At 59.3% G+C, this 55,505-nt stretch carries 57 protein-coding genes, 2 tRNA genes and 1 pseudogene (2 of these 60 only partly in view); 35 read left to right on the top strand and 25 right to left on the bottom strand.

Annotated elements, in window-relative coordinates; all coding sequences use genetic code 11:
- A protein-coding gene (locus GH975_RS03435; RefSeq protein WP_153713174.1) for a GGDEF domain-containing protein crosses the window boundary here: on the bottom strand, window positions 1-1,157 show its 5' portion. It extends 373 nt beyond the left edge of the window; 1,157 of the gene's 1,530 nt are visible here — the first part of the coding sequence; the start codon lies at window positions 1,155-1,157; the stop codon falls past the left edge of the window.
- Window positions 1,158-1,305: 148 nt separating this feature from the next.
- Here GH975_RS03435 and glpK point away from each other — a divergent pair, with 148 nt between their 5' ends.
- Window positions 1,306-2,781, top strand: coding sequence for a glycerol kinase GlpK (glpK, locus tag GH975_RS03440; RefSeq protein WP_153713175.1), 1,476 nt, complete (start codon window positions 1,306-1,308; stop codon window positions 2,779-2,781).
- On the opposite strand, the gene GH975_RS03445 is transcribed toward glpK, so the two are convergent.
- Both GH975_RS03445 and GH975_RS12320 read right to left on the bottom strand, forming a co-directional pair.
- Window positions 2,759-3,175, bottom strand: a complete 417-nt coding sequence (locus GH975_RS03445) for a hypothetical protein (RefSeq protein WP_153713176.1) — start codon at window positions 3,173-3,175, stop codon at window positions 2,759-2,761. The two genes, glpK and GH975_RS03445, sit on opposite strands and share 23 nt — an antisense overlap.
- A 276-nt stretch (window positions 3,176-3,451) precedes the next feature.
- A pseudogene (locus GH975_RS12320) lies at window positions 3,452-3,544 on the bottom strand (hypothetical protein); the annotation flags it as partial.
- Between GH975_RS12320 and GH975_RS12110 the strand changes: the two are divergent.
- From GH975_RS12110 to GH975_RS03465, 3 genes are all read left to right on the top strand, one after another.
- Window positions 3,510-4,544: a tripartite tricarboxylate transporter permease gene (locus GH975_RS12110; protein WP_322788874.1), complete on the top strand. Its 1,035-nt coding sequence runs from the start codon at window positions 3,510-3,512 to the stop codon at window positions 4,542-4,544. The pseudogene GH975_RS12320 and the gene GH975_RS12110 sit on opposite strands and share 35 nt — an antisense overlap.
- Window positions 4,545-4,611: 67 nt before the next feature.
- Window positions 4,612-5,517: an NAD(P)-dependent oxidoreductase gene (locus tag GH975_RS03460; RefSeq protein ID WP_153713179.1), complete on the top strand. Its 906-nt coding sequence runs from the start codon at window positions 4,612-4,614 to the stop codon at window positions 5,515-5,517.
- A 44-nt stretch (window positions 5,518-5,561) separates the two neighbouring features.
- Window positions 5,562-5,702, top strand: a complete 141-nt coding sequence (locus GH975_RS03465) for a hypothetical protein (protein ID WP_153713180.1) — start codon at window positions 5,562-5,564, stop codon at window positions 5,700-5,702.
- On the opposite strand, the gene GH975_RS03470 is transcribed toward GH975_RS03465, so the two are convergent.
- Entirely contained in the window at window positions 5,699-6,031 is a 333-nt protein-coding gene (locus GH975_RS03470; RefSeq protein WP_153713181.1) for a hypothetical protein, read from the bottom strand. The two genes, GH975_RS03465 and GH975_RS03470, sit on opposite strands and share 4 nt — an antisense overlap.
- 241 nt (window positions 6,032-6,272) lie before the next feature.
- Between GH975_RS03470 and GH975_RS03475 the strand changes: the two genes are divergently transcribed.
- Window positions 6,273-6,347: transfer RNA gene (locus GH975_RS03475), tRNA-Gly, on the top strand.
- A 97-nt stretch (window positions 6,348-6,444) separates the two neighbouring features.
- Window positions 6,445-7,032 carry a LysE family translocator gene (locus tag GH975_RS03480; protein ID WP_153713182.1) on the top strand — a complete coding sequence of 196 codons (588 nt, stop codon included), beginning with the start codon at window positions 6,445-6,447 and terminating at the stop codon, window positions 7,030-7,032.
- Between the two features lie 14 nt (window positions 7,033-7,046).
- Here the strand turns inward: GH975_RS03480 and GH975_RS03485 are convergent, their stop codons facing one another.
- Complete coding sequence (locus GH975_RS03485) at window positions 7,047-7,676, bottom strand: hypothetical protein (protein ID WP_153713183.1); 630 nt, start codon at window positions 7,674-7,676, stop codon at window positions 7,047-7,049.
- A 196-nt stretch (window positions 7,677-7,872) separates the two neighbouring features.
- Here GH975_RS03485 and GH975_RS03490 point away from each other — a divergent pair, with 196 nt between their 5' ends.
- Window positions 7,873-8,064: a hypothetical protein gene (locus tag GH975_RS03490; RefSeq protein ID WP_153713184.1), complete on the top strand. Its 192-nt coding sequence runs from the start codon at window positions 7,873-7,875 to the stop codon at window positions 8,062-8,064.
- Here GH975_RS03490 and GH975_RS03495 read toward each other — a convergent pair.
- Window positions 8,061-8,690 (bottom strand): nucleoside/nucleotide kinase family protein, encoded by a 630-nt coding sequence (locus tag GH975_RS03495; RefSeq protein ID WP_153713185.1) that lies wholly within the window; start codon window positions 8,688-8,690, stop codon window positions 8,061-8,063. The two genes, GH975_RS03490 and GH975_RS03495, sit on opposite strands and share 4 nt — an antisense overlap.
- Window positions 8,687-9,244 (bottom strand): alpha-ketoglutarate-dependent dioxygenase AlkB family protein, encoded by a 558-nt coding sequence (locus GH975_RS03500; RefSeq protein ID WP_170272524.1) that lies wholly within the window; start codon window positions 9,242-9,244, stop codon window positions 8,687-8,689. Before GH975_RS03500 ends, GH975_RS03495 begins: the two co-directional genes overlap by 4 nt.
- Before the next feature lie 113 nt (window positions 9,245-9,357).
- Here GH975_RS03500 and GH975_RS03505 point away from each other — a divergent pair, with 113 nt between their 5' ends.
- Window positions 9,358-9,888 (top strand): hypothetical protein, encoded by a 531-nt coding sequence (locus GH975_RS03505; protein ID WP_153713187.1) that lies wholly within the window; start codon window positions 9,358-9,360, stop codon window positions 9,886-9,888.
- On the opposite strand, the gene GH975_RS03510 is transcribed toward GH975_RS03505, so the two are convergent.
- A complete protein-coding gene (locus tag GH975_RS03510) occupies window positions 9,885-10,559 on the bottom strand; it encodes a LytTR family DNA-binding domain-containing protein (RefSeq protein WP_170272525.1) in 675 nt (224 codons plus the stop codon). The genes GH975_RS03505 and GH975_RS03510 overlap by 4 nt on opposite strands.
- A gap of 261 nt (window positions 10,560-10,820) precedes the next feature.
- Between GH975_RS03510 and GH975_RS03515 the strand changes: the two genes are divergently transcribed.
- Entirely contained in the window at window positions 10,821-11,585 is a 765-nt protein-coding gene (locus GH975_RS03515; RefSeq protein ID WP_153713189.1) for a response regulator, read from the top strand.
- Entirely contained in the window at window positions 11,586-12,116 is a 531-nt protein-coding gene (locus GH975_RS03520; protein WP_153713190.1) for a hypothetical protein, read from the top strand. It abuts the gene before it with no gap.
- Here GH975_RS03520 and GH975_RS03525 read toward each other — a convergent pair.
- On the bottom strand, window positions 12,064-12,669 hold the full coding sequence (locus GH975_RS03525; RefSeq protein WP_153713191.1) for a glutathione S-transferase N-terminal domain-containing protein: 606 nt from the start codon (window positions 12,667-12,669) through the stop codon (window positions 12,064-12,066). The genes GH975_RS03520 and GH975_RS03525 overlap by 53 nt on opposite strands.
- Window positions 12,666-13,211 (bottom strand): acyl-CoA thioesterase, encoded by a 546-nt coding sequence (locus tag GH975_RS03530; protein ID WP_153713192.1) that lies wholly within the window; start codon window positions 13,209-13,211, stop codon window positions 12,666-12,668. The genes GH975_RS03525 and GH975_RS03530 overlap by 4 nt, the downstream gene beginning before the upstream one ends.
- Window positions 13,212-13,499: 288 nt before the next feature.
- Between GH975_RS03530 and GH975_RS03535 the strand changes: the two genes are divergently transcribed.
- On the top strand, window positions 13,500-14,438 hold the full coding sequence (locus GH975_RS03535) for an aldose epimerase family protein (RefSeq protein ID WP_153713193.1): 939 nt from the start codon (window positions 13,500-13,502) through the stop codon (window positions 14,436-14,438).
- Window positions 14,435-15,676, top strand: a complete 1,242-nt coding sequence (locus tag GH975_RS03540) for an MFS transporter (RefSeq protein ID WP_153713194.1) — start codon at window positions 14,435-14,437, stop codon at window positions 15,674-15,676. Before GH975_RS03535 ends, GH975_RS03540 begins: the two co-directional genes overlap by 4 nt.
- Here GH975_RS03540 and GH975_RS03545 read toward each other — a convergent pair whose 3' ends face one another.
- The 4 genes from GH975_RS03545 to GH975_RS03560 form a co-directional block, all read right to left on the bottom strand.
- Window positions 15,677-17,866 (bottom strand): YgiQ family radical SAM protein, encoded by a 2,190-nt coding sequence (locus GH975_RS03545; RefSeq protein WP_153714769.1) that lies wholly within the window; start codon window positions 17,864-17,866, stop codon window positions 15,677-15,679.
- 225 nt (window positions 17,867-18,091) lie between these two features.
- Entirely contained in the window at window positions 18,092-19,396 is a 1,305-nt protein-coding gene (locus tag GH975_RS03550) for a ribonucleotide-diphosphate reductase subunit beta (protein WP_153713195.1), read from the bottom strand.
- A gap of 36 nt (window positions 19,397-19,432) precedes the next feature.
- The gene (locus GH975_RS03555; RefSeq protein ID WP_153713196.1) at window positions 19,433-22,342 is read right to left on the bottom strand and encodes a ribonucleoside-diphosphate reductase subunit alpha; all 2,910 of its coding nucleotides are present in this window, start codon (window positions 22,340-22,342) and stop codon (window positions 19,433-19,435) included.
- A gap of 251 nt (window positions 22,343-22,593) precedes the next feature.
- Complete coding sequence (locus GH975_RS03560) at window positions 22,594-23,445, bottom strand: HDOD domain-containing protein (RefSeq protein ID WP_153713197.1); 852 nt, start codon at window positions 23,443-23,445, stop codon at window positions 22,594-22,596.
- A gap of 123 nt (window positions 23,446-23,568) precedes the next feature.
- Between GH975_RS03560 and GH975_RS03565 the strand changes: the two genes are divergently transcribed.
- Window positions 23,569-24,519: a GGDEF domain-containing protein gene (locus GH975_RS03565; protein ID WP_153713198.1), complete on the top strand. Its 951-nt coding sequence runs from the start codon at window positions 23,569-23,571 to the stop codon at window positions 24,517-24,519.
- Window positions 24,520-24,521: 2 nt separating this feature from the next.
- Here the strand turns inward: GH975_RS03565 and GH975_RS03570 are convergent, their stop codons facing one another.
- From GH975_RS03570 to GH975_RS03585, 4 genes are all read right to left on the bottom strand, one after another.
- Window positions 24,522-24,731, bottom strand: a complete 210-nt coding sequence (locus tag GH975_RS03570) for a cold-shock protein (protein ID WP_153713199.1) — start codon at window positions 24,729-24,731, stop codon at window positions 24,522-24,524.
- 90 nt (window positions 24,732-24,821) lie between these two features.
- Window positions 24,822-27,575: a valine--tRNA ligase gene (locus GH975_RS03575; protein WP_153713200.1), complete on the bottom strand. Its 2,754-nt coding sequence runs from the start codon at window positions 27,573-27,575 to the stop codon at window positions 24,822-24,824.
- 13 nt (window positions 27,576-27,588) lie between these two features.
- Window positions 27,589-28,017: a DNA polymerase III subunit chi gene (locus GH975_RS03580; RefSeq protein ID WP_170272526.1), complete on the bottom strand. Its 429-nt coding sequence runs from the start codon at window positions 28,015-28,017 to the stop codon at window positions 27,589-27,591.
- A complete protein-coding gene (locus tag GH975_RS03585) occupies window positions 28,014-29,435 on the bottom strand; it encodes a leucyl aminopeptidase (RefSeq protein ID WP_153713202.1) in 1,422 nt (473 codons plus the stop codon). The genes GH975_RS03580 and GH975_RS03585 overlap by 4 nt, the downstream gene beginning before the upstream one ends.
- 59 nt (window positions 29,436-29,494) lie before the next feature.
- On the opposite strand from GH975_RS03585, the gene lptF reads away from it, so the two are divergent.
- Together lptF and lptG are read left to right on the top strand one after the other, a co-directional pair.
- Window positions 29,495-30,556 (top strand): LPS export ABC transporter permease LptF, encoded by a 1,062-nt coding sequence (gene lptF, locus GH975_RS03590; RefSeq protein ID WP_153713203.1) that lies wholly within the window; start codon window positions 29,495-29,497, stop codon window positions 30,554-30,556.
- The gene (lptG, locus tag GH975_RS03595; protein ID WP_153713204.1) at window positions 30,553-31,605 is read left to right on the top strand and encodes an LPS export ABC transporter permease LptG; all 1,053 of its coding nucleotides are present in this window, start codon (window positions 30,553-30,555) and stop codon (window positions 31,603-31,605) included. Before lptF ends, lptG begins: the two co-directional genes overlap by 4 nt.
- A 5-nt stretch (window positions 31,606-31,610) precedes the next feature.
- Here lptG and GH975_RS03600 read toward each other — a convergent pair whose 3' ends face one another.
- Window positions 31,611-32,126, bottom strand: a complete 516-nt coding sequence (locus tag GH975_RS03600) for an RDD family protein (RefSeq protein ID WP_153713205.1) — start codon at window positions 32,124-32,126, stop codon at window positions 31,611-31,613.
- A gap of 161 nt (window positions 32,127-32,287) precedes the next feature.
- Between GH975_RS03600 and GH975_RS03605 the strand changes: the two genes are divergently transcribed.
- Window positions 32,288-32,374 (top strand) — tRNA-Leu (locus GH975_RS03605).
- Window positions 32,375-32,650: 276 nt separating this feature from the next.
- Here GH975_RS03605 and GH975_RS03610 read toward each other — a convergent pair.
- Window positions 32,651-33,937: a GGDEF domain-containing protein gene (locus tag GH975_RS03610; protein ID WP_153713206.1), complete on the bottom strand. Its 1,287-nt coding sequence runs from the start codon at window positions 33,935-33,937 to the stop codon at window positions 32,651-32,653.
- An 8-nt stretch (window positions 33,938-33,945) separates the two neighbouring features.
- A complete protein-coding gene (locus tag GH975_RS03615; RefSeq protein WP_153713207.1) occupies window positions 33,946-34,332 on the bottom strand; it encodes a hypothetical protein in 387 nt (128 codons plus the stop codon).
- 117 nt (window positions 34,333-34,449) lie between these two features.
- On the opposite strand from GH975_RS03615, the gene queA reads away from it, so the two are divergent.
- From queA to GH975_RS03645, 6 genes are all read left to right on the top strand, one after another.
- A complete protein-coding gene (gene queA / locus GH975_RS03620; protein ID WP_153713208.1) occupies window positions 34,450-35,475 on the top strand; it encodes a tRNA preQ1(34) S-adenosylmethionine ribosyltransferase-isomerase QueA in 1,026 nt (341 codons plus the stop codon).
- Window positions 35,476-35,567: 92 nt separating this feature from the next.
- The gene (gene tgt / locus GH975_RS03625; RefSeq protein WP_153714770.1) at window positions 35,568-36,680 is read left to right on the top strand and encodes a tRNA guanosine(34) transglycosylase Tgt; all 1,113 of its coding nucleotides are present in this window, start codon (window positions 35,568-35,570) and stop codon (window positions 36,678-36,680) included.
- Window positions 36,681-36,697: 17 nt separating this feature from the next.
- Window positions 36,698-37,030: a preprotein translocase subunit YajC gene (gene yajC, locus GH975_RS03630; protein WP_153713209.1), complete on the top strand. Its 333-nt coding sequence runs from the start codon at window positions 36,698-36,700 to the stop codon at window positions 37,028-37,030.
- 45 nt (window positions 37,031-37,075) lie between these two features.
- Window positions 37,076-38,932 carry a protein translocase subunit SecD gene (gene secD / locus GH975_RS03635; protein WP_153713210.1) on the top strand — a complete coding sequence of 619 codons (1,857 nt, stop codon included), beginning with the start codon at window positions 37,076-37,078 and terminating at the stop codon, window positions 38,930-38,932.
- Between the two features lie 9 nt (window positions 38,933-38,941).
- A complete protein-coding gene (secF, locus tag GH975_RS03640) occupies window positions 38,942-39,850 on the top strand; it encodes a protein translocase subunit SecF (protein WP_153713211.1) in 909 nt (302 codons plus the stop codon).
- 385 nt (window positions 39,851-40,235) lie between these two features.
- A complete protein-coding gene (locus GH975_RS03645) occupies window positions 40,236-41,099 on the top strand; it encodes a porin (RefSeq protein ID WP_153713212.1) in 864 nt (287 codons plus the stop codon).
- Between the two features lie 133 nt (window positions 41,100-41,232).
- On the opposite strand, the gene GH975_RS03650 is transcribed toward GH975_RS03645, so the two are convergent.
- The 3 genes from GH975_RS03650 to GH975_RS03660 all read right to left on the bottom strand — a co-directional run bounded on the left by GH975_RS03650 (window position 41,233) and on the right by GH975_RS03660 (window position 42,939).
- The gene (locus GH975_RS03650; protein WP_153713213.1) at window positions 41,233-41,733 is read right to left on the bottom strand and encodes a hypothetical protein; all 501 of its coding nucleotides are present in this window, start codon (window positions 41,731-41,733) and stop codon (window positions 41,233-41,235) included.
- Window positions 41,730-42,452, bottom strand: coding sequence for an inositol monophosphatase family protein (locus GH975_RS03655; RefSeq protein ID WP_153713214.1), 723 nt, complete (start codon window positions 42,450-42,452; stop codon window positions 41,730-41,732). Before GH975_RS03655 ends, GH975_RS03650 begins: the two co-directional genes overlap by 4 nt.
- 130 nt (window positions 42,453-42,582) lie before the next feature.
- Window positions 42,583-42,939 (bottom strand): helix-turn-helix domain-containing protein, encoded by a 357-nt coding sequence (locus GH975_RS03660; protein ID WP_153713215.1) that lies wholly within the window; start codon window positions 42,937-42,939, stop codon window positions 42,583-42,585.
- Between the two features lie 300 nt (window positions 42,940-43,239).
- Between GH975_RS03660 and GH975_RS03665 the strand changes: the two genes are divergently transcribed.
- Complete coding sequence (locus tag GH975_RS03665) at window positions 43,240-44,010, top strand: RNA methyltransferase (protein ID WP_153713216.1); 771 nt, start codon at window positions 43,240-43,242, stop codon at window positions 44,008-44,010.
- A 10-nt stretch (window positions 44,011-44,020) separates the two neighbouring features.
- Window positions 44,021-44,773, top strand: a complete 753-nt coding sequence (gene cysE / locus GH975_RS03670) for a serine O-acetyltransferase (protein WP_153713217.1) — start codon at window positions 44,021-44,023, stop codon at window positions 44,771-44,773.
- 225 nt (window positions 44,774-44,998) lie between these two features.
- Here the strand turns inward: cysE and GH975_RS03675 are convergent, their stop codons facing one another.
- Window positions 44,999-45,289 carry a helix-turn-helix domain-containing protein gene (locus GH975_RS03675; RefSeq protein WP_153713218.1) on the bottom strand — a complete coding sequence of 97 codons (291 nt, stop codon included), beginning with the start codon at window positions 45,287-45,289 and terminating at the stop codon, window positions 44,999-45,001.
- Between the two features lie 149 nt (window positions 45,290-45,438).
- Between GH975_RS03675 and GH975_RS03680 the strand changes: the two genes are divergently transcribed.
- From GH975_RS03680 to der, 11 genes are all read left to right on the top strand, one after another.
- Window positions 45,439-46,587, top strand: a complete 1,149-nt coding sequence (locus GH975_RS03680; RefSeq protein ID WP_153713219.1) for a cysteine desulfurase family protein — start codon at window positions 45,439-45,441, stop codon at window positions 46,585-46,587.
- Window positions 46,584-46,907, top strand: a complete 324-nt coding sequence (locus GH975_RS03685) for a HesB/IscA family protein (RefSeq protein ID WP_153713220.1) — start codon at window positions 46,584-46,586, stop codon at window positions 46,905-46,907. The genes GH975_RS03680 and GH975_RS03685 overlap by 4 nt, the downstream gene beginning before the upstream one ends.
- A 75-nt stretch (window positions 46,908-46,982) precedes the next feature.
- Window positions 46,983-47,408 (top strand): nucleoside-diphosphate kinase, encoded by a 426-nt coding sequence (ndk, locus tag GH975_RS03690; RefSeq protein ID WP_153713221.1) that lies wholly within the window; start codon window positions 46,983-46,985, stop codon window positions 47,406-47,408.
- Window positions 47,408-48,520 carry a 23S rRNA (adenine(2503)-C(2))-methyltransferase RlmN gene (rlmN, locus tag GH975_RS03695; RefSeq protein ID WP_153713222.1) on the top strand — a complete coding sequence of 371 codons (1,113 nt, stop codon included), beginning with the start codon at window positions 47,408-47,410 and terminating at the stop codon, window positions 48,518-48,520. Before ndk ends, rlmN begins: the two co-directional genes overlap by 1 nt.
- Window positions 48,520-49,272, top strand: coding sequence for a type IV pilus biogenesis/stability protein PilW (gene pilW, locus GH975_RS03700; protein WP_153713223.1), 753 nt, complete (start codon window positions 48,520-48,522; stop codon window positions 49,270-49,272). Before rlmN ends, pilW begins: the two co-directional genes overlap by 1 nt.
- Complete coding sequence (locus GH975_RS03705; protein WP_153713224.1) at window positions 49,269-50,165, top strand: RodZ domain-containing protein; 897 nt, start codon at window positions 49,269-49,271, stop codon at window positions 50,163-50,165. The genes pilW and GH975_RS03705 overlap by 4 nt, the downstream gene beginning before the upstream one ends.
- Window positions 50,166-50,172: 7 nt before the next feature.
- A complete protein-coding gene (gene ispG, locus GH975_RS03710) occupies window positions 50,173-51,285 on the top strand; it encodes a flavodoxin-dependent (E)-4-hydroxy-3-methylbut-2-enyl-diphosphate synthase (RefSeq protein ID WP_153713225.1) in 1,113 nt (370 codons plus the stop codon).
- Entirely contained in the window at window positions 51,282-52,559 is a 1,278-nt protein-coding gene (gene hisS, locus GH975_RS03715) for a histidine--tRNA ligase (RefSeq protein ID WP_153713226.1), read from the top strand. The genes ispG and hisS overlap by 4 nt, the downstream gene beginning before the upstream one ends.
- Window positions 52,560-52,567: 8 nt before the next feature.
- Window positions 52,568-53,194 (top strand): YfgM family protein, encoded by a 627-nt coding sequence (locus tag GH975_RS03720; protein ID WP_170272527.1) that lies wholly within the window; start codon window positions 52,568-52,570, stop codon window positions 53,192-53,194.
- 1 nt (window position 53,195) lies between these two features.
- Window positions 53,196-54,293, top strand: coding sequence for an outer membrane protein assembly factor BamB family protein (locus GH975_RS03725; protein WP_153713228.1), 1,098 nt, complete (start codon window positions 53,196-53,198; stop codon window positions 54,291-54,293).
- A 1-nt stretch (window position 54,294) separates the two neighbouring features.
- On the top strand, window positions 54,295-55,505 hold the 5' portion of the coding sequence (der, locus tag GH975_RS03730; protein WP_153713229.1) for a ribosome biogenesis GTPase Der. Its footprint extends 187 nt past the window's final position; the window shows 1,211 of its 1,398 coding nt (coding positions 1-1,211); its start codon is at window positions 54,295-54,297; the stop codon falls past the right edge of the window.

Raw genomic sequence — 55,505 nt, forward strand, 5'->3', positions numbered from 1 at the left:
TCTTTGAAGTGATCGATGTCGACCATCAAGATGCCCAAGGTTTGGTCTTTACGCCGAGCGCGCTGGACTTCCGAGCGCAAGCGCTCGCCAAACCCCAGTCGGTTGAATGTATTGGTTAGCGGGTCTTTGTGGGCGGCTTTTTGCAGGTTAACCAAATCAATCTGGGCTTTTTTCAGGCCCGAGCGCAGTTTGCGGATTCGGTCGGCGCGGGTGTCGGCAAGTTCGCTCAGGGTTTTGCGTTGCTCTTCGAGTGAGTCGCGCGGCACGGCCAGCTGGCGCTGAACCATGCACAGTACGCGACCGCTTGAGAGGATCGGCTCCAATGTCACGCGCAGGCGCAGGTCGTGGTTGGCGAGGTCAAATTCACGGTGGCTATCCAGCGACACGGATTGGCGTAAATTGCGCGCCAGTGGCTCTCGAAACTCGGCCGGGAATAGCCCCAGCGCGGCGTCCAAGGTCGTCGGTGGGGCATCGCCTTCAAACAGACTGGCGAGGCTGCTGCCCTTGCTGATCGTTTGATCGTTCGCGATGTACTCAAAGATTGCGATGCCGGCGGTATCGCGCACCGTCGACAGCGAATTAAGCAGGCGACCGACTTGACGTTCGTGGTCTTGCAGGCGAGTGAAGTGGCTGTCCATGTCACGTGCACGGCGTGCCAGTCGTATATTTCGCCAACACATCGTCGCGGCGACCAGCGCCAGCAACACGGCACCGAAGTGCATCAGTTGGGAGCTGTGCTCGGCTCGTTGGATGGATTGTTGTTCCAGCGCTTCCCAGCGCTCAATGGCGGCCAGCGCTGGATTGTCGTTGGTCACGATCATGCGATCGACCGTAGTGGGGTCGGCCCCTGACTCGATCAGGGTTTGGGCGGTATCCAATTGGTTCTGATAGCGCTGTAAGGTGACGCGCAGCGTGTTGGCGTGCTCGTGACCAGGGTGCGCAATTAATACCCGGTCCACCAGCGTAAGCGCCGATGATAACTGGACTTGGGCGGATTCGCGGTGGGTGTCGTCGTTGCGTAAAACGTAGTTTTTCAGGTTGTGAATAAACCCGCCATAGCCCAGCAGCTTGCGTAGTTCGTTGACGTCGCCTGCCATGGCTGAGCCGGCGCATAGCACCCAGCCCAACAGCAAGCCCTGAAACAATCGTTGGAGCAACCTCTGCGCCTCTTTAATACCGATGGCCTAACGCAAATCAGATCACAGAGTTTCCGGTATTCCGGGGAGAGGGACGTTGATCAAGCACACATTTCCGAGGCTGCGCACGGCAGGTTACACTGGCGAAAATAATCAAGGATCGGCCCAGATGACCTATGTATTGGCGCTCGACGCCGGCACCACTTCGAACCGCGCTATTGTCTTTGACTCGTCCGGCGCCCCCTTAAGCAGTGCCTCGGTTGCCTTGCCGCAACATTTCCCGCACGACGGCTGGGTTGAGCACCACGGCGGCGACATTATTGACGGGCTGGTCGACAGCGCCCGCGCTGCGATCGCCGAGGCTGGGATTGAGCCTGGCCAGATCGCCGCCGTTGGCTTGACCAATCAACGTGAGACCACGCTGGTGTGGGATCGTTCAACGTCCGAACCGGTGTATCCGGCGATTGTCTGGCAGGACCGGCGCACGGCCGCGTATTGCGCCGATCTAAAGGCCGCCGGGTTAGAGCCCGAGTTCGCCGCCAAAACCGGCTTGCTGTTGGATCCCTATTTTTCCGGTACTAAAATCCGCTGGATCCTGGACCACATCGATGATGGCCAAGGCCGCGCCGAACGCGGTGAACTGGCGTTCGGTACCGTGGACACGTGGGTGGCCTGGGTATTGTCCGGCGGACAGCGCCACATCATGGATGCCTCGAACGCGGCGCGCACGCTGTTGTTTGATATCGATCGTCAATGCTGGGATGCGTCGTTGATGGGGCACCTGAATATTCCGGCGGCCATGCTACCCAGTGTGCTCGATAGCGCCGGCGACTTGGCCCCTATTCAGGCCGAATTCTTTGGCGCGCCACTGCGGCTGACTGGGATTGCGGGGGACCAACACGCCGCCTTGATCGGTCAGGCCTGCATTGAGCCGGGGATGGTCAAGAGCACCTACGGAACGGGCTGTTTTATGATGGTTAACACCGGCCAGCGGCGGTTGCCGTCCCAGCATCGATTGTTGAGCACCCTGGCGTATCGCTTGAACGGTGTTTGCACCTATGCCCTGGAAGGCGCGATTTTCAATGTTGGCACGTCAATCCAGTGGCTGCGCGACGGGCTGGCGGTGCTGGATGATGCGGCCCAGTCCCAAGCCATGGCCGAGCAGGCCCGTGACGACGAGGTGTTTTTGGTCCCCGCGTTCACTGGCCTAGGCGCGCCCTGGTGGGATGCCAATGCCCGCGGCTTGATATGCGGGCTGACACGCGACACTGGGCGCAATGAAATTGTTCGCGCCGCTTTGGATGCCTGCGCCTATCAAACTGCGGATCTATTGCAGGCGATGGAAGCCGATGGCCAGCCCTGTGCGGCGCTGCGTGTCGACGGAGGTATGGTGGTGAACGATTGGCTGTGCCAGCGCTTGGCCGACCTGTGTGGGGTCCGAATTGATCGCCCCGAGGTGACCGAGACGACCGCGTTGGGGGCCGCACTGTTGGCAGCCATTGGCGCAGGCTTGTACCCGGACTTGGCGCAGGCAACGGCGCAATGGTCATTGCAGCGTTCGTTTCAGTCGACCTTGGATGCACCGACCCGCGGCTTGCGCCACCGCGCTTGGCAGGGCGCCGTTAAGCGGGCGCTGAGTGAGTGATCGCCCGCAGCAGGTTATGAATAGCAGGTTGCGCGGCGGCGCTGGATATCTCGGATTCGCTCATCACCAGTACGTCCCCGGTCGAGCTTCCGTTCGGCGTTGGCAGCCGATCCTCAATCACCAAGATCGCCGGAACGGCGGGGTGGTAGTGGGTGGTTTCCAACGCCGACAATAGGTCCCAGCCACTGAGCTCGCCTGCGTTCTCGTGGGCGACGACCAAGTCGAACCGGGTCTGTAAGCACAAGTCCAAAGCCTCGCACGTGTCCGCCGCCGCAACGCTACGCAGCGTCGGCAGGGCGGCCATGATGGCGCGCTGGACGGCAGCGTGACGGCCACAAACAGCACTTTGGGTGGACAGGTCTTTGTAGCCGATATTGGCAATAACATGCGCCACCTCCGCGTATGTTGCGGTGCAATATTGCGCGGATTTGCCTGATATTGCTATGTGGTCGCCGGTTAAGTTTTGTATTGGCCCTGTCCTGATGGGCGTTACGGCCGGATGTAGCCCATCGCCGTGGATATTTTCAGTCCGGTTTCACGCAGCTGCTCCAACACCTCGGTTTCCAGCATTTCGGTCGAAATGGTGGCCAGCGGGCACGACACGCTGATCGCAGCGCAGGTTCAACACCGGTACCGCGATGCACTGTAGCCCCAGGGAGTGCTCCTGAAGGTCAAGCGCGTAGCCGCGTTGCCGGGTCAGTGCGAGCTCCTCCTGTAGCGCGCTGGTACTGGTCGGCTGTATGCCGGGTCTGACCGCCACCATGGGCTGTGCGCTGCTGATTTCATTTACCTTTAGCTTGCCGCCGGTTCAGGGCTCGTTAATGCTGATGGGGATTTTCACCGGCGGCATCTATGGTGGCTCCATTTCCGCCATCTTGATCCGCACGCCGGGTACCCCTGCGGCCGCGGCCACCTTGTTGGACGGCCACCCGCTGTTGTTCCGTGATCACTTGGAAATCGTTTGCCCGATCTTTGCCGGCATGATCCTGTGTCAGGTGGCGCTGTTGGTGATCGGCCTGAGTGGCGCGCGCTTGTTCTCGAAGCTGATCAATATCGATATCCGCGTGCTGACGCCGATTATCTTTTTGCTCTGCATGGTCGGTTCATATTCGATGCCTTTCAGCTTCTTTGACGTTGGGTTGGCGCTGGGCATTGGCGTGGTTGCCTACTTTGTTGGGTATTTGCTGGAAGACTTGACCTTGCAAGGCGGAGTCGATCTGTCGTTGGCCAAGTGGTTCGATTACGACGGTATCGGGCGCGACGTGCGCAACGGGCTTAACTTCGTTGAACGCGGATTTGGTGTTCGTGGTGCACTAGGGTGTTCAGATCGAGGTCACACGGCGACGTCCAAAATAAAGCCGTGTGATATAGACTGGGAACACATTTTTGGCGAGCTAGGTGTGCGCTGGTTTCACACCGGTGGTATCTGCGCGGCGCTGTCCGACGACGCCTACGAGGTGGTGTCGGAGGCCATGCGGGTCGCCAAGAAGCACGGCACTGTGGTGTCTTACGACCTCAACTACCGGCCATCGCTGTGGGAGCAGCGCGCCGGCCTCGCGGCCTGCCAAGCCACCAATCGTGCGCTGGCAGAACAGGTCGACGTCATGATGGGGTTCCCGGGCTTTTTGGGTGTGCAGCCGGACGGTGATGATAACCGGGTGTTGGCAGCCGCGGATTTCGAGGGCCTGATTGCCGACGCGGTCGCCTCGTTGGCCGAAGCCGAGGCCTTGATGGCCGGCTCGGCGGGCCAGACGCAGCGATAACCAAACGACGGCGCCCGTTTTTGAGCGCTCAACACACAACTTGATGACACACATAAGGCAGAACAGGATGACGGCTAAGACACTCCCCACGATCGGTTTCGCAGGCTTGGGCTTGATGGGATCTGCGATTGTTGAGCACCTCCAGGACCTGGGTTATTCGCTGACCGTATTGGGGCGCACCAACCGCGCGCCGATTGATGCGGCCGTGGCCCGCGGTGCAGTCGAGGCTAAAAACGGTCGTGATTTGGCGTCGAATGTAGACGTGGTGCTGATCTGCGTAGACACCTCAAAGTCGGTTGAAGCGGTCATGTTTGGCGCCGATGGCATTCTTGAGGGCGTTAAGCCGGGCACTATGGTTGTCGACTTTGGCACCTCGATTCCCGAATCAACCAAGAACATTGGCGCGCAGCTGGAAGCCCGCGGCGCACACTTTATGGACGCTGCGCTGGGTCGTACGCCTGCGCACGCCAAGGACGGTTTGCTGAACCTGATGGTCGGTGGATCGGCCGAAGACTTCGCACGGATGTCCCCGGTATTTAACGATGTCGGCGAAAACGTCTTTCATGTCGGCGCCTTGGCGGCCGGTCACACGCTGAAATTGATCAATAACTTTTTTGGCATGACCCTGGCAACCGCGATGTCCGAAGCCTTCGCCATTGCGGACGTGGCCGGCATTTCGCGCGAAAACCTGTACAACATTATGTCCAGCGGCCCGCTGCACTCGCCGATGATGGACTTTGTCAAAGCCAACGCCGTTGACGGTGACGCCCACACATTGGGCTTCTCCATCGCCAACGCCCGCAAAGACCTGGGCTACTACGCCGCGATGGTGTCTGGATTGAACGTACCGAGTTTTATTGGGGGCGCCACCAACCAGGCGCTGACCCTGGCGGTCGCTCAAGGTTACGGCGACAGCGATGTGCCGGTGATGGTGGATTTCTTCCAGTCATCGTTCGCCAACGCGCCCAAGTAAATGGCGCGCAGACCCAGCACCCGTCTTCGCTGCGCGATGGTGACTTGCCGTTTTACGGATCTTTCGTATACGGCAGCGTGATCGTGGCCTGTAGCGGTGTCGAGCAGTGGTTCGATGTGCTGGTTAGTGGTTGGGTGGCGGTGGCGTTTGAGCAGTTGCTTGTACACCAACGCCACAACGGTTAGCCACAGCGAAGGCTAAACACAGGGTCGGTTCCGTTGGCACATGTTACCGCTAGGGCGTCTGGGATTGTTTGGTTGCTGTCGATCACAACCAACCGTGATGGCCGCGGCTGATAGCGGTCGCCGGCTAGAGCCGTGGCCAGCAGATGGTTAGCCATTTGTTCGACTGCGGTGCTGGCGATGACGGTGTCAAATGTGGTTTGCAGGCACAGGTCCAAGGCGTCATAGGTGTCGGTGGCGGTTACGATGCGAATGTCTGTGAAGCGCGCTTGTATCGCCGCCGTCAGTGGCGCGGGTAAGTCGGCGCATAGAATTCTCGGCTTCGCGGTCATATGGGCGATCCGTTTGTTGCAGACTGTTCCTTAATTTTACACATCAAAGTGTCAAATTGACATCCGGCTCTGTATGAGGGCGCTTGATATGGGTCAAGTCCGGTTGGATTGGCCATAAAATGTGACTGAGGCTGCCATTCTCATTGACGAACGCCGGTGCGGTGGCTACAGTTGCGCCGTGCCGAAGATCTTCGGTACGGATCACGGGCTACGATCTCAGCAGCCCCGTTATCGAAGCCTTGCGGGTATCGTATAAAGGCTATTACCCCAGCCTTCCAAGCTGGTGATGTGGGTTCGATTCCCACTACCCGCTCCATTTTATATGCGCGCGCTGCCGGCCTATTGATAGCGCGCGGTTGTGGGCGCATGAATCGACTCAACGCTTACTCAATGACCCCCATCGGTTTTACCCCATGCTGACCTTTGCGCTTGCTGTTTTTCTGTTGATCATCACGCCCGGACCGGGTGTTTTGTCGTTGGCAGGGGTCGGCGCGGCGTCCGGCTGGCGCCCAGGCTTACGGTATTTAGCCGGGTTGTGGCTGGGTACCAATATTGTTTGCTTTGCGATTATCTCGGGCCTGGCTGCGGTGGTGTTAGCGGACCCAGTTATTCGCACCGGACTGCTGGTGTTGTCGGCGCTGTACCTGGGTTTCCTGGCTTTCAAAATTGCCTTTGCCGGAGCCAAGATCGCCTTTATCACGCTGGCCGCACCGGGCTTTGTGGCCGGGATTACACTGCAATTGATTAATCCCAAGGCCTACGCGGTCAATACCGCGCTGTTCAGCAGTTTCGCGTTTTACCCGGCCAGCTTCGCGGTTGAAACGGGCCTGAAGTTGGTGATCGTGAACCTGATTTGGTTGCCGCTGCATCTGCTGTGGCTTTACGCCGGGGCCAAGGTCAACCGTATGGATTTGGCCGCGCGCACCCAGCGCATTATTAACGTGGCGATGGCCGCCTGTTTGCTCGGTGTGGTCGGCTTGTCGGTTTGGTCAATGCTGTAACGTCCCAGGTCCCTTCACTCGGTGGACATCACGAAGCCGGCACCGGTCTGTTCGAAAGGACCGCCATTGAAGTTCAATATCAGCCGCTTATCCAGGGCGCCGCGATAAAACAAATGGGTAACCCCGTCGACTTCGACGGCCGGCGCCATTACGAGTGCACGCGAGCCCTTTAGCTTATATTTGACCGAGTGGTACGCCGCCGGCGTCAGCATAAAGTTGATATCTTCCATTTGGCTCTTAAGCGGCTCGAAATTTTGCCCAGTCGCCAGTTCAACTTGAACCAAGCCATCGTCAAATTGAGAGGTCTTTAAGTACCAGGGGCTGCGCTCGTTGGGGTCATTGGATATTGGGATTGATCCCTCGATGAGTAAGCTGGGCCCGAAATCGCCGCTTTCGATTTCGACGCTATCAATATCCATCATGGATTCAACGGCAGAGACAATCGCGTCGAGCTGAGCCCGTTGCTCGTCGTCCAGCTCGCCGAGTAAGCTGAACTCGGCTTCAAAATCAGCCTGCCCCGCGGGGCTACCATCGAGGGAGCTGACAATGTGAGCCGCGTTGACGTTGATTTCCAGTGAGTCCGAGTTACAACCAGCGACCAGCATTGCGAGTAAAAGGGTGCTGAGTGTCAAATATTTTTGCATCTTAAATCCTCTTTCGTCCGTACTTTTGAGCCTACTCACGTCTTCGATTGAACCGTATCGGTTGACTATGGGTCAATTGGGGATGGGCACCGTGAAGTGGGAGGCCGAATAGGCTACTTTTTCTAACGCGAACTCGAATTCATTCCGCTCGAAATTTAATCCGGCCTACGGTCAAATGCGGGCGTTAAATGAGGGCTTGTCCACGTCACACAAACGTTACAACGCATACAACCCATTGGCGACGCCGAGCGAGCTGTGGCCCCTGTTAACGACCCCGCTGAACCTGGCGGATCGTCTATTGGAGCAGGTCGGCCGGATGCACGAACAGCTTAATCATTTGGAATCCGAGCGCAGCCGTACTGCCCGTCGTGCCGGTCCATTTGGCTAGAAGCTGCTGTCAGCCCCGCTGATCCGGTAATCAGCCGTGTGGGTGTGTTCAATCACCCAGGCGGCATTGGGCAGGTCATTGCCTTCAACCTTCGCTCTTGCAGTCTCCAAACCCATGCCCAAATCCAGCCAGCGCTGGGTTAAACGGCGCTCCAATTCGTTGATGGGTACGTCCAGATACACCGCCAGGTCAAAGTGCCTGCGCAGTGCCTGCCAGGGCGCTGCCTGCGCCAATAGATAGTTGCCCTCGACCACCACCCAATCACAGCTCGGCGGGATCCGCCCGCCATCGATCACCACGGCATCGCAGGTTCGATCAAAGGTCGGGATTGTTAGGTCGTGTTTGATCCGGGCTTGCGCCAACAAACGATCCAAGGCGTCGACGTCAAAGGTATTGGGTGCCCCTTTGCGCGGGCGCAATTGCCGTGCATCCAACCACGCATTGCTGTGGTGAAATCCATCCATCGGTAGCACGCAGGCCTGTTCGCCGAGGGCGTCGGCGAGGCGATTGGCGAGCGTTGATTTACCACTGCCGGGGGCGCCTGCCAGTGCAATCAGTTGCCGTTGTCCGGGCACCCGAATGGCCTCGATTTGGGCGGTCAGCGTGTTGATGTCGGTGTTAATCATGTCTGGACCTGTCGAAAGGTAAGGTTGATGCGTTCGCCGGGAATGCGCGATAGCGCCCGTTTGGGTAGCTGGTGTTGCCAATAGCGTTGGCATCCGGGCTGCATCACAAACAGCGAGCCCGATTCCAATAGCCACTCGTGCGGGTCGGTTTTAGCCAGTGTGCGCATTTGAAAAGGTCGCGCTTGACCCAGTGACAAGCTGGCGATGGTCGGATCGCTTCCCAGCTCCGGCTCGTTATCACGGTGCCAGCCCATGTAGTCGTTGCCGTCGCGGTAGCGATTGATCAACACGTGGTTAAAGCGCATTCCCAGGGTGCGCTCGACTTGCTCGCGCAGGCTGCACAGTAGCGGTGACAGTGGGCGCGGCTCTAACACCCGGCCGCTGTAGCGATACGTCACGGCGCCGGCCCAGTCGATCAGGCGCGGTTCGGTGACCGTTCGACCATAGAGGTTCAGCTGGTATTGGCGCCAGTTACCCTCGGCCAATAGCCGTTGGAAAAACAGGTCTGCGGTGGTGGCGTCTAACAACGGCAGGTGTAGGGTCGGCGGCATCATCGTTGGCATCGTACCAGAGGGCAGGGCGGTTTACTGCTCTGCCCTAAAGGACCATGCGTGCACACCTACATCACGTCATATTTGTGATCCAATTCACACTTTGGTGCGCCCCTGTGTCAAACCCTCAACTTGTTCAACGCGGTCAAATACTGGTCCAGGGCATCGGCGGGATATTGCGTGATCGCAATTACCCTAGCTGGTCCGAGTACGGTCGTGTGACTGTGCTGCCGTCCGAGACGGCCTTGATTGAAGTGTTTGTTCCGTCCAGCAATGTGCTGTGGCCGGTTGCCATGTGCGCGCGTACCGCATTCGATGGGATCAAGGTCAAGGGATCCGAGTGGATGGGCACGTCGGTGTGGGAGCCGGGCACGGACCAGCGGCCGTTGTTGGGTGTGGCCCTAATGCAAGAAACCGTCGGTAGCTGGTGGACCTTGGATTGGCTGCAGCAAAAAGTAGCGCCGGGGATTTTGACCGCCCGTCTGGGGTGGCACAACAATCCGGCCGCACTGGCCGATCGTTTAGAAAAGTTCGTCGACGTCATGGGGGCGGACGAGCGCGGTGTCCGCGCCGCTTCGTTTATGACCCCGCATATCCGCCACCTGCGAAGCTTGGCGTCGCGTCGGCGCGTGTCGCTGGTCGGCTAATCCAGCAAGCCTTGGGCGCGGACATCACTCAAAAACGCGCGCCCAACAGGCAACTTAACCGTATCGCTTAGCACCAAAATGTGTCGATTGCCGTCACGTTCGTGGCCGCTGATGGCCGCGCGCATGACGTAATACTCTTTGTGAATACGCAGCCCAAGTTCGCTCGGGATTTGTTCTGCGGCGGACGCCATTGAGATGCGTACGTAGCTTGAGTGCACGTCGCCGCATACTTCAATGTAGTTGCGCGAGGTGCGCAGATGGCTCGGTGCACCATGGGCGTCTATGAACTCTGTCAGCCAGCGCGGCAGTGTGCTGCCTGTGTTTGCCCGGTCTGATTCAAGCTCAGTTGTTTGTGCGGCGGCCGTCAGCGATTGCCCGGTCCATACCAGCCAAGCAATCGCGAAAAACCCTAGCCAGGTCGGCAAAAAGTCCATGGCCGGGGTCGTCCGCGACACCAATAGGGCGATTAAGGCGGTCCAACCGGTCAGTGCTGGGATCAGCTGTCGTCGGCCAAGGGCCTGCGCAATCGGCACCGGCCACAGATTGAAGATGTTCAGTGCGATGGCGGCCAGGACGGACGACAACAGGTCGGCGCCGCAGCCGGCAAGCGTGGCGGCGATGGCAAGGGTGGCAACGGCTTGAATGGGGTGCGGCGTACTTAGTTTGCTCATATCGGCCGATATCAATTTGCGTAAGAGGTGGGAGCTTACCAAGTCTGACAGAGCAGAGATTCTACGAAGTCGCTTAAAACACCGTTTGGGTTTCGTGCGGCACCGAATTTTATAGACTTCATCTATATAAAACATGGGCTTGCGGGCAGGAAAAGTTGTTGGTCTATTGACCGTCCGATGCGCCGGTGGGCACCGCAGTGGTATCACCGTTGCAATGATCCAGTTCACCCTTGGGGTGGCCGCAGCACAAAGGGGTAATCCATGAGCAGCTCTAAAACTGTGTTTATCGTCGACGATCAGCCCGACGACGTTGAGGCCATCAAGCGTCACCTGGACGGCTTGGGCTTGGCGGACTGCGAGGTGCGGGAAACGGCCGAAGCGGCCTGTGCCCTTTTGGCTGACACTTACTTCGACCTGTATGTGTTTGATCTGACCCTGCCTGACAGCGTCAACTTGGAACTTTTAGAACGTTTGGCCGCGTCCGGTTTTGTCGACTGGCATAAATCCATTGTTAAAACCGGTGTCGTCGAGCCTGCGGAACAGGACATGGCGATCGAGCGTTACGGCATTCCCGTATTGGACAAAGACCAACTGGATGGGCGATTGCGGGCGTGGGCGCGTTCCATTTTGGACGTCCAGGGAACACAGTGGGTGACGCGCATTGTGGCGGCGTTGGGCGCGGCGTTGTGGGGCACTGGCGCGTGCAGCTTTGCTTGGCTGCCTGGCGTTCCGCTGGATCGAGTCAAGTCGTTATTCACCCCGACCCAGACCATCGGCGTCGGTGACGAAGGTTTGCTAGTCGCGTTGCCCAACAACGGGCTGAAGGCAGCGGTGGCGCTTCGTGATAGGTTGTTACGAACGTTGGGTAAAGAAACGGAGCTTCGGTCTTTGGTGATCACGGATTTGGGTGGGCATCATGACCTGTACCGCCTTGCTCAAGACGTATTAAGTGCCTTGCGGCGCACCGGCTTTACCGGCGCCATTTGGCCTTTGGCCGAATGGCCGCCTCGTGCGACGGGACAATAGATGTCAATTATTGGACGACCGGGTCAACAGCAGCCGGATCACGGTGGTGATTTCGGTGTAGTTGTGATGATTTGGTCCCCGGGCTACGACAGCATCATGGCCTGGGAGCATCGACGCAGTGGGATTTGGAGTGCCTCGTGGATTGAGGAGACCTGCTTGCGACTGCTCGGTGGCCACGTCAAACAGCATTTTTCATTGCACCGGTTTGGTTTTGTCGGATACGCACGCCTGTCCGGTTCCGCGGCCGAAACCACGTTGACTGAGTTTGGCGAAAAGTTCGGCCAACTGTGGCGTGAAAAACAGCAGTCCGTGGCCTTGCCGGACTGGAGCGGCATTGTCATCACCTGCCCGTATCAGCGTGCGGCCGAACAGGTCGTTGACCTGGAACAACGCTTGCTGACCTTGGCCGAGCAGGGCGCATTGCCGACCACGCCGTCGCAATTGCATCACTACGGCGTCGACGAGTTTTGCCAGGAATTTAGTGTACCACCTGCGGCTTGGTGGCCTCATAGGCAGGCAGTACCTGAATAAACGTGCTCAGCCATTGTTCAAGCGCCGGGTGGCTTTGGCGCCAGGCGCCTGCTAAGCGCAGATCCAAATAACCCAGCCCCGCCGCCAATCCCAGCGCGGCCAGATTCATTTGTGTGCTGATCTGCGGTTGGTTATCGACGAACCAGTCCAGCGTTTGCTGAATTTTTTGATGCTGCATCGCCAGCCAGGTTTCGCTGTGGGCGCCTGGGGCTCGCATGCGATCTTCATAGACCACCAGCAGTGCCGCTTCGGTCATGCCGGTCGCCGCCGCGTGCTGCACCAATACCTGCTCGCGGCAGTGCTCGGGGACCAACCAGTCAACCCCGGCGTGGCGGGCTAGGGCGTCACAAATAACAAAAGAATCAAATACGGCGCTGCCGTCACCACGAACCAGACATGGGATCTTGCCCAGTGGGTTGGGGTGTGAGCCTTCGGCATTTAAGCCTAGGGTGTCGATCATTAGGACTTGCACTTGGTGGCCAAGGTCCATGGCGGCGATCGCCAGTTTTACTTTCGAGCCAAACGGGCTGGCGGGTGAGGACAGTAATTTCATACGGATTCCAGTGCTAACGGGTTGGGTGGCCACGGACGTTCATGGTCGGCGCGGTCCCACGCCAACACCCAGTCCGGGGTCGGGTGTGTCCATTGCTCGCCGATGGCGTCGGTCACCTGTGCATTGTCGAGAGTTTTACCGCGGTCGGTGACTGCGGTACGAAATAAGGCGTGCGAGCAGGGCTGGCCGTCAACCCAGAAGCTTTGCGACATATAGAACCAACGGCCGTCAACACCGACGCACTGGGTGCGGCACTCGACCGCATCTAACATGCGAATGCGCTTGCGGTAACGCACCGACGAGCCGGCCACAACCAGCCCCCAGCCTTTGCGTTTAAGCAGGCTAAGCAATCCAATTCGGACCGCCAAGTCCCAGCGTCCTTGCTCGAACAGGGTCAGTTGGCGGCCATTGTTGACCTCGCCGAAAATGTCGATGTCCCATGGCATGGCGCGAAAGTGCATCACGCTGATGCCATCGATCGCCAGCGCCGGGCGCGATTTGGCGCGCACCAGTGTCATCAGGGTTCGGATAAAGGGGTACATGTGGGCTCCATTGCAGCGCAGTGCTTAGCCTACCGGTTGGGGCGGTTGCCGGCACCACTTTCGAACGCGTCGCTAACTGGGTGGGTCAACGGGAGAGCAAATTTCGATCAAAAATCCGTCCGGGTCGTTGACGTAACTGATCGTTTGTCCCCACGGCATTGATTCGGCCTTTTGGACCAGCGTTGCGCCGGCGCCCAGGTCACCGGCTCTGCGGCCAATGCGGCAGTCACCGCGATAAACCGCTACATTAGGCGGCCAGCGCCACCATTCGAACGTTAAGGACCTGTTATGACACCACTTTGTGCGCCCGCCGGGGCCTACTCGATCCGCAGCGGGCGCTTGACGGCGTGGATCATTCCCCGTGGTGCGCGCCTGATGCAGCTGTTTTTAGATGACAAGCCGCTGTGTCTAGGGTTTGCCGACCCGGCCGACTATGCATCTGACCGAGCATCGATCGGCGCGGTCTGTGGTCGCTACGGCAACCGCATCGCGGGTGGGCGACTGGAGCGTGACGGCGCGGTGTTCGAATTGGACCAAAACGAGGGCGAGCAATGCTTGCATGGCGGTACCAACGGCTTTGGCCATCAAACCTGGGCGGTGGTCAGCCATGATGTGGACTCGATTCGCTTGCGCCTGGACTCGCCGGATGGGGATCAGGGCTGGCCTGGTCGCTGTGTTGCCGAGGTCAGTTATCGCCTGACCGGTGCGGGCCTTGAATGGGAGGCCACAGCCGACGTCGACCGCCCCTGCCCCCTGAACTTAATTCAACACGCCTACTGGAACTTGGGGGTGCCGGCGGACGCCATGACGTTGCAATCGCCGGCGAGTGAGTATTGGGTCAGTGATGCGAATAACTTACCGCTGCGGCGCGAGGCTGTGAGTGGTGATCTGGATTTTCGTCAAGGGCGCGTGCTGGGGCGGCATGACCATGATGTGGCGCTGATGGTGCCCGGCACTGGGGTGCGCCATATGGCAACCCTGAGCGGCCCGCTGGCGCGCCTAGCGATACATTCGGATCAGCCAAGTGTTCAACTATACAGCGCCGGTCACTTGCGTGCTTCGGAGCGCGCGCTGGGTGCCCCGCATCACGTCGGCAACGCGGTCTGCTTGGAAACCCAGCAACTTCCCAATGGACCTGCGTTGGGCGAAGATGTCTGGATCGAGCCGGGCCAAACCTACCGGCACCAACTTCATATCCATATCACCCCCCAGGACTCAGCTGCATGACTGACAGTCGTTTATTTACCCCGGTTTTAATCGCCAGTTCCTTGGTGTTGATGCTGGGCTTTGCGCTGCGCGCCGCCTTTGGCTTGTTTCAAATCCCGATTGCCGACGAATTCGGTTGGTTGCGTGCCGAGTTTTCCATGGCAATCGCCATTCAAAATTTGGCCTGGGGCATTGGTCAGCCAATTTTTGGCGCCATCGCGGAGAAATTTGGTGACCGCAAGGCCATCGTATTGGGCGTAGTGACCTATGCGGCCGGTTTGTTCTTGACCGCGTTTGCGGTCACCCCCGGCCAGATGCAGTGGCTGGAAGTGTTGGTCGGTTTTGGCATCGCCGGCACCGGGTTTGGCGTGATCTTGGCCATTGTTGGGCGCGCGGCGTCCGACGAAAATCGATCCATGGCGCTGGGCATTGCGACGGCCGCCGGTTCAGCCGGCCAAGTGGTCGGGCCGATTTTGGTCGCCACGCTGCTGGATGTTATTTCATGGCAGCACACGTTTTTGGTCATGTCTGGGCTGATTTTCTTGGGTTTGCTGTGTTTGCCATTCATCAAGGCGGACGGCCGAGCGAGCAAGGCCGAGCTGCAAGAGTCGATGTCGACGGTGCTATTGCGAGCGGTCAAAGACCCCAGCTACGGTTTGATTTTTGTCGGCTTTTTTAGCTGTGGATTTCAGCTTGGGTTTGTCACCGCGCACTTTCCGGCCTTTATCACCGAGGCCTGCGCGTCGATTGCGCCGGACAGCTTGGCGGCGTCGCTGGGCATTGATACCACCGCTGCGCTGGGCGCGGTGGCCATTGCGTTAATTGGTTTGGCCAACATATTTGGCACCATTACCGCCGGCGCCCTGGGCAAGAAGTACACCAAGAAATACCTGCTGAGCGGCATCTATGTCGCGCGCACGATTATTTCGGCCTGGTTCATTTTGACGCCCATGACGCCGATCACCGTGGTCATTTTCAGTCTGGTCATGGGCTCGCTATGGCTCGCCACGGTGCCGTTAACCAGTGGTCTGGTCGCGCACATCTATGGCCTGCGTTACATGGGCACGCTGTATGGCTTGGTGTTTTTTAGTCATCAGTTGGGGTCGTTCTTGGGGGTTTGGCTGGGCGGTACGCTGTACGACCAATTCGGCACCTATACCACCGTGTGGTGGGTCGGCATTGGCGTTGGGGTGGTGTCGGCCATTGTTCACCTGCCAGTGCGCGAAGCACCCTGGCAGGCGAAAACGGTCAGCGCCTAACTAGCGGCGTCGGGTCGGCTTGCTGGACGCAGGCCGTTTCGGCGAACGGCTGGCCTTGGGCCGGTCGTCGCTGGTGCGCTGGGTGCGGAAGGTCCCGCCCTTGTTGCTGGCGGTCGGCTTGCGACGCGCGCCCTCGGCCTGTAACCCGGTACCCGCCGGCTGGTAGGTCGGAATCAAGTGGCGCTTGCCGTTGCCGATTAAGTCCGCGCGGCCCATGTCTTTCAGGGCTTGGCGCAGCAACGGCCAGTTGTTCGGATCGTGGTAGCGCAAAAACGCTTTATGCAGACGTCGCTGCTTCATGCCTTTGGGGCTGACCACGTCTTCGCTGTCCCGGCGTACGCGTTTTAGCGGGTTCTTGCCGCCGTGCCACATGGCGGTTGCCAGTGCCATCGGGCTCGGCAAAAAGGCCTGTACCTGATCGGCGCGGAAGCCATTGGTTTTCAACCAAATCGCCAAGTTCATCATGTCTTCATCAGTCGACCCGGGGTGTGCGGCGATGAAGTACGGAATCAGGTACTGCTCTTTACCCGCTTCCTTGGAGTACTTGTCGAACATCTTTTTGAAGGCGTCGTAACTGCCGATGCCCGGCTTCATCATTTTCGACAGCGTGTTGGCTTCGGTGTGCTCGGGGGCAATCTTCAAATAGCCGCCGACGTGATGCTGGACCAACTCCTTGACGTATTCCGGCGTTTCCACCGCAATGTCATAGCGCAGGCCGCTGGCGATTAACACGCGCTTGATCCCAGGTATCACGCGGGCTTTGCGGTATAGCCGCACCAGCGGCATTTGGTCGGTGTTCAAGTTTTCGCAAATGCCCGGATAGACACAGGACAGCTTGCGGCAGTTCTTTTCAATGTTCGGGTCTTTGCACGCCAGTCGCCACATGTTGGCCGTCGGTCCGCCCAAATCGGAAATGGTGCCGGTGAATCCGGGTGTGGTGTCGCGGATCGCCTCAATTTCATTGAGGATCGATTTCTCCGAGCGGTTTTGGATGATGCGGCCTTCGTGCTCGGTGATCGAACAGAAGGTACAGCCACCAAAACAGCCGCGCATGATGTTGACGCTGAACTTAATCATATCGTACGCGGGGATCTTCGCGTCACCGTAGGACGGGTGCGGAACGCGCTGGTAGGGCAGTTCGAATACGCCGTCCATTTCCGGCGTTTCCAGCGGGATCGGCGGTGGGTTGATCCAAATATGGCGGTTACCGTGTTGTTGGATCATGGCGCGCGCGTTGCCCGGGTTGGATTCCAAGTGCAGCACGCGGCTGGCGTGGCTGTACAACACCGGGTCGGCCTTGACCTGTTCGTAACTGGGCAGGCGGACGACGGTTTTTTCCCGGTCCAGCTTGGCCGTGCGCGGGATGAATTTGATCGGCGCGGTTTCGCTGGGTGCAGGCGGTTCTTCGCCGACTTTGCAATCCGCTGTTTGCGTGGTGTCGATGTAGGGGTCGGGTTCTTGGGTGATTTGCCCGGGCATGTCGACTTCGCTCGAATCGACTTGGAACCAGCCCGCCGGCACGCCCGTCGCCGGCACCACGGTGCCGCGCAAAAAACGCATCTCATCAATGGTTTTGCCGTTCGCCAGGCCGTGGGTCAGGTCAACCAAGGCGCGCTCGGCGTTGCCGTACAGCAAAATATCGGCCTTGGAATCTAGCAGCACACTGCGGCGGACTTTTTCCTGCCAGTAGTCGAATTGTGCGGCACGGCGCAAGCTGGCTTCGATGCCACCGATGACCACGGGCACGTCTTTAAAGGCTTCGCGGCAGCGCTGGGTGTAGATCAGGACCGCACGATCCGGGCGTTTGCCGGCCATGCCACCCGCGGTGTAGGCGTCGTCCGAGCGGATTTTACGGTCCGAGGTATAGCGGTTGACCATCGAGTCCATGTTGCCGCCGGTAACGCCGAAATACAGGTTCGGTTTGCCCAGGCGCATGAAGTCGTCACTGGAGTTCCAATCGGGCTGGGCAATGATGCCAACGCGAAAGCCTTGGGCCTCCAGTGTGCGGCCAATCACCGCCATGCCAAAACTGGGGTGATCGACATAGGCGTCACCGGTGACCAATACCACGTCACAGCTGTCCCAGCCCAACTCGTCCATTTCGTCGCGCGTCATTGGCAAGAACGGCGCGGGTGTGAACTTGTGTGCCCAGTAGCGTTTGTAACTGAAAAGCGGTTTCGCTGGCGTCATATTGCCCATGTGACGGCCCCTCGTGAGCCTATGCGTTCTAAATAAGGTGGGTAGTCTAACGCCGACCTTAGTCGAAGTCTGTGGTTGTCCGGAATTCGACGCGGATTTAGTTCGGTGTGGCGCTCAATTGCGCACTCCCATCCAGTCAAAAAATACGCGTCCGGGCGTTGGCGCCGGCATAAAAAAGCCACCCTAAGGTGGCTTTGGTCGAGCGTGCTGGGGCGGTTAGTCCCAGCTAAGCGCACCACCGACTTGGTATTCAACGACCCGGGTCTCGAAGAAGTTCTTCTCTTTCTTCATGTCGATGATTTCACTCATCCACGGGAAGGGGTTGTTGACCGCGGGGAACTCTTCGCTAAGGCCGATCTGGGTCAGACGGCGGTTGGCGATGAATTGCAGGTACTCTTCCATCATCGCCGCGTTCATGCCCAAAACACCCGTGGGCATTGAGTCGCGTGCGTACAGCACTTCAAGGTACAGCCCTTCCAAAATCAGCTGACGCGCGTCGGCCTTCATCTGGGCGTCCCAAATGGCGGGGTTTTCCGAGATGATCGTGTTGATCACTTCGATGCCAAAGGCGACGTGAGTAGACTCGTCACGCATGATGTATTGGAACTGCTCGGCGGTGCCGGTCATCTTGTTACGACGGCCCAGCGACAGCACTTGGCTGAAGCCGCAATAAAAGAACATGCCTTCCATGACACAGTAGTAGGCAATCAGGTTACGCAGGAACGCACGATCCGATTCGTCGGTGCCGGTCTTGAAGTCCGGGTTGGAAATTTCGAAGGTCTTTTCCAAGCCCCACTGGGCCTTCTTAGAGACCGAGGGTACCTCGTGGTACATGTTGAAAATTTCTTGCTCGTCCATGCCCAACGACTGCACTACGTGCTGGTAGGTGTGGCTGTGGACCGCTTCTTCGAAGGCCTGGCGCAACAGGTACTGGCGGCACTCGGGGTTGGTGATGTGGCGGTAGATGCCCAGCACCAAGTTGTTGGCAACGACCGTGTCGGCCATCGAGAAAAAGCCCAGTGAGCGCTTGATGATCATGCGCTCGTCGTCGGTCAGGCCGCTGGTGTTTTTCCACAACGCCACGTCCGCGGTCATGTTGACCTCTTGCGGCATCCAGTGGTTGGCACAGCCATCCAGGTATTTCTGCCACGCCCAGTCGTATTTGAACGGCACCAGCTGGTTGACGTCGGCGCGGCAGTTAATCATGGCCTTGTCCGAAATCTGGATGCGGCTTTCGGCACCAGCCAAAATTTCTTCTTCGGCTTCGGCGGTGTTCATGCCGTCAATGTGGGCCTGGACACTGGCATAGCTGACCGCCCCATCGACCCGTTGTACGGGCTTGATCGGGCTGGTGCTGGCGCCCGCGGGCGCCTCAGTTTTCGCAGTCGGCTTGGTGGCCGGTGCGGCGGCGGGCGCAGCGGCTTTAACCGGTGCGGGTGCGACCGGCGCAGGTTCAGCCACGACGGGGGCGGGCGTGACGACGAGGTCGTCTTGTTCGTTGTAGTCGTCCCAATTCAGCATTCTAATTCTCCGTACTGTATATTTTTACAGTAAAACTTATTGGCAGGCTTCGCAATCCGGATCGTCCAGGCTGCACGCTTTTGGTACGTCCATGCCGGCACCGAGTTCAAAGTCACTAGCCACCGCTTTCGGTGCTGGTGGTGCTGCAACCACAGGGGCTGCAACTGGGGCGGGCGCTTCCGTGGCACGCGATTTCAAGGTTGATTTTTCAGTGCCGCTGGCGCCCATAGCACGCAAGTAATAGGTCGTTTTCAGACCACGGAACCAGGCCATGCGGTAGGTCACGTCCAGTTTCTTGCCACTGACACCGGAGATGTACAGGTTCAAAGACTGGGCCTGGTCCAACCATTTCTGGCGTCGGCTAGCGGCGTCAACAATCCAGCGCGGCTCGACTTCAAATGCGGTCGCGAACAGGTGCTTTAGGTCGGCCGGGATACGGTCGATTTGCTGGACGCTGCCGTCGAAGTATTTCAGGTCGTTGACCATGACGTTGTCCCACAGGCCGCGTGCTTTTAGCTCGTTGACCAGGTAGGGATTGACCACAGTGAACTCGCCCGACAGGTTCGATTTCACGTACAGGTTTTGGTAAGTCGGCTCGATCGACTGGCTGACGCCGGTGATGTTGGCGATGGTCGCGGTCGGTGCGATCGCCATGACGTTGGAGTTACGCATGCCTTGCTGGGCGACCTTGGCGCGAATCGGCGCCCAATCCATCGATGCGCTGCGATCGACTTCGATGTACTCGCTGCCGCGTTGCTTTTCCAAGATGTCCAAGCTGTCGACCGGGAAAATACCCTGGTCCCAGAGCGACCCCTTGTAGGTCTGGTAGGCGCCACGGCGGGCGGCCAGGTCGCTGGACGCTTCGATTGCGTAGTAGCTGATGGCTTCCATGGTTTGATCGGCGAAACGCACAGCGTCGTCGCTGCCATAGGCGTAGCCCATTTCGTACAGTGCGTCCTGGAACCCCATCAAGCCCAAGCCGATCGGGCGGTGCTTCAGGTTCGAGTTTTTCGCCTGCGGAACCGAGTAGTAGTTAATGTCGATGACGTTGTCGAGCATGCGAATGGCGGTGGTCACGGTTTGCTTGAGCTTGTCGTGATCCAAACCACCGTCACGGCTGACGTGGGCTTTCAGGTTGACACTGCCGAGGTTACACACCGCAATTTCGTCGGCCGAGGTGTTCAACGTGATCTCGGTGCACAGGTTTGACGAGTGAATCACGCCCACGTGTTGCTGGGGCGAGCGCAGGTTGCAGCTGTCTTTGAAGGTGATCCAAGGGTGGCCTGTTTCGAACAGCATGCTCAACATTTTGCGCCATAGATCCGCGGCCTTGATGGTCCGGTGCAGCGGCAAGTCGCCTGCGGCGGCGCGGGCTTCGTATTCGGTGTAGCGCGCTTCGAAGGCTTCGCCGACCAAGTCGTGCAAGTCCGGGCAGTCCGACGGGCTGAACAGCGTCCAGTTGGCGTCTTGGAACACGCGCTTCATGAACAGGTCAGGCACCCAGTTGGCGGTGTTCATGTCGTGCGTGCGGCGACGGTCGTCACCGGTGTTTTTACGCAGCTCCAAGAACTCTTCCATGTCCAAGTGCCAGCTTTCCAGGTACGCACAGACCGCGCCCTTGCGCTTGCCGCCTTGGTTGACCGCCACGGCGGTGTCGTTGGCGACTTTAAGGAAGGGCACAACGCCTTGGCTTTTGCCGTTGGTGCCTTTGATGCGGCTGCCGAGTGAGCGCACGGGGGTCCAGTCATTACCCAGGCCGCCGGCAAACTTCGACAGCAACGCGTTGTCCCGAATAGCGCCATAGATGTCGCTCAGGTCATCCGGAATGGTGGTCAAGTAACAGCTCGACAGCTGGCTGCGCAGCGTGCCTGCGTTGAACAGTGTCGGGGTCGAGCTCATGTAGTCAAAGCTGGACAGCAAACGGTAAAACTCGATGGCGCTGTCTTCGCGGTTTTCCTCGTCCAGCGACAAGCCCATGGCGACGCGCATAAAGAACACCTGCGGCAGCTCGAAACGGGTTTCGTTGGAGTGGATGAAATAGCGGTCATACAGGGTCTGCAGGCCGAGGTAGCCGAATTGCAGGTCACGATCGGCTTCGATCGCGGCGCCCAGCTTGGCCAGGTCGAAGGTCAGTAGTTCCGGTGATACCAGTTCCAATTCCGAGGCGGTGTTCAAGTACACACGCAGGGCGTCGGCGTAGTGACCGCGCATTTCAGCATGCGTGGCGTTGTCGGCAATGCCCATAAAGCTCAGGGCTTCGGCGCGGATGATGTCCATCAGCAAGCGTGCCGTGACCTGGCTGTAGTTGGGTTCTTCCTCAACCAACACGCGCGACGCCATGACCAGTGCGGTCGATACTTCTTTGATCGGCACGCCGTTGTATAGGTTGCGCAGGGTGGCGTCCAAAATACGATCGCCATCGACTTCGTCCAGCCCAGCGGTGGCTTCGTCGACCACAAAACGCAGGCGGCCCACGTCCAGCGGCGCGGTGCTGCCGTCGTTCATTTTGACATTGATGCTGGGGTGCAGCTCTTCGACGTGGGCGGTCGACGCGCGCTGTTCGGCGCGCTCAGCACGGTACAGCACGAAGCCCTTGGCGGTTTTGTGTTCGCCCGCGCGCATCAGCACCAGTTCGACCTGGTCTTGAATGTCTTCGATGTGCAGTGTGCCGCCGGACGGCATGCGCCGGCGGTAAGTCGCTTCAACCATGTCGGTGAAACGTTCGCCCATTTCACGAACGCGCGCGCTACCAGCAGCTTGTGTGCCTTCGTTGGCCAAGAATGCTTTGGTCACTGCGACCGTGATTTTGGTCCGATCAAAGGGCACGACCACCCCGTTGCGCTTGATGACGCGAAACTCGCCCGGTTGGATATCGACGCTAATGTCGTCCTGAGAGGCGTTGTGGGGTGCGGTGGCTGTAGTACCGCTGTGCGTGCCTAATTCCATGTCTTTCCTCGATGCCGCAGGGCGCGCCTGGGCTGGTGCTGTCTTTTGGTGTGTGACACAAGATATTGTGCTTCGAGGACGAATGGAACCCTTTATGTTGTGTTTTTACCGGTGCGTTACCTGTGGATAAAGTGGGGGTAAAAATGCCGCAGTGCGATTGAAGTGGGGTATCCCAGACGCGCCAAGGGTTTCGGGAAAAGCAACCTGTTTTAGTGAAAAAGAGTACTAAGGCAGAAACGAGTAATCTGTGCCTAGTCTAATAGCCCAGCCAATGCAGCCAACCGAGTTTGGCCATCCTCGCTGTATAGGTCGCCGATTCCGGCGGTGGCCGGCAGGCATGCCTGGGACCATTTTTTAAAGGCCGCGACCTCGCCCAAAGGCGGTCCGGGCTGGGCGCTGGACTCGAGTTCGCTCCAGGACGCCAACAGCGACACATCAATGCTGTTGAGCGGCCCGTCGCTCAAGTAGTGCCAGCTCTCGCGGCGGCCAATGGCGTCAATCCAGTCCAGGTTGTAGTGCCAATGCGACAACAGTTTTTGGGCCACTTGGGTGCCGATGGCTTGATCCAACTCAACAAGAGCGTTCAACCCGTGGGGGGCGTCGGGGTGCCGCTCCATCCAGTCGATCAGTGGCAGTGCGCCCAAGTTCTGCAAAAGCGTCAACAGCAAGGGCTCGGATGGCTCGACGCTGTCCGTCAGGTCAGCCAAATAGGTCGCGGTGACCGCCTTGCGCTGGGTCAGGTCCCAGTGCAGTTGCAGGCGCTTTTTGCCGGCCGGCGAGCCGTGGAACAGCTGTTTCAATAGGTGCGCATTCGCCAGCGCCTGGGTCCGCTCTCGACCCAGCCGCATAATCGCCATGTCCAGCGTCGCCACCGGCACACGGCCACGGTTGAGCACATTGTTAGCGGCCGCCACCAGACGCGCACTGACGCCGGCGTCCTGGGCCAGTGCTTGGCTGACCAGCGCCGGTTCGTAATTGGCTTCACTCATCAGGTCATGCAGCTTAAACGCGAGGTCCGGCAACACCGGCAGCCGAACGTGGCCAAGGCTGAAGTCGTTCCAAAAATGGGCGACCAGGGTGGCGGTGTCTAAATTGGGGCGCATGCAGATTCCTTGACCGTTGACGGTTTGACTAAGCAAAGCAGACGGCGATGGAAGTGCGTGTGAAGTCCGTCACAGACTGATTCCCCGCCGAGCACGCATTCTTGTCGCTTACGGGAGGATTGCATGGCTCAGGGTCGACGCTCGTCTGCGCTCGCGGTACGCACTTTGCAAAGTTGGATAGCGCTGTCTGCGCTGGGTGCGGGGCTGTCGTTGGCCGGCATGGCCGGTGCGTATGGTAGCAACCGCAACTTGGCGATTGCCTGGGTCATGGCCGGTTGGTCCTTGCACACCTTGCGGCTGGCGTATGTGTGGTGGGTGCCGAACACGCCGGAGCGGCTGTGGACGCTGACCACGCTTGCACTGGCGTGGGCGGCGGTGTTGGCGGCATTGACACCCCAGGGCGGCTGGTTATTGCTGGCGGCGTTGACGCCCTATGTCTGGCGCGCTACCCAGCGCTACGGTCGTGCGGTCGGGCTTAGAGTTTGCGTGGCGGCCGGGTTGGCGGTCGGCGTCGGGGTGCTGTCCGCCGGCAGCCCCCTGGACTGGGTCAACGCGGCGACGCTGACCGCCGGCGGCGCCTTGATGTTGATAGTGTGGGGCTACGCGGCCCACGCCTATGCCATGCAAAGCGAGCGCAATCAGCTGCGTCACACGGTGTCGCGCCAGCGCGTTAACGCGCGTACCCAGCGTTTCTTGGACCTGGAAACCGGGCTGTCGAATCGCCGCGGCGTGACCCACGAGCTGTCTAAATTACAGGCCCGACGCGCACGTCATAATATGCCGTATGCGGCGCTGTTGGTGCGAGTGGGGGACGTCGATCCGTGCACCATGGCACAGGTGTTGGCGGCGCAGTCGCGTGGCTACGACACGGTTGGACGGGTCGGTTCTCAGGACTATGTGTGGGTGATTACGAACTTAGAGCCGGGCATGCCGGAACGCTTGATCAAGCGTTTGAATTTGGCGTTGGGGTCGGGTGCTATGGAAATCGGCTTGGCCGAAGCCGGCGACACCCTGGATGCGGACGCGCTGCTGACGCAAGCGCTGGACAACCTGGGCGAAGTTAGCGCCGCGTAACGCTATAGCGCCAGCACGTCCTCGGCCTGAAAGCCCTTGTCGGTTTCCAAGATTGCGTACTCGACCATTTGACCGTCTTGAAGGCTGCGGTGCCCATCGCCGCGAATGTTGCGGTAGTGAACAAAGACGTCCGCACCGTCGAATCGCTTAATGAATCCGAACCCTTTGGCGTCGTTGAACCATTTAACTGTGCCTGTCTCGCGCATGCTCATCGGTACCTCCTAGCAACTCGGTGTTGCTGACCACAACATCACCTTAGGCGCTGTGACGGCTAAGGCGATGCGGGATGTACCGGCAAATCTCTAGAGTGTGTTGAGCTTCACAATCTGTGTCTCGAGCCGTTCAAGAGTTGCCTCGGCATCGGCCAGTTTTGCGCGTTCTTTGTCGACCACCTCGGCCGGCGCTTTGTCGACAAACCCGGCATTGCCGAGCTTGCCGGCGGTGCGTTTGATATCCCCACGAAGGCGATCGGCCTCTTTGGTTAGGCGCGCAATTTCGGCGCCGGCGTCAATCAGCCCAGCCATTGGCACCAGCACTTCCATGTCGCCGACCACGCCCATCGAGGCCACCGGGGCCTCGTCATCGTCCAACCAGCGCAGGTTGTCGACGCCAGCCAGGCGTTTGAGCAAGCCATCGCAGGTCGCCGACAAAGCACGGTCGCTGTCGTGGCCGGCGTTCAAAATAACGTCTAGCTTTTTCGAGGGCGGAATATTCATTTCGCCGCGCACGGTACGTACCGCGACCACGGTGTCTTTCAGCCAGGCGATCGCGGTGTCCGCTTCGGCATCGATTTTGTCGGCCTCGGGCGCCGGGTAGGGCGCCTGGGAGATGCTGGCGCCGCCTAAATTGACGCGCGGGGCCACGGTCTGCCAGATCTCTTCGGTGATGAACGGCATGATCGGGTGGGCCAATCGCAGCGCCGCTTCCAATACCGTCACTAGGGTGCGGCGGGTGGCCGCTTTGGTGGCCTCGTCGGCGTCGCCTTGGAGCACGGCCTTGGCCAATTCCAGGTACCAATCGCAGTACTGGTGCCAAATAAATTCGTACAGCGTTTGCGCGGCCCGATCGATACGCAGGTCAGCGAACGAGCGGTGCACTTCAGCTTCGGCGGCCTGCAGTTGGCTGACAATCCAGCGATCCGCCAAGCCCGGCGTCAGGCCGTCGGTGACGGTCAGGTCATGGCCTTCCACGTTCATCAGCACGAAGCGTGCGGCATTCCACAGCTTGTTACAGAAATTACGGTAGCCGGCGACCCGTTCCAGGTTGAAGTTGATATCGCGCCCAGTCGTGGCCATGGCCGCAAAGGTAAAGCGCAGGGCATCAGTGCCAAAAGCATCGATGCCGTCTGGGAATTCTTTGCGGGTGGCTTTTTCGATGCGCTTGGCCAGTTGCGGCTGCATCATGTTGCCGGTCCGTTTGCTGACCAGTGTTTCCAAGTCGATGCCGTCGATGACGTCGATCGGGTCCAATACGTTGCCCTTGGACTTGGACATCTTTTTGCCCTCGCCGTCGCGCACCAAACCGTGCACGTAGACCTTTTTGAAGGGCACTTCGCCGCGGAATTTCAGCGTCATCATGATCATCCGGGCGACCCAGAAAAAGATGATGTCAAAGCCGGTGACCAGCACGTCCGTGGGGTGGAATTTGGCCAGTTCCGGGGTTTCGTCCGGCCAGCCTAGGGTTGAAAACGTCCACAATGCCGACGAAAACCAGGTGTCCAAAACGTCATTGTCTTGGGTCAGCTCAATGTCGCCAAGGTTGTTATTGGCGCGCACTTCGGCTTCGTCGCGGCCAACGTAGACACGGCCTTGGTCGTCATACCAGGCCGGAATGCGGTGGCCCCACCATAGCTGGCGGCTGATGCACCAATCCTGCAAATCACGCATCCAGGCAAAGTAGGTGTTCTCCCACTGTTTCGGCACGAATTCGATGTCGCCGTTTTCAACCGCTTCGATCGCCGGCTTTGCCAGTTCTTTGACTGCGACGTACCACTGATCGGTCAGGTAGGGTTCCAAGATCGCACCGGAACGGTCGCCACGCGGCACCGGCAGTCGGTGGTCTTTGACCTCGACCAACAGCCCCAGCGCATCCAGGTCCTTGACGATCTGTTTGCGTGCATCGAAGCGGTCCATGCCTCGGTAGGCCTCGGGCGCGTCATCGGTAATGGTCGCGGTGCGCGTCAATATGTTGATCAAGGCCAGGTCGTGGCGCTTGCCCATTTCGTAGTCATTGAAATCGTGGGCCGGGGTAATTTTGACGCACCCGGTGCCGAATTCAGGGTCGACGTAGTCGTCGGCAATGATCGGAATTTCGCGGCCAACCAGCGGCAAGGTAATGGTTTTGCCGATGAAGCCGGCGTAGCGCGGGTCTTCGGGGTGCACGGCCACGGCCGAATCGCCCAGCATGGTTTCCGGACGCGTGGTGGCGACTACCAACGAGCCGGAGCCGTCGGACAGCGGGTAGCGCAGCGACCAGATGTGGCCGTTTTCTTCTTCGTTCTCAACTTCCAGGTCACTGACCGCAGTTTTTAACACCGGGTCCCAGTTAACCAGCCGCTTGCCCCGGTAAATCAGACCTTCGCTGTGCAGCTGGATAAAGACTTCCTGGACCGCGCGTGACAAATCGTCGTCCATTGTGAAGCGCTCGCGGCTCCAGTCGACCGATGAGCCTAAACGGCGCAGCTGGCCGGTGATGTTGCCGCCGGATTCAGTTTTCCACTCCCAGACTTTGCCGATAAAGGCATCACGTCCCAAGTCCTGGCGTTTGACGCCCTCGGCCTCAAGTTTGCGTTCGACCAACATTTGGGTCGCAATGCCGGCGTGATCGGTGCCGACCTGCCACAGCGTGTCGTGCCCTTTCATGCGGTGATAACGCACCAACGAATCCATGATGGTGTTGTTGAACGCGTGGCCCATGTGCAGGCTGCCGGTGACGTTGGGCGGCGGAATCATGATGCAGTAGGGGTCACCCGACCCCGAGGGTTTGAAACACCCCTGGGCTTCCCATTGGGCGTAACGGTCTTTCTCGATTTGGGCGGGGTCGAATGCCTTGTCCATGCAGTTTTGGGTCTCAGATGTTGTCAGTTTCGAAGCGTTTAAGCGGATGGCCACGGTCGTTGTAGTGGCGCCAGCGGTCACGTGCGTTGTCCAGTAGTGTAGCGGCACCGGGCACCACTTCACAGAGATGCGCGAAGCGCGCGTGCGGCTCAGGGATTTGCGCGGTCAGGTTGATCAGCACGTCGTGATGCCCAGCCCAATCGGTGCCCGCACAAATATCGATCCCGCACTCGGGGTCGTTGTCATCAATTCGGTGCGGCAAAAAGCCGTCCGCCGGGTACGCCCACATCAGCTCGTTTAATTGGGTTTGGTGGTCCACGTCCGGCGTCCAATACAGCAGCCGATGGCCCTTGCGGCGCAGCATCCGGCCCAGTCGCACACTAAATTTAGCCGCGTCGAGCCACTCCGGCTCGGCGCAGATGTAAAAGCGAACGTTGGTCACTGGGCGCGACTTTGCAGCCAGTTAACCAGCATCGGCACCGGGCGTCCGCTGGCGCCTTTATTTTTGCCGCTGACCCACGCGGTGCCGGCAATGTCCAGGTGCGCCCAGGGCGTGTCACCGACAAAGCGGTTCAAAAAGCAGGCCGCGGTAATGGTGCCGGCGTCGCGGCCACCAATGTTGGCCATGTCGGCAAAGTTGGAGTCCAGTTGTTTGTCGTATTCATCGCTGATCGGTAGGCGCCATGCGCCGTCCATAGCGTCTTTGCCAGCCGCCAATAGGGCATCGGCCAAGTCGTCGTTGTTCGACAGCAACCCGGTGTTGTGGTGGCCCAGGGCGATAATGCAGGCGCCGGTCAGGGTTGCCATGTCGACGATACAGGCAGGATTGTCTTGCTTGACGTAGCTAAGTGCGTCGCACAACACCAAGCGGCCTTCGGCGTCGGTGTTCAGAATTTCGATGGTTTGGCCGGACATGCTGGTGACGATGTCGCCAGGTTTGGTGGCGTTGCCGGCGGGCATGTTTTCAGCGCAAGCAATGACCGCAACAATGTTGAGCGGCAAGTCCAGCGCGATCACCGCCTGCATCGCGCCCAGCACCGTGGCCGCCCCGCACATGTCATACTTCATTTCGTCCATGGCGGCGCCCGGTTTCAACGAAATACCGCCGGTGTCAAAGGTGATGCCCTTGCCAACCAGCGCGATCGGCGCTTGGTCGCCGCCGTTGTTAAAGCGCATGACCGCCAGTTTGGATTCTTCGACGCTGCCGGTGCCGACGCTGAGTAGGCTGCCCATGCCCAAGGTCGCCATGGCGTCCTCGCCCAATATTTCGACGCTTAGGTTGTCATGGTTCAAATGGCGGGCTTGGTCGGCCAGGTAGCTGGGGGTGCAGGTGTTGCCGGGCAAATTGCCCAGCTCGCGGGTCAGGTTGGCACCCTGGCCGATGACAAAGCCGTGGCGTGCGCTGTCCAGGTCCGTCGCCAGCTCGACCCGGGCCAGGATGCTGGCGGCGGGCAGCTCTTTGGTGCCGAAGGTCTCGGTGTATTGGTACTGGGCCAGCGCAATGTGCAGTCCCAGCTGGCGCGCGAAGATTGCGTTGAGGGCGTCGTGCGGCGCCACGGTGGCGTGGGCGACACCTTTTTTGGTGGCGGCGTCGGCGATCGCCTTGGCGGCTTTGTCCAAACCCTTGGCGTCGAGTTTGTCAGCGTCACCCAGGCCAACCAGCAAGCAGCGTTGGGCCTGCATGCCGCCGGGAGCGGCCACGGTCAGTGCGTCGCCGGCCTTGCCGGTGAAGTCGCCGCTGGCTTGGATGCGAGCGAACCATTCGCTGGCGATTGGCGCGGCTTGGTCGGTGTGGAGCGCCAACACCATCAAATCGGTGGCGTGATCGGTCAAGGACTGGGGGGCTAGGTCAAACTGCATGGGGACTCCAAAACGGGTTTTCGGTATGGTAGCGACTTTTAACATAGGTGTGTCTGCCGTTGAGCATACTCAGTCGCTACCTAGGACGGGAAGTCCTATCGGGTGCCATGGCATCGGCGCTGGTGTTGACCTTTTTGGGTCTGACCGGGCGTTTGGTGGTGTACCTGAATGAAGCGGCCCAGGGCCTGCTGGCCCCGGACCTGGTGTTGGTTGCGATACTGGGGCGTATCCCCGGTGCCCTGCAAATCGTGTTTCCCCTCGCATTTTTCCTTGGCGTTTTATTGGCGCTTGGCCGTTTGTACGCCGATCAGGAAGCCAGTGCGCTGCGTGCCAGCGGGGCCGGGATTGGGTTTTTGGCCCGTGCGCTGTGGTTGCCGACCCTGGGCATGAGCCTCACGGTTGCGGCGTTGGCACTGTATTGGGCGCCGGCGACCGCCGGTTGGGTGTCCCAGCGTTTGTCCGAGGCCGAATCAGTGGCGACGTTAAATGGCTTGGCGCCACAGCGGTTTCAGTCGATAGGCGGCGATGCGATTTTTTTCGCCGGGGATTCGTCGGCCGAGTCGAATCAGCTGTTGGACGTGTTTATCCACCAAAACCAAGCGACGCCGTCGGTGATCCGCGCCGAGCGCGCCTGGCAACGCCTGGATAATCAATCCGGCCAACGCTATTTGGTGCTGGAAAACGGTCAGCGCTGGACTGGGTTGCCGGGTCAGGCTGAGTGGTCGGCGCTCGAATTTGATGAGTACCTGGTGCGGCTGGATGTCGCCCAAACCCAAGCCAAGCCGCCGCGGCTGCAAGCCCGAGCCAGCGCCGAGTTGCAGGCCGGTAATGCCAAAGAGCAGGCCCAGTATCATTGGCGTTTGGCGTTGGTGTTGATGGTCCCGCTGGCGCTTGCGCTGGGGTTGGCGATCGGCCCAATCGCGCCGCGGGCCGGGCGCTGGTCCAAGTTTTTGCCCGGGGTGGTGGTGTTTATTTGTTACTACGGGTTTGTCAATTTTGCCCAGTCCAAGCAAGCGGATGGGGATTGGCCGATGTTCATCGCATTGTGGCCGGTGCACCTGATTATGCTGGCGGTGATCGCTGGGTTGATGGCGCGTAATCGCGCCCGGGGTCATGCATGAAATTAGCGCGCTATTTGATGCTGCGCGTCAGCGCCGCCACGCTGGTGTGTGCGGTGGTGTTGCTGGGCCTGGGCTTTACCTTCGAGGTCATCGACGAGGTCGGCAACGCTTCGCCCGGGTATGGGTTTGGTCAGGCCGTTTGGTTTGCGGTGTTGTCGATCCCGGCGGCGTTCGTGCGTGACTTGCCGCTGATTGGCCTGTTAGGGGCCTTGACAGGGCTGGGCAGTTTGGCCGGCACCAGCGAACTGATTGCGGCGCGCGCGGCCGGTTTGTCGTTGGCGCGCTTGGTGGTGCTGTCGTGCGTCCCGGGCTTTGTCGCCGGACTCGGCGCGATTGCGATGGCCGAATGGGTGGTGCCACTGACCGATCGGGCGGCCGCCAGTTACAAAGACAACGCGCTGGGGCGCGCGGCTAACGATCAACTGGTGCGCGGGCTGTGGCACCGCGACGGCAGCCGTTTCGTTAACTTGGAGTCGGCCCAGAACGATCAGATCCGGGCGCTGCGCTGGTTCGACTTTGATGCCACCGCGGCCTTGGTCGAATCCGGTGCCGCCGGCCAAGGCGTGGCCGACGAGGACGGCTGGACGCTGGATGGCGCGCGCATTGCCAACCTGGTCGATCAGCGCATTCAGGTTCGCACGGACGTTACGCTGACGTTACCCATTCAAGTGTCGCCGGTGTCGCTGTATCAGGCGGCCGACGCCGGTGTGGCTCAGCGGCCATCGGATTTACTCAACCTGTATCGACAGCTCGAACGCGCCGGGCTCAGTACCCAGCGCGCCCAGCTTGGGTTGTATCAGGCGCTGCTGTTGCCGCTGTTGATATTGGCGTTGGTGTTTGCCGGTGCCGGGTTTGTGCTGGGTCCGTTGCGATCCAGCCCGATCGGGACGCGCTTGTTTATCGGCGTGGTGGTCGGTCTCGGCTTTAAATTGTTGCAAGACATTGCCGGCCCCGTAACGCTGGTGTACGGGTTCAGTCCGCTGTTGGCGGTGGTGATTCCGGGCGCGTTGGCGGTGGCGCTGGGCGCGGTGAATCTGCGCCGAACCTAAACACGTTAGGTGCTTTTGACCTTGGCTACGCGGACCAGCCGGGTGCCGCTGGCGCGGTCATACCAAGTGCGGCGATCGGGTTGGCCATAGGCGCTGGCAAAGGCCACCAGCCCCGTCACCATCAGCGCGCCGCCAAGGGCGACTTGTCCCGTCCCCAGCAAAATAGCGCCGAGCCAAAAGCCACCGTTGAACAGCATCATCCAAGCAAAGCGGCTGGTCGCCTGTTTCCAGGTCATGAGGCCGCCGGTTTGGCTTTCCAGGCGCAAATGCCAGGCTTGCATGCCCAGGGTGCGACCGGTTTTGGTCCACAGATAGCCAAACAGTGCCCAGGCCGCCGCCATGCAAACCAGTTGTACCACCCGCGGGTCCGGTGTGCCGCCAAAGGCAAAGGTCACGACTGACCCCAGCAGCAACCAAATCGCCAGTAAAATAAAAGCATCGTAAAGGCCCGCGGCCAGTCGTCCGAACCACGTGGCAGGACCTAGGGCCGGGCGTTTTGGATCGATTTCGGAGGTGGTCATATCGGGTCATCTCGGCCGGTTGCGTAATCGGCCTTACTATACGGGTCTTTGGCGTCCCGAGTAGCCCCAGCCCCCAAGATCGACGATTGCGAAAATACTCGCCTTTTTCGCCGCTTAGCGCTTGCCAACATTCAATGCCGACTGTAGTATCCGCGCCCAATGCCAGTGTGGTGAAATTGGTAGACACGACGGATTCAAAATCCGTTGCCTTTGCGGGCGTGGCGGTTCGAGTCCGCCCACTGGTACCAACAAAAAAGGCCCTGAGGAAAGCATTGCTTTCCTCAGGGCCTTTTTTGTTGGTTCAGTTATGGGCGGCCGAACCGCCACAGTGGCGGTCGAGTGCGTGACCAAAGTCCGCGCCGTGCGCGGGCTGCGGAAATGCCGAAGCGGCCGGTAGGCCGTGCACGGCACCACTGGTACTGGTAGCCGCTTGGCGTTGCCAAGCGTTCTGGGCATTTGTGTTTAGTTTTTTGTCTTTGTCTCTGTCTCTGTCTCTGTCTCTGTCTCTGGACGGTGCCCGCCACCTACGCCGATAGCGGCCGATCGCTTGGATTACGATCGTCGCGGCGATCAATGGCAGCACCCGATACCCAGGTGATGTCGCCGTGTTTTAGTTGCGCATCCAATAATTCGCCATTCGAATCGCGGTCGCTCCACAGTACACAAGCGCGGTCGCGGCCATTGCCCTTGGCCAAATACAGTGCCCGGTCCGCCCACTCAACGGCGGTCTTCAAGTCCCGTTCGGGCGACAAGCAACAGGGCACAAACCCCAATGATGCCGTGATCGACAGCCCCTCGCCGCCGGCCAACGCAATAGGGTTTTGGCGAATTGAATTGAGTAGCCGTGACGCCAGCATGGGCCCGATTTCGGGATTGACGTTGGGGAACGCAATTAAAAATTCCTCACCGCCCCAGCGAATTACCACGGCGTCGTCACGCACACAGGCGTTAAGGCGGTTGGCCACGGCTTTTAACACCGTGTCACCCGCTTCGTGGCCGTGGGTGTCGTTGACGCGTTTGAAGTGATCGATGTCCAATAACGCAATAAACCCGGTGTCGGGCGGCGTCGGGTTTGGCAATGGATCCAAGTTGCGCTGGGCGAATAATCGGTTGTAAAGGCCGGTCAGCGGGTCACGTTGGCTGCTCTCGTTGAGCTGCAAGTTGGTCCGGCGTAGCTTTTCTTCCAATTCGTTTTCGGCGCGGATCAACTGGTTGTAGGTGGCTACGATGCGCCCGATTTCGTCGCCGGAATCGTCGGCCAGCGATTGGCGCTTGCGGGTTTCAGTCGAGACCGTCATAGCCTGGTTTAAGCGTTCCAAGCGGCGCCCGACGATCAGCCGAAAACCGATGGATGCACTGATCACGGCCAGTAGTAATGTGCCTAAAAATGTCAGCGTGCTTTGTTGCAATTGGCGCCCGACCGCGCCTTTGATCAGGCTTTCGGTCATGGCAATGCGCAGCGATACCCCTTCGCCCAACTCGACATCGGTGACCTGGTCAAATTGGGCGTTGCGACAGCCCAGTCCGCGCGGGTAGCTGGCGATTAAGCGCAGCGCCGAGGTGTATTCGGCGCACACCACGCTGGGTTCATGGCCCAGCGGGGCCAGTAAGTCGTTGGCCAGGCTCGGGTTGTCGGCCGCGTTGTGGCGCACCATGGCGGTGGCGACGCGGCCGGTCAGGGCGCCGATACGTTGGGTCAAGTCATCCGTGTTGACCGACGTGGCGGTGCGGTGTTCGTACCACAGCCCGATCCCGGCCAGGCACAAAAAGCAGGGAATCAGAATCGCCAGGAATTTTGCGTAAAGCCGCATTTATCCGATCAAAGCTTGGACACCAAGCCCTTGCCCATCAATGCCTTAAGCGGATCGCGGTTGGCGATTTCGGTGCGAATGACCTGGTAGCCGCTGGCGGTTTTAGCCATGTAGTAGTCCGCATTGAGGGCGTTACCATTGGCGTCGCGCATTTCCGAGCACAGCACGAACATGTCGTTTTGGCTCATTTTTAATATCATGGGGTGGCCGGCGGCCGGGTACAGTTCCATCACCGCGCCGGTGGCGATATCGATGTGGCGGTAGGTGCCACCGACGGACACGCTGTCGATGTGGCGCTGCATGTCCGATTGCAGTTGGATTTTGTCACCCATGGACAGGTCGGCCAAGGCGGGCAAGGCGACGGCAAAGCTGAGTGCAATTAATAGTTTTTTCATAAATCTCTCGATTGGTTCTCAAAATAACGGTTCGCAGGGCAATAATAGTTGCCGATTCGCCAGACCGCGTCGGCGCAATCGGGACAACAGTGCTAGGACCTAGGGTAAAATTCACGTATGCAAAAATCTGATTTCCATTTTGAACTGCCCGAGGCGCAAATCGCCGCGGAGCCCTTGGCCGATCGCAGTGCCAGTCGTTTGCTGCACTTAAACGACGCGGGCATCGCGCACCGCCAGTTCACCGATTTGGTGTCGCAGCTAGAGCCGAATGATCTGTTGGTGCTGAACAACACTCGGGTGTTGCCGGCGCGGCTGTTTGCGACTAAATCTACCGGCGGCAAGGCCGAAGTCATGCTGGAGCGCCGCCTGGCCAACGGCGATTGGCGCGCGTTTGTTAAAAGTTCAAAAACGCCCAAGCCCGGGGCGACCTTGACGGTCGCGGACGGATTTACGATTGATTTGTTGGCCCGCGATGGCGATTTGTTCGTGATTCGTTTGTGCGGCGACGATCCCATGGGACAGCTTCAAACTCATGGGCACATGCCGCTGCCGCCGTACATTAAGCGCGCCGACACCGAGGCCGATCGGGCGCGCTATCAAACCGTGTTCGCGAAAAACGAAGGCGCGGTGGCGGCGCCCACCGCGGGGCTGCATTTCACACCAGAACTGTTGGATGCGATCCGCGCGCGCGGCGTTGATACCGCCGAGGTGACCTTGCACGTCGGGGCCGGGACCTTTTTGCCGATGCGCGAAGACGACGTGAAAAAGCACGTCATGCATTCAGAGTGGTTCGAGTGCCCGGCCGTCACCGCCGATAAAATCAACGCGACCCGTGCCCGCGGCGGCCGAGTCATTGCGGTCGGCACCACGGTCGTGCGCACGCTGGAATCGGTCGCCGCCCAAACTGGATCGATCCAAGCCCATGCCGGCGACACCAGCATCTTTATTTACCCGGGGTTCGAGTGGCAGGTGATCGACGCCATGGTCACCAACTTTCACTTGCCCGAAAGCACGCTGCTGATGCTGGTGTCGGCCTTTGCCGGCACCGACGCGGTGTTGGCGGCCTATAACGAGGCGGTCGCCGAGGGCTATCGGTTCTTTAGCTACGGCGACGCCATGCTGCTGGAACGGGCCGGCGGATAAAAGTCGGCGCCATGGGGCGTGCTTTGGTAAACTGCGCGCCACTGATTTTGATTGATGATTTTTAGGTACCCATGGCACGTCCCGAGACCCATTTGAAATTTGAACTGCTGGCGACCGATGGCTTGGCCCGTCGCGGCCGTTTGACCTTTCCGCGCGGCCCGATCGATACCCCGGCGTTTATGCCCGTGGGTACCTACGGCACGGTCAAGGGCTTGACCCCCGAACAGGTCGCCTCGACTGGCGCACAGGTGCTGCTGGGCAACACATTTCACCTGATGTTGCGCCCCGGCGCCCAAGTCATGCGTGACCACGGCGGGTTGCATGGGTTTATGAACTGGGACAAACCCATTCTGACCGACAGCGGTGGATTTCAGGTGTTCAGCCTGGGTGATACGCGAAAAATCACCGAACAGGGTGTGCACTTCCAAAACCCGGTTGACGGCTCGAAAGTGTTTCTGGGCCCCGAAGAAAGCATGCAAATGCAGCGCGCGCTGGGCAGTGACATCGTCATGATTTTTGACGAGTGCACGCCGTATCCGGCGACCCACGCCGAAGCCAAAACCAGCATGGAGTTGTCCCTGCGCTGGGCCAAGCGTAGCAAGGACGCCCATGGCGATAACCCGGGTGCGCTGTTTGGCATCGTCCAGGGCGGCATGTTTGAAGACTTGCGCGAGCAAAGCCTGGAAGCCTTGGTTGACATGGATTTTGACGGCTACGCGATTGGCGGGTTGTCGGTCGGCGAACCCAAGGATGAAATGTTCAAGGTCATGTCGCACACCGCGCCGCTGTTGCCCGACGATCACCCGCGCTATGTCATGGGCGTCGGCAAACCCGAGGACCTGGTCGAAGGGGTTCGCCGCGGCGTTGATATGTTCGATTGCGTGATGCCCAGCCGCAATGCCCGCAACGGCCACTTGTTCGTCGATGGCGGCGTGGTCAAGATCAAAAACGCCAAGCACCGCGGCTCGACCGAACCCTTGGACGCCAGCTGTGACTGCTATACCTGCACCAATTACAGCGTCGGCTATTTGTATCACCTGTATAAATGTGGCGAGATTTTGGCCTCGACCCTTGGAACTTTGCACAACATCCACCATTACCAAACGCTGATGGCGGGATTGCGAGGTGCCATCGAGACCGGTAGCCTCGCCAGCTTCGTTGATGATTTCTATGGAAAGCGGCAACTGCCGACGCCCACCCTTTAACCCTTTGGAGCCCTAAAATGGACTTTTTGATTCCCATGGCGCACGCCGCCGACGCACCCGCAGCCGCACCGGCATGGATTAACTTCGGCATGTTGGCGATCTTTATCGCGATCTTTTACTTCCTGCTGTGGCGTCCGCAGCAAAAACGCGCCAAAGAGCACCGCGAATTGGTCGGTACATTGGCCAAGGGTGACGAAGTCGTGACCGGCGGCGGCGTTGCCGGCACCGTGGTCAAGGTCAATGATGACTACGCGATTGTTGAATTGTCCGAGGGCAACGAAGTCGTCGTGCAAAAGCAAGCGATCGCCACCACGCTGCCCAAGGGCACGTTGAAAGACATTCGCAAGTAACTTCGTCCCACCTTTAGAAAGGGGCTTTCGGGCCCCCGGATCCCCATGAATCGATTCCCGCTTTGGAAAAACACCCTGATCGCCGCGCTGTTGGCGATTGGTTTCTTGTACGCCGCACCTAATCTGTTTCCCGACGATGCGGCGATCCAGTTGGCGGGGTCACGCGGCAGCGTGGTCGTCGATCAGGTGATCTTGGATCGTGCCGACCGGGCACTGGCCGACGCCGGCATCACGCCCAAGTCGTCCGCGTTCGAAGGCAGCTTACCGATCATTCGCCTGAATGACGCCGAGGCCCAATTGCAGGCCAAGGCGGTGGTCCAGCAAGCGCTGGGCGACGACTATTTGGTCGCGTTGAACCTGGCCGAAACTACCCCGGACTGGCTGGCGGGGTTGGGTGCGGGCCCGATGAAGCTCGGTTTGGATTTGCGCGGTGGTGTGCACTTTTTGATGGAAGTGGACTTGGAAACCGCGATTGCTCAGCGCTTGGATGTGTATTCCGGTGAGATCAAACGCATTTTGCGCGAAGACCGCATCCGCTACCGCGCGATTGACGTTGATAAGGACGGCACCTTGTCGGTGCGGTTTCGTGACGCCGACGTGCGTGACGCCGGTGAAACGCGCCTGCGCACCCAGTACGCGGGCGAATTCACCTACCGTTCGGACGACGACGGGGATGATTTCTTTGTTCGGTTGAACCTGGCCGAGGCCCGGGTGTCGGAATTGGAAGCCAACGCGGTGGAGCAAAACCTGACCACGCTGCGTAACCGGGTCAACGAATTAGGCGTGTCCGAGCCGCTGGTCCAGCGCCAGGGCAAGGGTCGTATCTTGATCCAATTACCCGGAGTCCAGGACACCGCCGCGGCCAAGCGCATTTTGGGCGCGACCGCGAACTTGGATTTCCGCCTGGAAGCCCAAGCGGACGCTCGCTCCAGTGAAACCGAAACCTTTAAATTTCGTAGCGAACCGCGCAGCGCCATTATTGAGCGCGACGTGATCGTCACCGGCTCGCAAGTGGCCGGTGCCAGTGCCAGCTTTGACGAGAACGGTCGTCCCCAGGTCAATATTGATCTTGACGGCCCGGGCGGCCGTGCCATGAATCGGGTGACCCGTGATTCGGTGGGACGGCGCATGGCGGTGCTGTTTATTGAATACCGCGTGGCCAATCGCTATGTCGACAAACCCGACGGCACGGTCGAGACCATCCGCGAACGCAAAGTTGAAAAATCAATTATCAGCCTGGCAACCATTCAATCCGCACTGGGCAACAGTTTCCGGATTACCGGATTGGACAGTCCCCAAGAAGCCAGCGAGCTGGCGCTATTGCTGCGTGCCGGTGCCTTGGCGGCGCCGATCTATTTCGTTGAAGAGCGTACCGTGGGGCCTTCTTTGGGGGCCGCGAACATCGCCGCCGGTACGCTGTCGGTGATGGCCGGGTTGGCGCTGGTGGTGCTGTTTATGCTGGTGTACTACAAAATGTTTGGCCTAATTGCCAACGTGGCGCTGGGTTTGAACCTGGTGATGCTGGTGTCGATTATGTCGATGTTGTCGGCCACGCTGACATTGCCGGGTATTGCCGGGATCGTACTGACTGTGGGCATGGCGGTGGACGCGAACGTGCTGATATTCAGCCGCATTAAGGAAGAGCGCGCGCGCGGCATGAACCCGCAGCAAGCGATCAAGGGTGGGTTTGATCGCGCCTTTGTGACCATTTTGGACGCCAACCTGACGACCTTGATCGTCGCGGTGATTTTGTTCGCGGTCGGCACCGGCCCGGTCCAGGGCTTCGCGGTAACGCTGAGTGTCGGCATCATCACGTCAATGTTTACCGCTATTTGGGTGACCCGCGCCCTCGTTAACTTGGTTTACGGCAACCGCGCTGGCTTACAGCGCTTGTCGATTTAAGGATCCACGATGAAAACGCTCTCGATTGATTTCATGGGCCAGCGCAAAGTCGCCGGCATCCTTAGCATCGTGGTGTTGCTGGTGTCGCTGGGCAGCATCGCTACCAAAGGGCTGAGCTTTGGCCTGGACTTCACCGGCGGGGCGCTGGTGGAAGTTGAATACGAACGCCCGGCGGATTTGGAGGCGACCCGAACGTTATTGGTCGGTGCCGGCTTCCCGGATCCGGTGGTGCAAAACTTCGGCACCGACACGGATGTCTTGATTCGCTTGCAGCAAGACAACAGCGCGACCTTGGGCGATGAAATCGTCCGGACTCTGAATGATGCGGGCTTGAACGTGACGTTGTTGCGCTCTGAGTTTGTCGGCGCCCAGGTCGGCGACGAGTTACGTGACCAGGGCGGCTTGGGCTTGCTGTTGGCCTTGCTGGTGGTGATGGCGTACGTGGCACTGCGATTCCAAATCAAATTCAGTGTCGGCGCGGTCAGCGCGTTGGCTCACGACGTGATTATCGTGATTGGGGTGTTCAGTCTGCTGGGTTGGGACTTCGATTTGACCGTTTTAGCAGCTGTTTTGGCGGTGATTGGTTACTCGCTGAACGATACGATTGTGGTCAGTGACCGCATTCGGGAAAATTTTCGCACCGTTCGAAACGGGGACTCGCTTTCGATCATTAACCTGAGTATCAACCAGACCCTGGGACGCACCTTGGTGACCTCGTTAACCACCGCACTGGTTCTCATCTGTTTACTGGTACTAGGCGGCGAATTGATCCGCGGGTTTAGTGCGGCGCTGTTGATCGGTGTTGCGGTGGGCACCTACTCGTCGATTTACGTGGCCGCTAATGCGTTGATATTGATGAATATTTCCCGTGATGACCTGATTCCGAAGGCGGTCGACGACGGCGACGAGATGCCCTAGGGCGATCAATTCGGGGCTGGGATAGGGCGTGCTGCGACAAATTCGTTGCAGTGCGTCACAGCTGTGTTACCTAAACTCGTGATTGCCCACTTGAAGCGGCGGCTGTAAGTCGTTGATTTTGTGAAATTGTGCGACGCGCCATCCAAAAACTTAAAAAAAGTTACCCCAAAAGGTTGCAAGGTAGTCGAACTTTCCCTAACTTCCGTTGTCGTGAGAGGTCATTGACCTTTCCAAGGCCTTGGTAAGGATACTTACCGCCGGCGCTCCAGAGCGTCATCTGGCCATGTTGAGCGAGAGCTTCGGTTTTGGTTCATCGTAACTAGAAGGCGCTATATAGCGTCGATTTAAATTTCTGGGGTTAACTTTCCTAAGAGGGAAACTAAAAATGAAAAAAATTATCGCTTTGGCAGTAGCTGCAGCAGCTATGCCCGCAATGGCAGCAGTAACCGTTTCTGGTGATCTGGAAATGCGTTTGACTAGTGCTGACAACAAATCAATGTCTGCAAGCTACGACGACTCAGACTTCGCAATCACTGCGACCAGCGAATTGAACAACGGCATGGTTGTCACTGGTAAAGTTGCAATCGATGACGTTGCTGGTGCGGCTGGCACAAACGCTGATGTGGCTGGTGACGTTGAGTTTCACATCGCTGGTGCTTTCGGCAAGCTGAGCTTGGGTGAAGTCGATTCAGCCTCACAGATGTTTGACGAAAAGGCAGAAGTTAACCCGATCGGTGTTGGCGATGCTGGTTCGAACAGCAGCTCAACAATGCAGGTTACTTACACTCTGCCTACTTTAGCTGAAGGCTTGAGCGTTGCAGTATCTGCGAGCGTAAGCAATGCAAGCACAGACACACTGGACGACGTTGCTTCTAGCGCTGTCGGCATTCAGTACTCTGTAGCTGGTTTCACTATCGGTGCAGGCATGGACAGCATGGGTGACAACAACAAAGACAAGAGCTCATTCGGCGCGTCATACGCAGTGAACGGGTTTTACGTTGGTGTCCAGTCTGGCAAAAACAATACAGCTGGCGAAGACGACTTCCGAGCAATGGGCGCAAGCTACACCATGGGTAACCTGACTTTGGGTGCTGAGTCTTACGACGATGGTTCAGTTGCGGATAGCGGCTCTACTTCATTCGCAGCCAAGTACAACTTGGGTGGCGGAGCAGCAGTTTACGTTGACTTGGTCAACAAAGACGTTGCAAACAGCGACAGCACTGTTGTTGGTTTGACTTACGCATTCTAATTTAACGATTAGTTAGCGTTACTTGGAAAAGCCGCCCTCGGGCGGCTTTTCTTTGCCCGGCATTTACGCAACTGCCAGGCACAAAAAAGGCGGTGCTGATCAGCACCGCCTTTTTAATGCGTCACCGCTTAACTCAACGAAGCGCTTGAAGCGATGCCCGAAACGCCGCGTCATCCAAACGATTTTCCGCATACAGCACATGCAGCTCGTCGCGCCGTAACTCAGCCAAGGTTGTGGCGTTCAAGCGATTGTCCTCACCACGCACGATTTGACCCACGCTGCGCGATTCAACAAATCCCAAATCCGACGGCTGATACGACTCATCCCCATTGCAGTTCATGCCAACTTGGATGTCGCTCTGGAACTTGGCCAAATCCACCGGCACGGTGCGCAATTGGCATCCCGGACTGATCAAACGCAGAATACCCACGTTACCGACACGGCCGCCGGCACGCTCCCAGGCGCTGTCGGGGATGTTAACGGGGGTGGTGCCAACGCGCACGCGGCCAACATAAACCACGGCACCTACGGGGTCACTGGCGACCGGCAAGCCGGCATAGGCGTCGCGGTCGTCGGTGCTGGAACAGCCCGCCAACAATACCGCGGCGGTTAGGGTAGAAATTAGCGCTTTCATGCGTTCAGTGCCTTCAATTCAGGGATCAAGGTACGGAAGCATTTTGCCGGTGCCGCGATCAAATCGCTACCTTGGGCGTGGTAGGGGCCGCCAACACGATCGCCCATCAAATGGCCGGCTTCGGCGAACAACAGCGCCAAGGGTGCTTTCAGTTCGGCATCCAAGTCGTAGGCAATGGCCAGATCGACGCGGTTAGTCGCCGCCAGGGCCAAATCACGCAGGGTGTCCCCGGTGCTCAGTGTGCCGGCCAGGAAGGGCGCGTTGACGCCAAACACGGCGCCATAGGCACCTTCGGCACGGGTGATGCCGGTGCCGCGCACGCGACGCCCTTGGAACCCGGCGCCACTGCCCTTGCCGGCGGTGAACTGCTCTTGGCGCATGGGGCTGTAAATGGCGACGCCGACCGCGCTGCCTTTTTCAAAGCGCGTGATCGCCAAGCTGAATTCGGGTAGGCCGCGGCGCAGGCTGTCTTCGCCACTTAGGCTGACCAGCCAGCTGTAGCCGTCGGTGGTGTCTTTGATTGATGCGGTGACGGTGTCACCGGGGTGTGCTTGGCTGAGTTCTTCTTTGGCCAGGGCCACAATGAAGTCACGGAACTCCGCCAGCGCCGCGTCGTCCAACGGGGCATCGTTTTTTTGAAAGGTTCGATCTAGTTGTCGCACCAAGGTGTCGCCCACGCGATGGGCAACCCGCAATGCTAAATTCGCTGCTGGGGTCATAGCTGTCCTGTGACTGTCAATTGTGAAAAGAACGAACCGCGGGGCCGCCGCGGAATGTGATTAGTCTAGCATTGCCGTTGCGCACTGGCGACGGTGAATTTCGTGTGCGTGTTTGCGCGCCGAACGCGGTCTAGATTTTGGTTTGCTTGCGCGCCGCGTCAAAGGTTTTGACTTGGCCGATGCGGAACATTCGGTTGCGTCCAACCCGTTTGTCGGTCACCAGGTTGCCCGCCTTGATGTGGCGACGAAGTGTGGTGACGGATACGGCTAGATACTCGGCAGCTTCGGTGATCGAGATGTACTCGTCGTCCAGCCTGGCGAAGGCTTCATCATAACCGTGCCAGGTCATAGCGGCCGGTTTGCTTGGCCGCACGATCAGCGTCATGAAGGCTTCTTTTTCGACCTGTGTCAGACGCTGGAACGCGCGGTGAAGTTCGGTGGCTCGGCCGATACCCTGTGTGTCGTCGTCAACCGTTGCAGGGTTCATTTCAGTATCCGCCTAAGTTTTGCTAGATCGCCCGACAGCGCTTTGCCCGCATCCAACCTGTTTGCCAGCTCCTGTAGCTGCCGTTCCAATCTTAGTTTAAGTGCGGATGAGCACTCCCGATAAAAGCGTAACGAGCGGTTAGATAATAGTCCAATTTTGGTCGTATTATTTGTCATTGTGCGCCTCTGAGACCTAAGGTTATAGGCTAGGCTGTTGCACGGGGGCGGTCGGTCAGCCGCGGCTGAATCCCAATTACGCCGAGCGTGATAAACTGCGCGCCTTCAAACACAGCGAGCCGGTATGAGCACTCCCCACAGCCCCGATGAATTCTTGGACCGCGTGCGCGTGGTGCTATTGCATACGACCCATCCGGGCAACATTGGCGCCGCCGCTCGTGCCATGAAAACCATGGGGCTGCGTCATCTGGTGTTGGTCAAACCCAAGATTTTCCCATCGGACATTGCGGTCGCCCGTTCTAGCCACGCCGACGACATTTTGGACGCTGCCGTGGTGGTCGAAACGCTGGATCAAGCCATCGGCGACTGCCACTTTGTGGTGGGTACTGGGGATCGCACGCGGACCGTGCCCTGGCCGTTATTCAGGCCTCGGGAAATGGCCGAGCACGCCCGTGCGTTGCCGTCATCGCAGTCGATTGCGGTGGTGTTTGGCCGCGAAGACATCGGCATGACCAACGACCAGATGATGCAATGCAACGCCCAGGTCCAAATACCGGCCAACCCGGATTACAGCAGCCTGAACCTTGGCAGTGCCGTCCAAGTGTTGGCCTACGAGCTGCGGATGGCGGCGCTGGGTGACGACGGGCAAACGGCGGGGCGCCGGGATTGGGACGAAGCCCCCGCGACCCAGGCGGATTTCGAGCGGTTGGTGACGCATTGGCAACAAAGCTACCTGAACGCTGAATTTTTGGACCCGAACAACCCCAAGGCGGCGATGACCCGGATCAGCCGGTTGCTGGCCCGGGCCGAATTGGACCAGATCGAGGTCAACATTTTGCGCGGCATGCTATCGACCCTGGACAAGTGGGTAGCACGCGCCAAGGCAGGGGATTAAACTGCGCGCCATGCTGAATCGACTAAAAGAAGATATCGCCGCGGTTTTTGACCGCGATCCCGCTGTTAAATCGACGTTGGAAGTGTTGACCTGTTACCCGGGCATGCGCGCGATTTGGATCCATCGCGTCAGCCATCGGCTGTACGTCGCCAATTGGCCGGTGGTGGCGCGCATGCTGTCAGGGGTGGGGCGCTTTTTGAGTGGCGTTGAAATTCACCCGGGCGCGACCATTGGGCGGCGTTTTTTCATCGACCACGGCATGGGCATCGTGATCGGTGAAACTGCGATCATCGGCGACGACGTCACGATTTATCATGGCGTCACGTTGGGCGGGACGACCTGGAACAAGGGCAAGCGTCACCCGACCTTGGAAGACGGCGTGGTGATCGGCGCCGGCGCTAAAGTATTGGGGCCGTTCACGGTCGGGCAGGGCGCGCGTATCGGCTCGAACTCGGTGGTCACCAAGGCGGTGCCGCCGGGTGCCACGGTGACCGGTATCCCCGGCCGCGTATTGGTCCGCGAAGTCGACGATGCTCGCGAGGCGATGCAGTCAAAACACGGCTTTGACATGTACGGCGTGACCGAAGAAATGCCCGATCCCGTGGCCCGCTCGATCCGGGCGCTGTTGGATCAAACCCATGCCATGGAGTCGAAAATGGACGCCATGGGCCAGCAACTGTGCAAGTTGGATCCGAGTTTTTGTGACGACAAGTTGCCGCAACTGGATTCCGATGCGTTCAGCGGAATGGGCGATAAGGGCTAGGGCGAGATTTCAGGCACTTGGCCGGCGGCACGAATGGTCGAGGCGTGCGCCGGCACCGTTACCCAAACATCTGAGCCAAGACGTTGGAGATACGACGTGTCGACGTCATTATTCACCGTGCCGCCTTTAACGAAGAAGGCTTGAGTTCTCCTGTCGGCGCGCGATCAAGGTGCGGCCGACTCGCCATTGCTCAGGGTGCGAGTGACCGTCAGCGTCCGAATAGGCTCAAAGCGCATCGTTTAACACCTCCGCTATGCTGTTGGGTAGCGTCCTGTGGGTGCTCGCGGGTTGAGTCAGTTGGTAAAGCCGGTCAAGCGAGTCGAGCGTTTGCCACAGTAGCAGCAGTTGGCGCAACGAGATTTGGCCGGTTAACTCGAACTTCTTGATGGTCGCCGCCGGCACACAGCTTCGCTCGGCCATGGCGGCTCGCGAGAGCTTGGCTTGTTTGCGCAAGCCGCGAAGGTGATCGGCATAGGCTTGACTTACATCGGTGTCATCAAGCAGCAGGGCTTTCATCTAGAAATGCCTCTAATGGATATATACGGGTCTATTGCAGGTGGTTTTGATCCATTTTGGACATGTCCGTGTCTATTTTTTTTGCGCGTCGTCCGTGGCTCGCATCACCCCCTATTGGCACGCGGCCCATTCACCCCCACAATAAAGGCATGAATGATATTTACCTCGACTACGCCTCGACCACCCCGATCGATCCGCTGGTGATGGCGCGCATGGCCGACGCCATGACATTGGACGGTAACTTTGCCAACCCCGCCAGCACCCACGCTTTTGGGTGGCGCGCCCGCGAGGCGGTCGAAAAGGCCCGCCGCCAGGTTGCCGCCGCGATCCACTGCGACGCCCGCGAGCTGGTCTGGACCTCGGGGGCGACCGAGGCCGATAACCTGGCGATCTTGGGCGTCACGCGCCACGCGATGGCGGCGGGGCGGCCGGTTCACGTGATCAGTTCCACCATCGAACACAAGGCCGTATTGGATACGCTCAAGCAAGCGGAGCGCGAGGGTGCCCGGGTCACACTGTTGTCGCCGCACAGTGACGGCTGCGTGCGCCCCGAACAGGTCGAACTGGCGCTGTCCGACGACACGGTCTTGGTCAGCCTGATGCACCTGAACAACGAAGTCGGCAGCCTAAGCCCAATCGCTGCGATCAAAGCCGTGTTGCCGGAGTCTGTGTTGCTGCACGTCGACGCCGCCCAAACCAAGGGCAAGGCGCCGATTGATCTACGCGCCTGGGGTGCCGATCTGGTTAGCCTCAGTGCGCACAAATCCTACGGCCCCAAGGGTATTGGCGCGCTGTTTGTGAAGCGCGGATTGGAGCGCCAACTGGACGCCTTGATTCACGGCGGCGGGCACGAACGTGGGCTGCGCAGTGGCACGCTTGCGACCCACCAAATTGTTGGCATGGGCGAAGCCTTTGCACTGGTCGATCAATTGGGCGACAACGAACGCGACCGTTTGCGGGCATTAAAATCCCAGCTGACCCGCGGCCTTAACGACCTAGGTGTCGGCATTAATGGCGACAGTGCGTGCGACACCATTATCAACGCCCAATTTGACGGCATCGACGCGGAAACGCTGATGTCGGCGCTGCCGAACGTTGCGATCTCCAGCGGCAGTGCGTGCAATTCGGCGGATTTATCGCCCTCGCATGTGCTGCTTGGAATGGGATTGACTCGCATTCAGGCGCTGTCTTCACTACGCTTCAGTATTGGCCGGTTCACCACCCCCCAACAGATCGACGCGGTGTTGTCGCAATTGGGTGTAATCTTGGCCGCACAAACCACAGGAGCCCGGGCATGAGTCTGGCAGTTACCCCCGCAGCGGCCGAGCACCTAAGCCGCCAGCTGCAAACCAAAACCGACGTGCGCGGCATCCGTTTGGGCGTCAAGCCCAGCGGCTGCAGCGGATACATGTACATCGTCGATTTCGTCAGTGAGCCGACCGCGCAGGACATCGCGCTGGACTTTCACGGCGTGCCGGTGTTCGTCGATGACTTGTCCTACCCTATGATGGACGCGGTCGAGGTCGACATGGTCACCGAAGGCCTGAACCGAGGGTTGCGTTTTAACAACGCCAACGCCATCAGCGAATGTGGCTGCGGCGAGTCTTTTTCGGTTTAGCCCTATAATGATCGGGGTGTTATCCCTATAATCGCGCGGCATTTAGACTTTAGCCCAATCATTTAGGAGCATCCCATGGCCGTAGAACGCACTCTCTCTATCATCAAGCCCGACGCCGTTGCCAAAAACGTTGTTGGTGAAATCGTCAGCCGTTTCGAAAAAGCTGGCCTCAAAGTGGTCGCCTCTAAAATGGCTCACCTGTCGGACAAAGAAGCGGGCGGTTTCTACGCGGAACACGCTGAACGTCCTTTCTACGGTGATTTGGTGGCCTTCATGACCTCCGGCCCCGTCGTCGTTCAGGTCCTGGAAGGCGAAGACGCCATTGCTCGCAACCGCGAACTGATGGGCGCCACCAACCCCAAAGAAGCCGACGCCGGCACCATCCGAGCTGACTTCGCAGAAAGCATCGATGCCAACGCCGTTCACGGCAGCGACAGCCCGGCGTCAGCCGCGCGCGAAGTGTCATACTTCTTCGCCGCGACGGAAGTTCACAGCCGCTAATGACTGAGCGGGTGAATTTGCTGGGCTTGACCCAGTCACAGATGATCGATTTCGTCGCGGAACACCTCGGCGAAAAGAAATTCCGCGCCCGCCAGATCTTTAAGTGGATTCACCAGTACGGCGTCGATAACTTCGACGCGATGACCAACTTGGGTAAGCCGCTGCGCGCGCGCTTAGCCGAGGTGGCTGAAATTCGTGCACCGGAAGTGCTGTTCCAAGGGGACAGCAGCGATGGCACACGTAAGTTCGTGCTGAAACTTGACGGTGGTAACGCCGTCGAGACGATTTACATCCCGGACGGTCGCCGGGGCACGCTGTGCGTGTCCTCCCAGGTCGGCTGTTCGCTGGATTGCAGTTTCTGTTCCACCGGCAAGCAAGGCTTTAACCGTAATCTGTCGACCGCCGAAATCATTGGCCAGGTCTGGATCGCGGCGAAATCATACGGGCTGCCGATCTTGGATACCGCCGAGCGCCGGGTGACCAACGTGGTCATGATGGGCATGGGCGAACCCTTATTGAATTTCGATCCTGTGGTCGACTCCATGCACATGATGATGGACGACGACGGCTACGGGATTTCTAAACGCCGGGTCACACTGTCCACCAGTGGCGTGGTGCCGGCGATGGATAAACTGCGCACGCTGACCGATGTCAGTTTGGCCGTTAGTTTGCACGCCCCGGATGACGAGCTGCGTAACCAGCTGGTCCCAATCAACAAGAAATACAACATTGCGACGCTGATGGCAGCGACCCAGCGTTACCTGGATTCGTTGCCGGACAACCGCAGTGTGACCTTTGAATACACCATGCTGGACGGGATTAACGACCGCCCCGAACAGGCCCGCGACTTGGCGAACCTGATCAAAAAGCACGGCATTCGCTGCAAGGTCAACTTGATTCCGTTCAACCCCTTCCCGGGTACGAACTACAAAACCAGCCCGCGTCCGGCTATTTTGGCGTTCCAAAAACGCCTGGTCGATGCCAATATCATCACCACGGTGCGCACGACCCGCGGTGACGACATTGACGCCGCCTGCGGTCAGCTGGTCGGTACGGTTATGGACCGCACCAAGCGCAGTGAGCGATACATTAAACTTCAACAGGTTCAGTGATGCGGTTTGGCAGTGTTTGGATGGTAATGGCCTTGGCCTTGGGTGGTTGTGTCGCCAGCACCGATTCGGACCTGACTGCCGAACAACGCGAGTCGCGCGTGCGCTCGCACACCACGCTGGCCATGGGCTACATCAATAACGGCAATTTTGATCGTGCCGTTGAACCGTTGAAACGTGCCTTGGAACTGGACGCTGCCGACCCTGAAGCGATGTTGGCCCAGGCTGCGTTGCTGGAACGCCAGGGCGACACCGCCTTGGCCGGCGACGCCTACCGTCGCCTGTTGAGCGTCAATGCGGACTTTACCCGCGGACGCCAAAACTACGCGGCGTTTCTGTTTAAGCAAAACCAATTGGACGCGGCGTGCGCCGAATTTGATGCGGTCGTCGCCGACACCCTGTACGTCAACCGCGCCCAGGCCTTTGAAAACTTGGGTGTGTGCCGTTTGCGGATGGATCAAATCGCGCCCGCCGTGGTGGCGTTTGAGCGTGCCTATGGCCTGGATGGCAGCCGCCCACTTCCCAGCTTGGAATTGGCCAGCGCCAAATACGACCAGGGCGATGTTCAAAGCGCGGCCTTTTACTATCGGGCCTTTTTGGGTGATTCGCGTCCCAATGCCCGCAGCCTGTGGTTAGGCATCCGCATTGCCGACGCCATTGGCGATCGCAACAGCCAAGGTAGTTACGAGCTACTGCTGCGCAATGAATTTGCCAATTCACCGGAATATCAAGCCTGGACGGAGTGGAAGCCATGAGTGACGAGCCGACCCTGACCACTGACGCGACCTTGCCGGGCGCACGTATTGCCCAGGTCCGTGAAGGCGCGGGGCTGTCAGTCGCCGATTTGGCCGCCGCCATCAAAGTGACCACCAGCGTTGTTAAAGCGCTGGAGGCAAACGACTACGACAGCCTACCCGGACTGCCGTTTGTGCGCGGGTACCTGTTGAACACCCAAAAAGCGTTGGGCCTGACCGATGCTGACGTGATGGACCCCTTTAACCGCTGGCGCGTTGCCAGTGGCAATATGCAAACCGTCAGCGTGGCCGAGCCGGGTGCCATGTCTGCGCCCTTGCGCCAGCACCCCGTGCGGCGCTACATCAAATTTGCGCCCTACGTGATTGGCCTGATTGTGGTGCTGTTGATCATTCGCTTTGATGTGGTGGGCACCATTGCCGACTGGTTGGTGCCGCCGCCGGAGGTGTCCGAGAGCGCGACCCGTGCGGTGCCGCCGGTCGAAGCCGAACCGGACTTTGAACCACTGATAGTCGAGCCGTCGTTGGCATTGCCCGACGTCGAGGTCGCGCCCTTGCCGGACGACGCGATCAACGAAGCCAGCGCCCAAAGTGTCGCGGTAACGGCGGTCGAGGCGAGCGCGCCCGTGGTGTCTGACGACACCGACACGCCTGCGGTGGCCGCACACAATTTGGTCATGCGCTTTAGCGACGACAGTTGGATTGAAGTTCGTGAAGGCGGGACGCTGTTGATGGGCGCCCTGAAAACCAAGGGTGACGCCGTTGAATTCGCCGGCGATGGCCCGTTTGACGTGCTGGTTGGCAGCGTCAAAGCCACGCAACTGGTGTTTGACGGTAACGTCTTGGATCTAACCGAGCGCGCCAGTCAAAATGTAGCCCGTATCAGCTTACCCTGAGAATCCCATGAAGTTTCAGCACACCATACCGCGGCGCGTGTCGCGCAAAATCAAAGTTGGAAACGTCGAGGTCGGCGGTGATGCCCCGATCACGGTTCAGACCATGACCAACACCGAAACCTGCGATGTCGCCGCCACTGTGGCTCAGATTAACGATGTGGTCGAGGCCGGTGCCGATCTGGTGCGCGTGTCCGTGCCGAGCATGGAGGCGGCCGAGGCCTTTGGCAAAATACGCCAACAGGTCAGCGTGCCGCTGATTGCTGACATTCATTTCGACTACAAAATTGCCTTGCGTGTGGCCGAACTGGGCGTCGATTGTTTGCGCATTAACCCGGGTAACATCGGCCGGGATGACCGCGTCCGCGCGGTCGTCCAAAGCGCTCGCGACCACGGCATTCCGATCCGAATTGGGGTCAACGCCGGCAGTTTGGAAAAAGACTTACAGCGCAAATACGGCGAGCCGACCCCGGAAGCGCTGGTCGAGTCAGCGATGCGCCACATCGACATTTTGGATGCGCTGGATTTTCAGGACTACAAAGTCAGTTTGAAGGCGTCGGACGTGCACATGGCGGTCGGTGCCTACCGCGCCATTGCCGGTCAAATCGAACAGCCCTTGCACTTGGGCATCACCGAAGCCGGCGGATTCCGCAGCGGCGCGGTCAAAAGCGCAATCGGCTTGGGCATGTTGTTGAATGAGGGCATTGGCGACACCTTGCGGGTGTCGTTGGCGGCGGACCCGGTTCAGGAAGTCAAAGTTGGTTTCGATATTTTGCGGTCGTTGGGCATTCGCTCGCGCGGCATCAACTTTATTGCCTGCCCCAGCTGTTCACGCCAGAACTTCGACGTCATCAAAACCATGAACCAATTGGAAGAACGCTTGGAAGACGTCTCGACTCGGTTGGATGTCGCGGTCATTGGCTGCATCGTCAACGGCCCGGGCGAAGCCAAAGAAGTCGACGTTGGGCTGACCGGCGCCAGCCCAGCGAACATGCTGTATCTGGGCGGCGACAAGGCCGGCAAGGTCAAAAACGAAGACTTGGTGGATACCTTGGAGCGTGAAATTCGCCAAAAGGTCGCCGATAAACAGGCCGCGGACGCACAGGTAATCGCCAAAGGATGAGTAAATTAATTCAGGCCGTACGCGGCATGTACGACAGTCATGGCATGGACGCACGCTTGTGGGGACGCTTGGACCAGGCCTATGGCCGGGTGATGCGCCGCTACGCCTACGACGCCGTGCGCACCCCGATTGTCGAGTCGGTCGGGTTGTTCGCGCGCGCCATCGGTGAAGTTACCGACGTCGTCGAAAAAGAAATGTACGTGTTCGAAGACCGCGGCGGCGAAAAACTCGCGCTGCGCCCGGAGGGCACCGCCGGCGTGGTTCGCGCAGGCATCGAAAACGGCTTGCTGTACAACCAGATTCAAAAGTTCTGGTACGCAGGCCCCATGTACCGTTACGAGCGCCCGCAAAAGGGCCGCAACCGCCAGTTTCACCAAATGGGTGCCGAGGTGTTTGGTCTGCAAGGCCCGGACATCGACATCGAGTTGATCGAAATGACCGCCGAGCTGTGGCGTGAACTGGGTATCTTGGATGGCGTCACGCTGGAAATTAATACCCTGGGTCAAAGCGACGAGCGGCGCGCCTATCGCGATCAGTTGGTCGAATTTTTACGCGCCAATTTCGATGCGCTGGATGCGGATTCGCAAAACCGTGTCGACAGTAACCCGCTGCGGGTGCTGGACTCCAAATCGCCGGACACTCAGGCGCTGTTGGCCGCGGCACCGACGTTGATGGACTTTTTGGGCGACCAATCGCGGGCCCATTTTGACGCCCTCAAGGCCGGACTGGATGACGCCGGGATTGCGTACCGGGTCAATCCACGCTTGGTCCGCGGCTTGGATTATTACAACCTCACCGTATTTGAATGGACCACCCAGCACCTGGGCGCTCAGGGCACCATTTGCGGTGGCGGTCGCTACGACGGCTTGGTCGAACAACTCGGCGGCAAGCCGACGCCCGGGGTCGGATTTGCCCTGGGGGTCGAACGGGTGCTGCTGTTGATCGAGGCGCTGGACCAGGTCCCCGGCGATCTGCAACGCGACGCCGATGTTTTTATGATGGCGACCTCGGATGCGGGTGAAACGCGTATCCGTCAGCTGGCGCGGGAACTGCGCGCCGTCAGCGAGCAACGTATATCGGTCCTGCACGGCGGCGGCAGCTTCAAGTCGCGGATGAAAAAGGCCGATCGCAGCGGGGCCCGCGTGTTAGTGTTACTGGGCGACGATGAGCAGGCCAACAACCAGCTCTCGCTCAAGCCCCTGCGTGGTCAGGGCGAACAAATTACCATTGCACAACACGGCTGGCTCGATGCGCTGGCCGCACTAGATAAGTAGGAATTAGCGTGGAATTACGTGACGAAGACGAACAGATCGCCGCGATCAAACAGTGGTGGGATGAGAACGGCAAATTTGTACTGGCAGCGGTCGGTTTAGCCGTCGCCGGCACCTTTGGTTGGGAGTTCTACCAGGACCAACAGGTCGAGGCAGGCGCCGCGCGCAGCAGTGCCTACCAAAACGTCTTGAACGCCGCCAACGGCGGCACACCCGCCGAGCTGTTGGACGCGGCCGGGCTGGTCCAGCAAAACTACGCGGACACCGAATACGCGCGCTTGGCGACCTTGTTTGCCGCCAAAGCGTTGGTCGAGACCGATGATCTGGACGGTGCGGCGGTTCAACTGCAAGGCTTGGTCGCAGGCGTTGCCGTCACCGACCCGGTCGGCGCCGAGGCGCGTTTGCGTCTGGCCACCGTCCAGCTCAGCCAAGGCGACCACGCGGCGGCATTGGCGACCTTGGACGACAGCTTCAGCACCGCCTACCAAGGGCGCGCATTGGAATTGCGCGGTGACGCGCTGTTGGCCAGTGGCGATCGCGCCGCGGCCAAGCAAGCCTATGCCCAAGCACAGGCGTTGACTCAAGCGGGCGAGTTGCCCCTGCTGCAGTTGAAACTTGACGATTTGGCGGACGTTTAATATGCGCGTGTTGTTGGCTGTGGCCCTGGTTGCATTGGTCGGTTGCTCGTCGGGGCCGGAACGCCCGTCGCCGACAAAACTGGTGTCGTTGGACACCCGCGTCAACATGCAAGTGCGCTGGTCGACGACCTTAAAAGCCGACGATGCCGACGCCACTCGCTTGGTTGCCGACCAGGCCGGCGGTGTGGTTTACGCCGCGGCCGGTGATGCGGTCAAAGCGATCGACGCCACCACCGGCAAGGTCAGTTGGGCGTTGGACTTGGACACTGCCGTCAGCGCCGGTATCAGCGAAGCCTACGGCAATCTGTATTGGGTTGACGTGGCCGGTTACCTGCACGCCGCCAGCATCGATGGCGAGCGCGGATTCAGCGTGGCCACCGGGCGCGAAGTGTTGGTCCCACCGAGCGTGTCGACCGATCGAATTTTGGTTCAAGGCAGCGACGGCAGCCTCGCCACCTATGCCTATGACGGCGTGTTGCTGTGGCAACGCGACGGCGACTCACCCAGCCTCGGCTTTCGTGGCCAGGCGCGCGCGGCGACCTTGCAAGGCGGCTTTTTGGTCGCGCGTGACTCCGGCGACGTCATGGCGGTATTGGCCGACGACGGTTTGGATGCCTGGCGTCGACGCTTGGGCAACGCCCGCGATGATCTGGCCGACCTGGATGCGGATCCGGCGATTGCCGGAGAGTTGGCCATGGTGGCGGGCGCTAAAACCGGCGCGACGGCGCTGTTGGTGAAAAACGGACAGGTGTACTGGGAATCCGAGGTGACCTCGTTGAAGCCCCTGCACAGTGACGGCGACAATCTGTACGCCGTTGATTTAGAAGGCCAGGTGTTTGCATTGGAGTTGCGCACCGGTCAGGTGGTTTGGCGTCAGCCGGCCCTAAAATTTCGCTACCCCAGCGGCCCATTGGCCACCGAAGCTGGCGTAGTCGTGGTGGACAGTCTGGGCGTAGCCCACACCCTGAATACCGAAACCGGCGAAATCATTGGACGCACCAACACGACGTTGCGTGGTTCGATTTCGTTGTCATCTCTGGACGATGATGTGTTGGCAATGGACACACAAGGTCGCCTGGTCCGAATTGGACTGAACTAACATGCTACCTGTCATTGCGCTGGTTGGCCGACCGAACGTCGGCAAATCGACCCTGTTTAACCGTTTGACCCGATCGCGTGATGCGTTGGTGGCGGATTACCCCGGACTGACCCGTGACCGTAAATATGCGACCGCCGAATTGCGCGGTCGCCGCTGCATGCTGGTCGATACCGGCGGTGTCAGTGGCGACGAAGTCGGCATCGATGCGGAAATGGCGAAACAGTCCATGGCCGCCATTCACGAGGCGGATCTGGTCGTCTTTATTGTCGACGCGCGTCTGGGCCTAAGTGCCGCGGATCACACCTTTGCTGACCTGTTGCGCCGCTCGGACAAGCCTTACGTGTTGGTGTGTAACAAAATTGACGGTTTGAACCACGAAACCGTGATTAACGAGTTCTTTGCCCTGGGCTTGGGCGAGCCCTGGCCGATTGCCGCCAGCCATGGACGTAACGTCAATGCGCTGTTGGACGAGGCAGTATTGCCGGCATTGCCGCCGGAAATCGAAGACGCAGACCGCGTCGAGCATGGTATTCGCATCGCCTTTGTGGGCCGCCCCAACGTCGGTAAATCGACCATGGTCAACCGGATATTGGGCGAGGAGCGCGTGGTCGTATTCGACGAGCCCGGCACCACCCGTGACAGCATCGAAATTCAATTTGAACGTCATGGAACGCCTTATACGCTGATCGACACCGCCGGTGTCCGTCGCCGCGGCCGGGTCGATGAAACCGTCGAGAAATTCTCGATTGTCAAAACCCTACAAAGCATCGAAGAAGCCAACGTCGTGGTGCTGGTGATGGACGCCCAGGAAGGTCTGGTCGAACAGGACCTGCACTTGATTGGCACGGTGTTAGAGCAGGGCCGCGCGCTGGTCATTGCGATCAACAAGTGGGATGGCCTGAGCAAGGACCACCGCGACAGTATCAAGGTCGAATTGGACCGGCGCATGGTGTTTGTTCCCTGGGCACGCCAGCACTTCGTGTCGGCGCTGCACGGCACCGGTGTTGGCGAGCTGTTCAAGAGCATCGAAGAGGCCTTTAACTGCGCCACCACGCGTTGGCCGACCAAGCGCTTGACCGAGCTGGTGATGGACGCCCAAGTCGCGCACCCACCGCCGCTGGCCCAAGGCCGCCGCGTTAAAGCGCGCATGGTCCACCAGGGTGGCGCCAATCCGCCGCGCTTTATCGTGCACGGCAACTTCGGTACGTCGGT

The sequence above is a fragment of the Litorivicinus lipolyticus genome (assembly GCF_009650135.1).
Classification (GTDB): domain Bacteria; phylum Pseudomonadota; class Gammaproteobacteria; order Pseudomonadales; family Litorivicinaceae; genus Litorivicinus; species Litorivicinus lipolyticus.

Coding starts and splice junctions, on each gene's coding strand:
- GH975_RS03655 (WP_153713214.1), bottom strand. CDS start 42,452: ATGACCCCAGCAGCGAATTTAGCATTGCGGGTTGCCCATCGCGTGGGC.
- queA (WP_153713208.1), top strand. CDS start 34,450: ATGCAAAAATCTGATTTCCATTTTGAACTGCCCGAGGCGCAAATCGCC.
- GH975_RS03550 (WP_153713195.1), bottom strand. CDS start 19,396: ATGCTGAATTGGGACGACTACAACGAACAAGACGACCTCGTCGTCACG.
- GH975_RS03560 (WP_153713197.1), bottom strand. CDS start 23,445: ATGCGCCCCAATTTAGACACCGCCACCCTGGTCGCCCATTTTTGGAAC.
- ndk (WP_153713221.1), top strand. CDS start 46,983: ATGGCCGTAGAACGCACTCTCTCTATCATCAAGCCCGACGCCGTTGCC.
- GH975_RS03660 (WP_153713215.1), bottom strand. CDS start 42,939: ATGAACCCTGCAACGGTTGACGACGACACACAGGGTATCGGCCGAGCC.
- GH975_RS03680 (WP_153713219.1), top strand. CDS start 45,439: ATGAATGATATTTACCTCGACTACGCCTCGACCACCCCGATCGATCCG.
- cysE (WP_153713217.1), top strand. CDS start 44,021: ATGCTGAATCGACTAAAAGAAGATATCGCCGCGGTTTTTGACCGCGAT.
- GH975_RS03525 (WP_153713191.1), bottom strand. CDS start 12,669: ATGAAATTACTGTCCTCACCCGCCAGCCCGTTTGGCTCGAAAGTAAAA.
- GH975_RS03585 (WP_153713202.1), bottom strand. CDS start 29,435: ATGCAGTTTGACCTAGCCCCCCAGTCCTTGACCGATCACGCCACCGAT.
- GH975_RS03685 (WP_153713220.1), top strand. CDS start 46,584: ATGAGTCTGGCAGTTACCCCCGCAGCGGCCGAGCACCTAAGCCGCCAG.
- glpK (WP_153713175.1), top strand. CDS start 1,306: ATGACCTATGTATTGGCGCTCGACGCCGGCACCACTTCGAACCGCGCT.
- GH975_RS03460 (WP_153713179.1), top strand. CDS start 4,612: ATGACGGCTAAGACACTCCCCACGATCGGTTTCGCAGGCTTGGGCTTG.
- secD (WP_153713210.1), top strand. CDS start 37,076: ATGAATCGATTCCCGCTTTGGAAAAACACCCTGATCGCCGCGCTGTTG.
- GH975_RS03675 (WP_153713218.1), bottom strand. CDS start 45,289: ATGAAAGCCCTGCTGCTTGATGACACCGATGTAAGTCAAGCCTATGCC.
- GH975_RS03650 (WP_153713213.1), bottom strand. CDS start 41,733: ATGAAAGCGCTAATTTCTACCCTAACCGCCGCGGTATTGTTGGCGGGC.
- GH975_RS03645 (WP_153713212.1), top strand. CDS start 40,236: ATGAAAAAAATTATCGCTTTGGCAGTAGCTGCAGCAGCTATGCCCGCA.
- GH975_RS03530 (WP_153713192.1), bottom strand. CDS start 13,211: ATGTACCCCTTTATCCGAACCCTGATGACACTGGTGCGCGCCAAATCG.
- GH975_RS03575 (WP_153713200.1), bottom strand. CDS start 27,575: ATGGACAAGGCATTCGACCCCGCCCAAATCGAGAAAGACCGTTACGCC.
- hisS (WP_153713226.1), top strand. CDS start 51,282: ATGAGTAAATTAATTCAGGCCGTACGCGGCATGTACGACAGTCATGGC.
- ispG (WP_153713225.1), top strand. CDS start 50,173: ATGAAGTTTCAGCACACCATACCGCGGCGCGTGTCGCGCAAAATCAAA.
- GH975_RS03480 (WP_153713182.1), top strand. CDS start 6,445: ATGCTGACCTTTGCGCTTGCTGTTTTTCTGTTGATCATCACGCCCGGA.
- GH975_RS03665 (WP_153713216.1), top strand. CDS start 43,240: ATGAGCACTCCCCACAGCCCCGATGAATTCTTGGACCGCGTGCGCGTG.
- GH975_RS03570 (WP_153713199.1), bottom strand. CDS start 24,731: ATGAGCATGCGCGAGACAGGCACAGTTAAATGGTTCAACGACGCCAAA.
- GH975_RS03610 (WP_153713206.1), bottom strand. CDS start 33,937: ATGCGGCTTTACGCAAAATTCCTGGCGATTCTGATTCCCTGCTTTTTG.
- GH975_RS03615 (WP_153713207.1), bottom strand. CDS start 34,332: ATGAAAAAACTATTAATTGCACTCAGCTTTGCCGTCGCCTTGCCCGCC.
- pilW (WP_153713223.1), top strand. CDS start 48,520: ATGCGGTTTGGCAGTGTTTGGATGGTAATGGCCTTGGCCTTGGGTGGT.
- GH975_RS03725 (WP_153713228.1), top strand. CDS start 53,196: ATGCGCGTGTTGTTGGCTGTGGCCCTGGTTGCATTGGTCGGTTGCTCG.
- GH975_RS03500 (WP_170272524.1), bottom strand. CDS start 9,244: ATGATGCCGCCGACCCTACACCTGCCGTTGTTAGACGCCACCACCGCA.
- GH975_RS03495 (WP_153713185.1), bottom strand. CDS start 8,690: ATGATTAACACCGACATCAACACGCTGACCGCCCAAATCGAGGCCATT.
- GH975_RS03565 (WP_153713198.1), top strand. CDS start 23,569: ATGGCTCAGGGTCGACGCTCGTCTGCGCTCGCGGTACGCACTTTGCAA.
- GH975_RS03515 (WP_153713189.1), top strand. CDS start 10,821: ATGAGCAGCTCTAAAACTGTGTTTATCGTCGACGATCAGCCCGACGAC.
- GH975_RS03535 (WP_153713193.1), top strand. CDS start 13,500: ATGACACCACTTTGTGCGCCCGCCGGGGCCTACTCGATCCGCAGCGGG.
- GH975_RS03600 (WP_153713205.1), bottom strand. CDS start 32,126: ATGACCACCTCCGAAATCGATCCAAAACGCCCGGCCCTAGGTCCTGCC.
- yajC (WP_153713209.1), top strand. CDS start 36,698: ATGGACTTTTTGATTCCCATGGCGCACGCCGCCGACGCACCCGCAGCC.
- lptG (WP_153713204.1), top strand. CDS start 30,553: ATGAAATTAGCGCGCTATTTGATGCTGCGCGTCAGCGCCGCCACGCTG.
- GH975_RS03705 (WP_153713224.1), top strand. CDS start 49,269: ATGAGTGACGAGCCGACCCTGACCACTGACGCGACCTTGCCGGGCGCA.
- GH975_RS03510 (WP_170272525.1), bottom strand. CDS start 10,559: ATGAGCAAACTAAGTACGCCGCACCCCATTCAAGCCGTTGCCACCCTT.
- GH975_RS03485 (WP_153713183.1), bottom strand. CDS start 7,676: ATGCAAAAATATTTGACACTCAGCACCCTTTTACTCGCAATGCTGGTC.
- GH975_RS03470 (WP_153713181.1), bottom strand. CDS start 6,031: ATGACCGCGAAGCCGAGAATTCTATGCGCCGACTTACCCGCGCCACTG.
- GH975_RS03555 (WP_153713196.1), bottom strand. CDS start 22,342: ATGGAATTAGGCACGCACAGCGGTACTACAGCCACCGCACCCCACAAC.
- secF (WP_153713211.1), top strand. CDS start 38,942: ATGAAAACGCTCTCGATTGATTTCATGGGCCAGCGCAAAGTCGCCGGC.
- GH975_RS03520 (WP_153713190.1), top strand. CDS start 11,586: ATGTCAATTATTGGACGACCGGGTCAACAGCAGCCGGATCACGGTGGT.
- GH975_RS03540 (WP_153713194.1), top strand. CDS start 14,435: ATGACTGACAGTCGTTTATTTACCCCGGTTTTAATCGCCAGTTCCTTG.
- rlmN (WP_153713222.1), top strand. CDS start 47,408: ATGACTGAGCGGGTGAATTTGCTGGGCTTGACCCAGTCACAGATGATC.
- GH975_RS03545 (WP_153714769.1), bottom strand. CDS start 17,866: ATGACGCCAGCGAAACCGCTTTTCAGTTACAAACGCTACTGGGCACAC.